This window comes from Brevibacterium sp. SIMBA_078 (assembly GCF_046534565.1).
Classification (GTDB): domain Bacteria; phylum Actinomycetota; class Actinomycetes; order Actinomycetales; family Brevibacteriaceae; genus Brevibacterium.
Window position 1 is genome coordinate 1 of sequence record NZ_JAWRYQ010000001.1, and the last position, 57,076, is coordinate 57,076.

Below are 57,076 nucleotides of genomic sequence, written 5' to 3' on the forward strand. Positions count from 1 at the left end.
ACGGGGGCGTCGGTTCGTGCCTAACCGCGAGGCGACTGTGTGATACTAGACGGTATTCACGGGTGTGACCGACTGACTACAAACCTGCTCGAGGTCGACAGGTGTGTCTGCGGACATTCATCAACTTGACCGACGGCTAATACACCGTCGAAGGTTTCAACCACTGGTCTCCTGGGTAGATCTAGCCAGCAGCGGCCCGAGTTCGTGATGAATCGCAAGAGAGATAGGCAGACTTCATTTCTCGGCACTGCACAGTACCGTAACTCGGACGGGTGCGCCCTCTTTGGTTGTAACACTCGAGGGTCACATCGTCAGCATCTACGAGGCGATCCTCGGGCCTCTTCTCCCTCTATCGTGGCACCGTTTCAATTGCTAAAATGAACTTGTAGAGATGAGATCCCATCGGGGCCGTGACTTGGAAGCACGGGGTACTGCTCCCGAATAGGAAGCCGGTCAAACAGCCCAACTACCGAGGCGGGGAACCGGGTCATCGTTGACCCCGAAGGTTCTTCGCCATGGCCGACCCATCAACCAACCACCAATCCCTCACCGACACGAACGAATTTCACGAGTGGCTGTCTGCCACTTTGGACGGCATTCCTGCCCCCGGACCGACAGTTGCCAAGCGACTCATCGATGTACTCGATCCGCACGAGTTCGCTCGAGAAGCTCGCCAGTCCGATGCTGCTTAGCTTTTCGCTCCCAACGGCTTCCCCTGAAGAACATCATCACGGAGGAAGTCGCTGGGCGCGACGACCACTCGGTTCGGATCGAACCGTCGACCGGTGTTCCTCGTCGGACGATTGATCGTGATGTCGAGCAGGATTCGAATCACCTCACGCCGGTCCATCAGGTCGGCCGCAGCCCAGCTCTCCCGAAGAGACTCCGTGCTGAGCATCTTCCGCAACTTGGTCGATGGTATCGGAGCAACCTCCGCTCGGCGGAGCTCGTCCAGTTCAGTCTCGATTCGCTTGTCCTCGCTTGCATACGCTCGCAACGTGATGAGCTTCTGTTGGCGATATGATTCGAGCTCGTCGCGCTCGGCCTCCAGCGCGGCAATCTCGCCTGCCAGGTTCCGACCGTTCTCCTCGCCCGACTCGCGCTCCTGATAGGCAGTGACCAAGCTTCCGCGAAATCCTGGAGAGTCGAACAAAGCCAGGATCGTCGCTTCGACCAGCTCTTCGACCGGCACTCCAGTCACGCTGACTTTCCGGCAACCCTCCTTCTCGCAGAGATAGGCCTTCTTCATTCGCCGTTGGTTCGTTGAAGCCTTCAGTCGGGAACCGCACTCGCCGCACTTCGCAATACCCGAAAGCATATGTCTCGGTGCCGGCCCCCTGGGCGTCGGCACTGTCAGTCGGGACTTGTCAGTCAGAAGCGCATGCAGCTTCAGCCACTCACCGTAGTCGACGATCGGATCCCACGCCGCCGGGCCGATGTCCTCCCCGCGATAGACTCGTCGCCCCGCGATCGTCGGGTTCAACAGCAGTTGGCGCAGTGTGGACGGCTCCCACACGGTGACGACGTCATCGGGGTTTTCTTCCAGCGTCTTGGTTCGGGCAGTTCGCGGACTAGGGATTCCACGTTCGTTCAGCCCCATACAGACTCGGCGGAGAGACTTACCACCCAGGATGTCTCGAACAACTTCAGCCAATACCCGGGCAGCCGGAAGCAGCTCGCCAGATTCGTCATAGGGCGTCTGTTCGATCAGCGACCCGGTGGCTGAGTCATAGATTCGGCGGTATCCATACGGCAACCGGCCATGGGGGCGGCGTTTCTCCGCATTATCTCGCACAGTCCTCAGGTTGCGGTCACGGATGTCGCCAGCTTCACGCTCGGCCATGAGCGCATCCAACCCGGTGGTGAATTGATCGTCAGAACGGCTGAGATCGTATCGGCGGCCCTTGTAAACCAGATGTACTCCGGAGTCGATGCAGGCCTGTCTCAAGAGCACATAATCAGAGAGGTCGCGAAGCGCTCGGCTCATCTCCCAGACCAGGAGGAAGTCGACTTTACGACTGCTGACCAACTCGAGCGCCTCGTCGAACTTCTCCCGGTCTCGTTTGCGAGATGCTGAGGCCGAACGATTGTCGTCACGAAGCGTATGAGTAATAGAGACACCATTTCGGTCTGCCCAATCGACGTTGGCTTTGAGCTGGGTATCCACCGAAGTGCCTCGATGCTTGGGATCCCTGCTCGCTCGGCCGTAAGAAAGCGCAGTCTCAGTCATACAGTCGATTCTAGCTGATTTGCACCTCCAGTTCTACGTGTTCGCCGGGGCGAACATCTCGTCGGCGTTCGTCGTGCCCACCGTCGCCGTCAGCCTCGACGTCGTCGTCCACCTGCGCAGGGACCCGTCCGGAGTGCGCCGAGTCGATGAGATCTGCGCGGTGCCAGGCGGAGTCGAAGGCGACGTCGTCGAACTCGACACGATCTTCCATTCGCCACGAGGACAGCTCGTTCGCGGTCAGGGGTTCGGCCACCTCAGCGAGCGATTTGCGGCCATCGGACGCGATCTTCACGCCATTCTGGAGGCGGCATGAGCTATTCGCAGTGCGCTCTGCTCATCGGTGCCTGCCTCGGGGCGGGACTCTTCCTCATCTGGATGTCGCTGTGGCAGCGACCGCAGAGCAAGCGGACTCAGTCGCGGTGGGTGCGCGAACTCGATGACATGCTCACCGGGGCCGGATTCCCCAGGCTGCGGCCGGCCCACCTGCTGCTCATCTCCGTCGCTGCGTTCTGTGTCGTTGCAGTCGTCGCGACAGTGCTCACCGGATCGTGGGCGATCGCGCTGTGCTTCGGCCTCTTCGCCTCCTGGCTGCCGCACCGGGCATTGCAGCATCGGGCTCGCAGCAGACAGGTGATGCGGCGGGAGCTGTGGCCCGAGACTCTCGACCATCTCAATTCCGGTGTCCGTGCGGGTCTGTCCCTGCCTGAAGCACTGAGCTCTCTGGCCCATCGCGGACCCGAACCTTTGCGGCCGCTGTTCGAAGTCTTCGCCGAGGAATATCGGACCAGCGGGTCATTCGCCTTGGCGTTGGAACGATTCAGACAGGTCAGCGCCGACCCGGTGGCCGACCGCATCGTCGTCGCACTCAGCGTCACCCGGCAGGTCGGCGGCAGCGACCTGGGCACCATGCTGCGGGCCTTGGCACAGTTCGTCCGTGATGATGCCCGCACCCGCAACGAGCTCTCCGCCCGGCAGCAATGGACGGTCAACGGCGCCCGATTGGCCGTCGCCGCACCGTGGGTGGTGCTCGCGTTCCTCTCCACACGACCCGAAACTGCGGTGGCATACAACTCCCGAACGGGGCTGGTCCTCCTGGCCGCGGGCTTCGTCGTCTCTCTGCTGGCGTATCAGGCGATGAAGCGCATCGGTCGGCTCCCGGCCGAACCCAGAGTCATCGAAGGGTCCTCCCTCAGCGCCGCCCACCGTCGCTTCGCGGGCAGCGCCGGAACGAGCGGCGGATTCACCACCGACGACACAGACGCTGCGGACGGACGGGCGGCATGAGCCTCCTCGGCGAGCCCCTGTCGATTCTGGCCCTCGGACTCTTCAACGGCTTCGCCCTGTGTGTCTTCGTCCTCTCCCTCCCGCCGCTGCGCAGACCGACTCTGTCGTCGCGGATCGCACCCTATCTGCGGGATCAGGAATCCCTGGTCGACATCTACGCTCCGCCGACCCCTCGCACCGAGGGGTTCTGGGGGCTGGTGAAGTCCTGGCTGATCGGTTCGACTCTGTGGGCGACGTCGCGCATCACCACGGATGCGACTCTGCGACTGCGCATCGGCCGGCTTGGCGGCAATGCCACGATCGAACGCTTCCGCATCAACCAGGTGCTGAGCATCCTCGTCGGGATGATCGTCGCCGGCGGTCTCGCCGGTGCCCTGTCGGCGCAGCGCGGCTTCTCCCCCATCGTCACCGTCGTCCTCGTCATCAGCGGCGGCATCGCCGGGCACGTCTTCAATGATTGGCGGCTCAGCCAAGCCATCGCCCGCCACGAATCCCGCGTCCTCGCCGAATTCCCCACCGTCGCCGAGCTCCTCGCTCTGTCCATCACCGCCGGTGAGGGGATCGTGGAGGCTCTCGAACGCGTGTGCCGCACCTGCTCCGGCGACCTCATCGACGAACTCCGCGCTGCCCTGGCCTCCACCCGCACCGGGACACCGTTGGTCGAAGCCCTCGATGCGATGGCCACGCGCATCGCCATCCCCGAGATCGTCCAGTTCGTCGACGGCCTCGCCGTGTCGATGACCCGCGGCACACCGTTGGCCGAAGTCCTCCGCTCTCAAGCCGCTGACGTGCGCGAACAGTCCCGACGACGGCTGTTGGAGCTGTCAGGTCGCAAAGAGATCGGGATGCTGATTCCGGTGGTCGTCTTCGTGCTTCCCGTCACCGTGATCTTCGCCGTCTTCCCGTCCCTGACCGTCCTCGACCTCAGCCCCTAACGACTGCACTCCGCACCGCCGACCACGCCCGCTCCCACAACCAGTCCCGCACCACCGACCACGCGGATCGACACCTCGACCTCGCCGATGAAGGAGACACGATGTTCCGCCAGTTCACCTACCGCCTCGTCCCGCTCATGCTCGGGCTCATCCCGGGTCCTCCTCCGCATGGAGGAACCACCATCACCGAGGCGGCCGAGACCGACATCGACCCGAACCTCACCGCCGATGTCGACCGACCAGACCGCGGAGACGTTCCCGGCTGGGTCCTCATCACCTTGATGACTGCGGGATTGGTGGTCGCATTGTGGGCGCTGGCCGGCGAGGCCTTCACCTCGATGTTCCAGGACGCGATGAACAAGGTCCGCGGGGCCGGGTGACCCAGCGGTGACCGGAGACGACGAGACACTACCGGGAAGTCGGAGGAGGGCTGCCTCGATGACGGAGGCAGGCGAGCGCAGCGATTCGGGATCCGCCGTCGCCGAGTTCGCCCTCATTGCCTCGCTGCTGGCCCTCATCCTGGCCGGCGCCCTGCAGATCGGTCTCGTCATTCACGTCCGCAACACTGTCATCGACTCCGCCATCGCAGGGGCGAGGCAGGCGAGCCTGGCCGATCAGACTCCGCGCGACGGGCAGAAGCTCACTCGCGACCTCATCCGAGTGTCGGTGGGCGAGCGCTATGCCCAGAGGGTGACCGTCTCGACGTCACAGCGCGGTGACGTCGAGATCGTCGAAGTGCGGGTGACGACCCCGTTGCCCGTCCTCGGGCTGTGGGGACCCGCCGAGGTCTGGGACCTGCGCGGACGGTCCATCGTCGAGGACATCGACCGTGACTGAACCCGAGGTCGTTCAGGAAGTCGCGGCCGACGACGCAGACGAGGGAACGGCGGTCATCGAGTTCATCTTCGCCTCCATCGTCCTGCTCATCCCGGTCATCTACCTCATGCTCACCCTCTCCCAGCTACAGGCGGCCAGCTATGCGACCACCTCGGCGGCGATGTCGGCCTCACGTATCGCCGCCCGCGACGCGAACCCCTCGGAGGCTCGCGCCCATGCCGTCGCCGACATGCATTTCGCGGACTTCGGGCTGTGGGATGCACCGACTTCCATCACCTACTCGTGCGCCGGACCCTGTGGACAGGCCGGCTCCCTCGTCACCGCACGAGTCGAGACGAAGGTGTCACTGCCCGGGTTCCCGCTCCTCTTCGGCTCCGACCGGTCACCGCACATCACGTTGCGCGCGAACCACACCGACGTCGTCGCCACAGGACGTCAGTGATATGGCGACCATGGGAGAGCACAGCTGTGAACGGCGACGGGAATCGCAGATCGGCCGCGATTCGGAGCACGAATCCGACGCCGGGTCCATCACACCGCTGGCCATCGGCTTCGTCGTCATCGCCTTGTTGTTGGCCTTCCTCATTGCAGCGCTGACCGATCTGCACATGGCCCGCCGAGAGCTGCAGGGGCTGGCCGATTCTGCGGCGCTGGCGGCCTCGGACTCGTTCGAACCGGCTCCCGGAGACGACCCCGGTCTCGTGTTCTCCCCACCGGCGGCGAAACGCGCTGCCGGTCGCTACCTCGACGCAGTGCCGACTCCGAAGGACATGAGCAAATTGCGGTTGAGCGCCGACGCCGATGGAACGCATTCGGTGCGCATCCGCATCGAAGCCCGCTACTCGCCGGCGCTGCTCTCACCATTCGTGCCTGGACTCATCGACCTTCACGCCACCGCTTACGCCCGGGGCGCCCTGCGCCTCGACTGATCTACTCGAGCTGTCTCCACTTCGACGCCGATTCCTGTGGGCGCAGGCTCCACTCACGCATCGTGAGGCTGTGGATGCCCAAACCGTTTCCACAGCGCGCTTTCTCACTCTTGCCCAAGCTATACGTTCGCAGTGAGTCTGTGGGCATGAGAACCCTGGGGCTCATCCACCGCATTGAGACGAACGGAGCCGTCACGAGCATGAGCATCGAAGCCGAATCAGCCCAACCAGCCGTCGACGTCTTCCGTTCTGCCCTCGGAGCGGAACTGACTTCCCAGGACTTGGACGTCGGCAACCAGCTCGACGACCACAGAATCGAGTCGATCAGCTGGGGTCATTGGCAGAGACTCAATCCCATCACCGTCGTCGGAGCGAATGCTCTGCGCACCACCGACGACTGTGCCGACTCCGCGCGGACGAGCGTATCCGTCCTGGCAGGACCGGATGCGGGATTCACCCTGACGCTCGACCCACGGCGGGCCCGTTTGTCCCGACTGCCCCACCCCGATTGCCTGACGATCGTCGACCCCAGCATCTCCCGCGCCCCGCAGCCGCTGCGACTCGAAGCCACGGGGACTGGGCCCGCCGCAGCTCTGGGTGCGACGGTGCTTGCACCGGGCCCAGCAGACGGTTCTTCAGCCGGCACTTCTTCCTCGGCGGCCCGTTCGGCTCCGCCGATCCGTTCCCCGCCGCTGCACCACAGCAATGACATCCACATCGCCCCGAAGACGATCGACGATCCTCGTCCGGCCCGACCCCCACAGTGGTGGACGTTCCTCATCCCCGTCGGCATCGGTGTGGTGCTGGCCGTGACCACAGGAATGTGGTGGTTCCTGCTCTTCAGTGTTTCGGCCCCGCTCTCCGGCTGGGTCGCCTACCTGGTGGAGAAGAAGCGCTTCACCCGCGACAGCGCACAATGCCGACTCGACCGCGACGAAGCCCTGGCCGAGGCGCGAGCCAGACTGAGCCGCCTGGAGACGGCGCACCGTCAGATGATCTTCTCGTCCCCTGGGCTGTGTCTGGGTTTCGGGACGGTCTTCAGCTACCTCACCATCGACGAACGGCTGCAACATGGAACAGACCACGTCGACGGTCGGATCGTCTGCGCTGAAATGCCGATCCGCATCGATCCACGTACGACGACGGTCACCGTCAGCGGAACGCCCGCAGTCCTGCGCACCATGGCCTTCGCTTGGCTGTCCGACCGGCGATTCCGGTGGCGACCGAGTCCCGAACTCGCACTGCTGCCGGAACTGGCAGGCACCGAGTTCTCCGCCGACCACGCATCTAACACGGTCGGGTCAGGGTCACGCCCAGACGCCGGCATCGACGATCCCATCTCGATCACCCTCGACGAGGCGGCCCACCCCGCCGTGCTCACGCTCACCGCCCCGCATGCCGGCTCCGCGGTCTCGCTGACGGTGGGCTCTCTCGCGCAGGCACGCACCACGTCCTCGACTGCGCCCGGCGGCCCGGTGCCGGGACGGGCACTCGTCGCCACTCTCATGCCGGCCGCGCGATTCGTCACTCTGCACTGTGGCCGCTCAGCCGAAACCGGTCCCCACACCTGGCCCGACCACGGGCTCGGCGAGCTCTGCGATGATGCGCCCGAGGCCATCAGAGCACGGTGGCGGTCTCCCGCTTCGGGGCCGGTGCCGATCGGCCGCGGAACCGACGGTGACGTCGGCATCGATCTGTTCTCCGACGGTCCTCATGCTCTCGTGGCCGGCACCACGGGAAGCGGGAAATCCCTGCTCCTGCAGACATGGCTGCTGTCGATGGCCTTGGCACAGCCGCCTCGGCGACTGCGTTTCGTCCTCATCGATTTCAAAGGCGGAGCCACGTTCTCACCGTTGCAGGATCTGCCGCACACCGACAGTGTGCTCGACGACTTCGACTCCGGTCTCGCCTTTCGGGCTCTCGTCTCCGTGCGTGCCGAGATCACCTATCGGGAACGACTGTTGGCCGACCACGGGTGCGCCGACGTCGCCGATCTCGCTGACCCTCCCCCACGGCTCGTCGTCGTCATCGACGAGTTCCATGCGCTGATGGCCACCCATCCTCGCGCCGCCGACCTGCTCGAACACCTCACAGCCCTCGGCCGGTCGCTCGGCGTCCACCTCATTCTCGCCACTCAGCGCCCGATGGGCGTCGTGACCGGGCAGATGAAGGCGAACATCAACATTCGCGTGTGCCTGCGAGTGCGCGATGAGACCGATTCCTTCGACGTCATCGGCTCCGAGGCGGGTGCGTTCCTGCCCGCGGACAAGCCCGGCGCCGCCTGTCTGGATTCCGGGATCTGCGTCACCCGGTTCCGCGTGGCGGCTCCGTTCGGAAATGACGCCCACACCGAGGCGGCCCTCCGCCTTCGCGTTCGTCCCTGGGGTCCGGGGCCGGTTCCGTCCCTGGCCAGCGGCGCCCACGGCGTTCACGTCGACAACATCATCGCCGCGGTTCACGACATCGCCAGGGCCGAGGACGCTTCGGCTCATCGACAGGTGGTGCTGCCTCCCCTGCCGGAACCAGAAGAGATATCGGCCTGGGCGGCAGGAGGCTCGGCCCGTTCTGCCGGAAAGCTCGCAACTTCCCCTGTGGGACCGGTGGCGGAAAACGGTGAAATTGGCCCGACAGTCACGGGGATCATCGATGTTCCCAGTCAGCAGCGGCAGCAGATGTGGACATTCGACCCGGACGTGGACGGTTCCACGATCCTCACAGGCGGCAGCCCGGACACCGTGGAAACCGTGCTCGCGACCATGGCACTAGCGGCCGCTCCGACCCGACGGATCATCGCGATCGGCAGAATCTCCGCGGTCCTCGACTGGGCGGAGATCAGCTGCGGATTGAGCTCGGGCTGGCAGATTCAGGCGATTCTCGACCATCTTTCTGCCCGTGGGGACCCGAGCAGATTCTCGCGCAATGGGGAAAGCACGGATTCGCCGACCGAGCCGAGGCAGAGCCGACAGCCACCGAGCCTGATCGTCTGCAGCAATTGGGCAGAGTTCGTCGACGCGCTCGATCACTATTGGGCCGAACGGGCCGAACGTCTCCTCGGACATGGTGCCGGATCAGATCTCGTGTTCCTGCTCGCCGGGTGCCGGAATATGACAAGCAGGAGCTCTCGATTCGCCACCCAGATCATCTTCCCGCCCGGGGCCGGCGAAGACGGAACGAGTGTCGGGCTCAGCCGGCAGCGATTCGCCGGTTCGTGGCCGGATCTCCGCGCCGTCATCCGCGGTCCCCGCGCGCAGGCCGCCGGCGGGGACGGTGCCGATGTGCAGTTCGCACCCGGTGACGCGGCACGATTCGGTTCGTCGATGTCCGAGGCGGGCACGAGCATCCTCGGCGGACCGCTCGGCATTCCGGAGTCCCGAAAAGGATTCGCTCCACGCTGGCGGGGGCTTGGCCAACCTGTGGGCATGGGCGAAGAACCCTGCGGCGGCATGCCTGGCTGCATCCCGGTCGGCGTGGATGCCTTCGGCAACCTCGTGGTGTGGGATCCCCGGCGAGACGGTTCGGTTCTCACCCTCCGCGGTTCTCCGCAGAGCGGCAAGACCGGATTCGCGACGTATGTGGACCGCCTCGGCGGGGTCTCTGTTCACGACGATGTGCACATGGCCGCAGATCCCGTCGACTGGGATCTGCTCGACGGACGATTCCATGTGCTCACCGTGCCGACACGGTTCACACCCGGGTATGGTTCCCCTCTGGCCAAAGCTCAGAGTCTCGGACCGCTGCTCGTGCTCGGTGCGCATACCAAGCAAGATCTCACCGGGCTCGGAGTGCTGCGACAGGCCCCGCTCGACGGGCTGCCAGGGACGGGCTGGTTCCTCACCGCGGACCAGGCTCGCCCAGTCCGACTCTTCAGCCCCAAGCAGGTCGAGCCTGATTCAGCTGACGTCAGCAGGCGGTCCTGAGAGAGTCTCGTAACGGTAGAGCTCGGCGGCGGTTCCCGCGTCGAGCAGTCGATCGGCGAGCGCAGAGATCACGGGCATTCCGCTCGTGACCTCGATGACGACATCGGCATCGACCGACAGCCTGGCCAAAAGGAGTTCGGCATCGGCGACGGCCGCGGCGAAGTCCTCACCCGCAGCGTCGGCGGCATCGTCGCGAGTCTCGAACATCGACCCGAGGATGAGCTCGGTCGGCGGTTCCTCGTCGACCTGATCGACGACAGCGTTCCCGTTGCCGGCGGCCGCACCGGCACCCGGTTCACCGGCCGAGGGCAGAACACCGGCGGTTTCATCGGCCTCTCGCGCATAGGACACGGCGAAGGCACTGAGTCCACCCGCCTCGGCGGTCCCGGCGGCACCATTCAGCAGCGCGGCACCATGAGCACCGGCCGCCTCGGAGAGGAAGACGTTGTTCACCTGTCCGATGGACAGCTGACCGACGGCATCGTCACGGTTGACGGCGGTGTACCAGGCGAGGAATGCCTTCGTCAGCTTCACCGAACCGGTCGCAACGATTTCGAGGTCTTCGGCCCGACCGCCGCCGGCCGGAGGCAGAGCACCGGCGGGCACCTTGATCACACGGGTCGTCGTCAGCGGAGTGAACCCGAGAGCCTGAGCGAAGCCCTCCCCCGGGCTGCCAGCCTGCACACGGGCGCGCAGGTCGAGACCTTCGAGCGCGGTTCCCCGGGTCTCGGCGCACACTGCGTCGAAGAGTTCACGCCCCTGACCATGTCCCTGCTCCTCCGCGGCCACCTCGACGTGGACCCACGCCCGGTAGGGGTGAAGCGGAGATTCGGCGATCGCGGCGGCTCCGACGGGAACGTCGGGAACCACCTCGGCGATGACGGAGCGGATCAACGGCGCATCCGAGGACGGACGGAACAGGGACCTGGCCATATGACCGGCCGGGGTGGTCGCGTCGGCGAACACCTCATTCAGGCGCAGATCGTCACCGTCGGTCAGCTCTCGAATCGGCATGTGCTCGCTCCTTGGGCGGTGGGGAACTTGATAATCTTGGCGTCATGACTGACTTAAGCGATCCTACCGCCGCCGCGCACGCCGCGGCCACGACCATCAACGCGAACGCGGGCATCGAAGCCCATGATATCGCGCTTGTCCTCGGCTCCGGTTGGGGCGGGGCGGCGGACCTCCTCGGCGAGACCGTCGCGGAGATCTCCGCGGCGGAGGTCCCCGGATTCCACGCTCCCGCCGTCGAAGGCCACGGCGCGACCCTGCGCACGGTGCGCATCGAAGCCAGCGGCAAGCATGCGCTCGTCCTCGGATCGCGCACCCACTACTACGAAGGCAAGGGTGTCCGGGCGGTCGCCCACGGTGTGCGCACCGCCGCTGCGGCCGGCTGCTCCTCGCTCGTGCTGACGAACGGCTGCGGCGGACTCAACCGCAACTGGGGCCCCGGCACCCCGGTGCTCATCTCCGATCACATCAACCTCACCGGCACCTCCCCGATCGAAGGCGCGAACTTCGTCGATCTCACCGATCTGTACTCCCCGCGCATGCGCGCCATCGCCAAGGAGATCGACCCGACACTCGACGAGGGCGTGTACGCGCAGTTCCGCGGACCTCACTACGAGACCCCCGCCGAGGTGCGCATGGCCGGGATCCTCGGAGCCGACCTCGTGGGAATGTCGACGACGTTGGAGGCCATCGCCGCACGTCAGTCCGGACTCGAACTCATGGGCATCTCGCTGGTGACGAACCTTGCCGCCGGCATCCAGGAGACCCCGCTCTCCCACGCCGAGGTCATCGAAGCCGGGGCCGCAGCCGCCCCGCGCATCTCCCGCCTGCTCGCCGACATCGTCGCGAAGCTCTGAGACGGCCAACCCCACTCCGCACTCCGCCACCCCGCCACCGCGAATTCTCAAAGGACCTCATATGACCCGCGTAGCCGACCGCTTCACGAATGGATTCGACGCCGAGGTGGTTCGTGCCTGGATCGCCGACGACCCCGACCCGCAGACCGCCACTTCCTTGGAGCACATCCTCGCCGAAGCCGAGAGCGGCGACGAGGCGGCGGTCGCCGATCTCGAGGACCGGTTCTCCGGTCCCCTCGTCTTCGGCACCGCCGGTCTGCGCGGCGAGATCGCCGCCGGTCCGAACCGAATGAACCGGGCCGTCGTCATCCGTGCCGCCGCCGGATTGGCCGCGTTCCTCGCAGACACCGTCGGTGAGGGATTCCGCGTCGTCATCGGGTGCGATGCCCGGTACAAGTCATCGGAATTCGCGGCCGATACCGCCGCTGTCGTCACCGCTGCCGGCGGTGTAGCGATTCAGCTGCCTGAGCAGCTGCCGACCCCGCTGCTGGCGTTCGCGCTGTCGCATCTCGATGCCGATGCCGGGGTCATGGTCACGGCCAGCCACAACCCTCCGGCCGACAACGGGTACAAGGTCTACTTGGGGCAACGTCCGCTACAGGCGATCGGATCCGAGGCCGACGCCGAGGCGGGTGCCGGCGCGCAGATCGTCAGCCCAGCCGACGCGCTCATCGCCGAGAAGATCGCTGCCGTCGATTCCGTGGCCTCCGTATCGCGTGCAGAGTCCGGGTGGGAGTATCTCGACGAATCGATCGTCGAGGACTATCTGTCGCGCGTCGACGACCTGGGTGTGCGTGCGGAGGCAGATCTCTCGATCGTGCTGACCTCGCTGCATGGTGTCGGTGCCGGAGTCGCCGAGGCTGCTCTGACCCGCACCGGGTTCGCTAGCCTCCACCCGGTGGCTTCCCAGCAGGCGCCGGACCCTGACTTCCCGACGGTGTCCTTCCCGAACCCGGAGGAAGCCGGCGCACTCGATGAGTCCTTTGCCCTGGCCCGTGAGGTCGGTGCCGAACTCATCATCGCCAACGATCCGGACGCTGACCGATTCTCCGCGGCCATCCCTGATGCCACTGCGGCGGTCGGATACAGGCAGCTGTCCGGCGACGAGGTGGGACTCCTCCTCGGTGAGGATGCCGCGACCCGTCTGGAGGCGGGAACACATCATGCGTCGGGCGCCGATGCTCAGGTGTTCGCGAACTCGATCGTGTCCTCCCGCGGTCTGGCGGCAGCTGCTGCCAGCCACGGCTACGCAGCGGTGAACACTCTCACCGGATTCAAGTGGATCTCCCGCGTGGCCGGCCTCGTCTTCGGCTATGAGGAAGCGCTCGGCTACTGCGTCGACCCGGCTGCGGTACGTGACAAGGACGGGATTTCGGCGGCCGTGACGTTCGCGTCTCTAGCGTCTCGGCTCAAGTCGGAGGGGTCAAGCATCGAGGCCGAGCTCGATCGGATCCGCAACCGCGACGGCTTCTTCGCCACCGCTCCGCTGTCTTTCCGCCTCGACGACGTTTCGCTCATTGGCACGGCGATGGCGAAGCTGCGCGAGAATCCGCCGGCCACGCTGGCCGGCTCCCCAGTCGCCGAGGTCCACGACCTGTCTGCCGGGTATGAGGGCCTGCCGCCGACCGATGGAATCCTGCTGCTCTCGGAGTCGAATTCACGGGTCATCGTACGCCCGTCCGGCACCGAGCCGAAGCTCAAGTGCTATCTCGAGGTTGTCGCCGAACCTTCGGAACTCCAGGCTGCGGCCGATGCCGATGCACGTGCGGCCGCCAGCGCAGGAGTGCGACTGTCGGCCACCTCGGCGAGTGCATCCCTCAAACCGGCCCTGACGGAGCGCTTGAACTCGATCAGCACCGAGCTCAAAGCCTTCTTCGCCCTCTAATTACTACCTCACGGCGGCCCTGCTACCTAGCGCGAGGTTGCTGGGCCGCCGTCACGTAGTAATTAGAGGGAGTTGAGGATTGCGGCGCTGCCGGAGAGGCCCAAGCGGCTGGCGCCGGCGGCGATCATCTCTTCGGCGGCCTCGGCGGTGCGGATTCCGCCGGACGCTTTCACTCCCAGGCGGTCGCCCACGGTCTCACGCATGAGCGACACAGCGTGAGCGCTCGCGCCACCGGCCGGGTGGAAACCGGTCGAGGTCTTGACGAACCCCGCTCCGGCGGCCTCGGAGCGACGGCAGGCCTCGACGATCTGCTCATCGGTCAGCGCAGCCGACTCGATGATGACCTTGACGAGGGCGTCCCCGCTGGCCTCGACGACACCGCGAATGTCGGCCTCGAGCCCGTCGAAGTCCCCGGCAACGGCCTGACCGATGTTGATGACCATGTCGACCTCGGCGGCACCGTCGGCGACGGCCTGCTTCGCCTCGGCTGCCTTGATCTCCGGCTTCACCTGACCGGAGGGGAATCCGACGACGGTGGCCACGACGAGCTCACCCGGGTCGGTGACCGGCAGCATCGACGGTGACACGCAGATCGCGAGCACTCCGAGTTCCTTCGCCTCGGCGACGAGGGCGTCCACATCGGCTGGGGTCGCTTCCGGCTTGAGCAGGGTGTGGTCAATGATTCCGGCGACTTCGGTGCGGCTGGTCATGTGTTCCTCCAAGATGGTTGGTGCGGCTTCTTCAGGATAGCGAGATGCAAGCTCAGGTGATCGTCTCGAAGACGATCGACTCCGGCACCGAGGCGGCGTCCCCGCCAATCTCGACCGCGGACTCCAGCGCCTCGATGGCGCGTTCGAAGCGTTCCGGGGTGGCCGTGTGCAGTGTCATGAGCGGCTGACCGGCGGTGACCGTGTCCCCAGGTTTGGCGTGCAGTTCGATGCCGGCGACGTCCTGGACCGGATCTTCCTTCCGTGCCCGTCCTGCGCCCAACCTCCACGAGGCGACTCCCACCGAGAGCGCATCGAGCCCGGTGAGAACCCCGGACTCGATCGCGGTGACGACCTCGGTGTGCTCGGCCACGGGCAGAGCGGCGTCGGGGTCACCGTGCTGGGCGCGGACCATCTGCTTCCATTTGTCCATGGCACGACCGTCGGTCAGTGCGGCGCGTACGTCGACATCGGTCTTGCCGGCCAGGCGCAGCATCTCCTCGGCCAAGGCGACGGTGAGGTCGACGACGTCGGCTGGTCCTGCGCCGGCCAGAACCTCAACGGATTCGCGGACCTCGAGGGCATTGCCGACGGTCAGGCCCAAGGGCGTGGACATATCGGTCAGCAGCGCCGAGGTCTTCACCCCGGCGGCCTTGCCGAGCTCGACCATCGTCTGGGCCAGGATGCGGGCCTTCGTCAGGTCCTTCATGAACGCACCGGAACCGACCTTGACGTCGAGGACGAGACCGGAGGTGCCCTCGGCGATCTTCTTCGACATGATCGACGAGGCGATGAGCGGAATGCAGTCGACCGTCGAAGTGATGTCGCGCAGAGCGTAGAGCTTCTTGTCCGCCGGAGCCAGACCGGTTCCCGCCGCGCAGATGACGGCTCCGACGTCCTCGAGCTGATCGACGATCGCCTGATTGCTCAGTCCCGCCTGCCAGCCGGGAATGGACTCGAGTTTGTCCAGGGTGCCGCCGGTGTGGCCGAGACCGCGACCGGAGAGCTGCGGGACGGCCACGTCGAAGACCGCGACGAGCGGGGCCAGGGGCAGGGTGATCTTGTCACCGACTCCCCCGGTCGAATGCTTGTCCGAGGTCGGCCGCGACAGCGTGGAGAAGTCCATCCGCTCACCGGAGGCGATCATCGCCTGCGTCCAGTCAGCGATCTCGGACGGTTCCATATCGTTGATGAAGATCGCCATGGCCAGAGCCGCCATCTGCTCCTCGGCGACGACGCCGCGAGTGTAGGCGTCGATCACCCAGTCGATCTGTTCCTTGCTCAGAGCCCGGCCGTCGCGTTTGGCGGCGATGACGTCCACGGTGTCGAATGCCTCTACTGTCACAGTCTCAATCCTTCGTTGTCATCGTGTCAGTGATGTCGCCGGTGCGGCGACGGATCGCCGTGGTGGGACATCGTCGGCACGTGGTGCGGTCGGTGCACAGCCACCTCGGTGCCGGTGTCAGTGCTTTGCGTTGTGGTCGGTCCGGGGCGCGCTCAGATGATCGGGCCCGAACGCTTCGGGCAGGACCACGGACAGCGGGGACCGTCCGCTGGGCATGTTGAGGATGAGCTCGTTGCCGCCGTGTTCGAACAGCAGCTGCCGGCACCGCCCGCAGGGAACGAGGGTGTTGCCCTCCCCGTCCACACAGTCGAAGGCGACGAGGCGGCCCCCACCGGTCATGAGCAGCTCGGACACCAATGAGCATTCCGCACACAGGGTCACACCGAATGAGGCGTTCTCGATATTGCATCCGCCGACGATGCGGCCGTCGTCGACGAGGCCGGCCGCCCCGACCGGGAAGTTCGAGTACGGCACATAGGCCTTCGTCATCGCCCGCTTCGCTTCGGCACGCAGCAGCTCCCAGGTGCCTTCGCTGAGATCCTCGGGGCAGACGGGGGTGGGTTCCTCGCTCCAGACCGGGTCGGTTGACTCGGGTGCGGAAGCGCGGGGTTCGGGGACAGTCATGGGGATACTTCTTCCTTCAGGTTGCGGCTGTGGGGTATTCGAGGGGAAATGCAGATCCATCGCCGAGGCGGGGATCACTTCACGTAGGGCACACCTTCCGCGGCCGGCGGGCGGACCCGACCGACGAATCCGGCGACGGCGAAGACGGTGACGATGTAGGGCAGCATGAGCAGCAGCTCGTTGGCCACCGGAGTGCCGATGGACTGCAGAGTGTTGCCGAGGCTCTTGGAGAATCCGAACAACAGGGCCGCGAACAGCGCACCCTTCGGATTCCACTTGCCCAGGATCATCGCGGCCAGGGCGATATAGCCCTGTCCGGCCGACATCTCCTTGCCGAACGCCAGTCCGGAGCCGACGGTGAAGAAGGCACCGCCGAGGCCGGCGATGGCACCGGCGAGCAGCGTATTGCGCACGCGGGTGAAGTTGACCTTGATGCCGACGGTGTCTGCGGCCTTCGGGTGCTCACCGACGGCGCGCATCCGCAGACCCCACTTCGAGCGGAACACGAAGATCTGCAGCGCGATGACGACGACGTACATGATGTAGACGAGGATGTTCTGGTCGAACAGCACCCGTCCGAGCACCGGAATGTCCGAGAGCAGCGGGATCGGCAGGTTGGGCAGCTTCTGGCGGGAGTTCCACAGTCCCGGGTCCTGGGTGAGAACCGTCGAGTAGAGGAAGCTCGTGACGCCGACGACGAGGACGTTGAGGACGACGCCGATGATGATCTGGTTGACCCAGTACTTCACCGCGAAGAACGTGAGCACCACGGCGACCAGGGCACCGGCGATAGGAGCGGCGAGCAGACCCGCGTACGGGTTCTTCACAACGGAGGCGACGACCGCTGCGAGGAACGCACCGGCCAGCAGCTGGCCTTCGATGGCGATGTTGATGATGCCCGAACGTTCGCCCACGAGTCCGCACATGGCGCCGAAGATCAGCGGCACGGACAGAGCCAGGGCACCAGCGAGCAGCGTGGTCAGCGGGATCACGCCACCGGATCCGCCGCCGGCCCAGGCGAGGAAGGACAGGACGAAGACGACACCGAAGAGCATCGGGAACCACGAGCCGAGGTCGATGCGCTTGATCGCCACGTAGATCGACACGGCGGCCATGACGACGAGGATGATGCCCAGCGTCAGCCCCGCCGCGGTCGAGGACACGGCGAAGTCGGGGATAGCGAAGAAGTCTCCGCCGGTGGCCACCCGGAAGGTCGTCTCCCCGTCACGGCCGATGAGGCCGAAGAAGATGAGCGAGACAAGAGCGAGGATCGTATAGACGATCGGGAACTTCCAGGCGATCGGCGCAAGCGCCTTGACCTGGGTCGAAGGTGTCTTAGCCATGGTCTGAGCAGTCATCTCAGTCCTCCTTCCGCTTGAGCACCGGTGTGGGCAACCGGAAGATCGACCTCACCAGGGGCGGGGCCGCGATGAGCAGCACGATGACGGACTGGACGACGAGGACGATGTCGATCGGCGTACCGGTCTGGGACTGCATGAGGTAGCCGCCGGCTTTGAACGCGCCGAAGAGCAGCCCCGCAAGGAATGTCCCCAACGGTTTCGACCGTCCCAGCAGGGCGACGGTGATGGCGTCGAAGCCGATCGATCCGCTGATTCCGCCGGTGAGTTTGTATTCGGTGCCGAGCACCTGAGCGGCACCGCCGAGTCCGGCCAGGGCACCGGCGACGATCATGACGAGGATCGTCACCTTCGACACGGAGATGCCTGCGGTCCGGGCCGCGTGCGGGTTCGCGCCGACGGCCTTGAACTCGAAGCCGATCGTCGAACGCTCGAGCAGCCACCACACGAAGATCGTGGCGAGGATGGCGATGACGAACCCGAAGTGGAGACGGAACGGCGGTGGCAGCAGCAGGAACATCTGCGCGGAGTCGTCGATGACGCGGGACTGCGGGTTCGCCGAGGTCGTGTGCGTGAACCAGTTCTGCTTGAGCAGGTAGCCCAGTGCGTAGCCGGCGATCGAGTTGAGCATGATCGTCACGATCACCTCGTTGGCACCGGTGCGTGCCTTGAGGACACCGGCGATTCCGGCCCAGATCGCACCGCCGATGATTCCGCCGATCGCGGCCACGAGCATGTGGACGACGGGAGGCAGCGGCAGCGCGTAGCCGAGGAATCCGGCGATGGTCGCGCCGAGGATGACCTGGCCCTGACCGCCGATGTTGAACAGACCGCAGCGGAAGGCCAAGGCGATGCCGAGACCGGTGAGGATGAGCGGGGTGCCCGAGACCATCGATTCGGTCAGTGGGCGGATGGCGCGTTCGGTGGTGCGTGCGTCCCAGTCGAAGACCGCTCCGCGGAACAGCGCCGAATAGGCGTTGCCGACGGTCTGGAAGAGCGTGGCGAAGAACTCGCCGGGAGCGGCGAAGAAGTTCTCGGCCGCCGCGACGACCTCCGCGTTCGACACGGCGATGAGGACACCGCCGAACAGAAGGGCGAGAACGATCGCCAGCAGCGAGACCAGCCAGGATCCCGACATGATCTGCTGGAGCAGAGTCTGTTCCTTGCCGTCCTCGGTCTCGGACTCCGGCGGCGGTGCCGCTGAAGGAGCGGCCGGTGAGATATCAGTCGTCATTTGGTCTCCTCCGCCGAGGTGGTGGCTGAGTCGTCGTCCGTTGCTTCGAGGGCTTCGTCGGCGGGAACGCCGGCCATCATCAGGCCCAGTGCCTCGCGGGAGGTCTCGGGTCCCACGATGCCGACGACGCGCCCGGCGTACATCACGGCGATGCGGTCGGCAAGGCCGTAGACCTCGTCGAGTTCGGTCGAGACGATGATGCAGGGGGTGCCGGAATCGCGTTCGGCGATGACGCGCTTGTGCACGAATTCGATCGATCCGACGTCGAGTCCGCGGGTGGGCTGGCTGGCGATGAACAGTCGCAGATCGCGGCCGAGCTCGCGGGAGAGCACCACCTTCTGCTGGTTTCCGCCGGAGAGGGTCGAGATCGGATCGGAGACGCTGCCGAGGCGGATGTCGAACTCCTCGACCTTCTTCTTCGCCTCTTCGTTGATGACCTTCGACCGCATGTTCAGGCCCTTGGCGTAGGGCTCACGATCGTAGACGTCGAGGATCATGTTCTCGCGAATCGCAAACTCCGCGATGATGCCGTCGGTCGACCGATCTTCGGGAACGAATCCGATCCCGGCACCGAGGCGGTCCTTGACCGAGTCCCCGACGAGCTTCTTCCCGTCGAGGGTGATCGTGCCCAACCGCGGTTCGGTGAGACCGATGATCGTCTCGGCCAGTTCGGTCTGCCCGTTGCCCTGGACGCCCGCGACGGCGAGGATCTCGCCGCGACGGACGTCGAAGGACACATCGTCGACGACGACGTTCTCGGCCTTGTCGACGACGGTGAGTCCGCGCACCTGGAAGGTGGCATCGCCGGGATCGGCGGCATCCTTCTCGGTCGTCAGCGACACGGCTCGGCCGACCATCTGGCTGGCCAGCTCGGTCTCGGTCGACTCCGGCGAGGCCTCGCCGACGATCTTTCCGCGGCGGATGACCGTGATCGAATCGGCGATCGCTCGGACCTCACGGAGTTTGTGGGTGATGAAGACGATCGACGTGCCCTGCTCCTTGAGCTGGCGCATGATCGAGATCAGTTCGTCGGTCTCCTGCGGAGTGAGCACAGCTGTGGGCTCGTCGAGGATGAGGATCTCGGCATCCCGGGACAGGGCCTTGATGATCTCCACTCGCTGCTGGGCGCCGACCGGCAGATCCTCGATGAGGGCATCGGGATCGATGTTGAAATTGAAGCGCGAAGAGATCTCCTTGACCTTCTTGCGCGCCTCGCTGATGTCGAGGAGGCCGAGGCTCTTCGTCGGTTCGTAGCCCAGCGCCACGGATTCGGCGACGGTGAACACGGGCACGAGCATGAAATGCTGGTGGACCATGCCGATGCCCGCGGCGACGGCGTCGCCCGGCCCGGAGAACTTCACCGGCTTGTCGTCGATGAGGATCTCTCCCCCATCGGCGTCGTAGAGTCCGTAGAGGACATTCATCATGGTGGACTTGCCGGCGCCGTTCTCACCCAACAGGGCGTGGATCTCGCCCGGTTCGATGGTGAGATCGATATGGTCGTTGGCCACGAACGATCCGAACACCTTGGTCATCCCGCGAAGCTCGAGTTTCACTGCTTCCGGTTCTCCTCACAAACTTGAAAACTGCAGGGCCGAAAGAACTCGGCCCTGCAGTTTAACCGACGAGCTTACTTCGGTGTGCTCTCAGACTCGACGACCAGGCTGCCATCGACGATCTGCTTCTTCAGATCCTCGACCTTCTTCTTCACGTCCTCGGGAACCTTGTCCTCGAAGTCGTGGTACGGAGCGAGGCCCACGCCTTCGTTCTCGAGCGTGCCGACGTAGGGCTCATTGGAGAAGTTGTCCTCGGTGCCTTCCTTGATGGTGTCTTCGACGGCCTGCGAGATCTGCTTGACCACCGAGGTGAGGATGATGTCTCCGTATTCGGTCGACTCGTAGCCGTCGGAGTCGACCCACACGAGGTTGACGTCGCCGGCTTCCTTCGCGGCGGCCGCGGCACCGAGGCCGACGGGTCCGGCCACGGGCATGATCACGTCGGCGCCCTGCGAGATGAGCTGCTTGGTCAGCTCCTGGCCCTGGCCCTGGTTCTCGAAGTCACCGGAGAACGATCCGTCCTGCTTCTCCTTGTTCCAGCCCAGCAGCTTGACGTCCTTCTTGTTTTCCTCGTTGAACTTGTCCACGCCATCGGCGAAGCCGTCCATGAAGATCGTCACCGACGGAATCTGGATGCCGCCGAAGGTGCCGACCTTGCCCGACTCCGAGGTCGCGGCCGCAACATAGCCGGCCAGGTACGCGGCCTCGGCGGTGTTGAAGACGACTGCCTTGGCGTTGTCGATCGTCACCGGCTTGCCGTCGGCGTCGGAGAATGTGGAGTCGATGAGCGCGAAGTTGAGGTCCGGGTTCGCTTCGGCGGCTTCCTGGATCGTGTCCTCGAGAAGGAATCCGACGCCGAAGGTGAGGTTGCAGCCCTGCTGCACCATGTTGTCGACGTTCGGCCCGAAGTCCGCGTCGCCCTGCGATTCGGCGAGCTTCTCTTCGATGCCGAGGTTCTTCTTCGCGTTCTCCATGCCCTCGCGACCGGACTGGTTGAAGGACTGATCGTCCCAACCGCCGGAGTCGGAGACCATGCAGGCGAGGTAGTCCGAACCGGATTCGCCTCCTTCGCCTGAACCGCAGGCCGAGAGGACGAGGGCGGATGCGGCGATCATCGACACCGCTGAAGCGAGCTTCTTCACGTTTTCTCTTTTCTGATACAGACAGTGCACACGGATGAGGGCCCTGTCTGCCCCTACCGAAAATGTGAAACCACTGGACGAACTGTCATATTTTAATGAGTTTCGGTCAGTCTAATGTACCGAAGTCGTTTCAGCGGCTCCGCTAGCACCGCAATCGCGGACACCGATATGAAAAAGAAATAATCCGTCATGCGGTGGGGCTATCGGTCCGAAATGCGAACAGAAAACGCCTTGTGTTTGAGACAGAAGGACGGGGCAAACGATGCGGCCGGCGGCCAGCCGGACTGACCCGTCCGGTCACTCGTGCGAACCGCGGTGAACTAGGCTAGAGACTGCTATGGCACATCTCCTCGGGGCAGAAGCCCTCCACCTCGAATACCCCACGCGCGTCGTCTTCGACTCGGTCACTCTCGGCGTCGAGTCCGGCGACATGATCGGCATCGTCGGCCGCAACGGCGACGGCAAGTCGAGCCTGCTCGGCATGCTCGCCGGCACCATCGAACCCGATTCCGGACGCGTGACATATCGCGGCGGGCTGCGACTGGGCATGCTCGGCCAGCGCGATGACCTCGATGACGCGGCGACCGTGGGCTTCTCCGTCGTCGGTGATGCCGCCGATCACGAATGGGCCGCCGATCCGCAGGCCCGTGACATCATCTCCGGTCTCATCGCCGATCTCGATTGGGATGCGCAGATCTCCTCGCTCTCCGGCGGTCAGCGCCGCCGAGTGGCCCTGGCGGCTCTGCTCATCGGCGATTGGGACATGCTCATCCTCGACGAGCCGACGAACCACCTCGACGTCGACGGCATCGCGTGGCTGGCGAAGCATATCCGTGGCCGGTGGCCGAGGAACGCCGGAGCCCTGCTGCTGGTCACCCACGACCGATGGTTCCTCGACGAGGTGTGCACGAAGACCTGGGAGGTCCACGACCGTATCGTCGAGCCTTTCGAAGGCGGTTATGCCGCCTATGTCCTCCAGCGCGTCGAACGCGATCGAATCGCCGCCGCCACCGAGGCGAAGCGACAGAATCTCATGCGCAAGGAACTCGCGTGGCTGCGACGCGGCGCTCCCGCCCGAACGTCGAAGCCGAAGTTCCGTATCGAAGCCGCCAACCAGCTCATCGCCGATGTGCCGGAAGTGCGCAATCCGATCGAGCTGAAGAAGATGGCCACGGCCCGCCTGGGAAAGGACGTCGTCGATCTGCTCGACGTATCCAAGCACTTCGGCGAGACCACGATCCTCGAGGATGTCACGTGGCGCATCGGTCCCGGTGAGCGCACCGGGATCCTCGGCCCCAACGGTGCCGGGAAGTCGACTCTGCTCGGTCTGGTCTCGGGAGAGATCGAACCCGATGCCGGTCGGGTCAAGCGCGGCAAGACCGTACAGATCGGCGTACTCGACCAGCAGTTCAAGGATCTGGCCCGCATCGCCGAATCCCGTGTGCGCGAAGTCCTCGCCGAATCGAAGACCTCGTTCACCATCGAAGGCAAGGACTTCACTCCGGCCCAGCTGCTCGAACGTCTCGGCTTCGCGAAGGAGCACCTGTCCGCCCGGGTCAAGGAGCTCTCCGGCGGGCAGAAGCGCCGGCTCCAGCTTCTGCTGCTGCTCATGGCCGAACCCAATGTCATCATCCTCGACGAGCCGACGAATGACGTCGACTCGGACATGCTTGCGGCGATGGAGGATCTGCTCGATTCCTGGCCGGGCACCCTCATCGTCGTCTCCCACGACCGGTACCTGTTGGAGCGCGTCACCGATCAGCAGTACGCGATCCTCGACAACGGACTGCGCCATGTTCCCGGCGGCGTCGAAGAGTACCTGCAGCTGCGGGCCGAACAGGAACGTCGCGGCACTGCCGGTTCGAACGGGGCGTCAGGCGGTCCGAACGGTGCCTCGACGGGAGCCGGCGGGAACGGTGACGGTGGGGCCGCCTCGGCGAGCGAAGGATCCGCATCGGTTCCGAAACTCTCCGGTGCGGAAGCCCGGGCGGCGAAGAAGGAACTGTCGTCGATCGAGCGGCGGATGGACAAGCTGAACGCTCAGATCGGGAAGAAGCACGAGGAGATGGCCGCCCACGACCAGACCGATTTCGAGGGACTGGCCACGCTCACGGCTGCGATCCGCGAGTCCCAGGACGAACTCGACGAACTCGAGATGCGCTGGCTCGAAGCGTCCGAGGCTCTCGAGGCCTGAGTGATCGACGAAGCAACGATGCGTCAGCGGCTAGAGGATGAGCGGGCGGAGACGCAGGCGCTCATCAGCCGCCTGACTCAGGGAATCGATGAGGTCTCGGCCGCTCGCGAGGGCGACAACAGCGACGACGAACACGATCCGGAAGGGGCGACGCTCGCCTTCGAACGGTCGCAGGCCGCGACGCTGCTCGAACAGTCCGAGGACCGTCTCGAGGAGATCGCCGAGGCGGTTGACCGCCTGAACGCTGGCACGTTCGGGACCTGCATCGGCTGCGGCAGACCCATCGCCGAGGCGCGGCTGGAGGCCCGCCCCTACGCGGCGAAATGCGTGGACTGCGCCGCCCGCGGCTAGTCGTTTCCATCCCTGTTCGCACGCACGAGTGCACCGTCGCACACGACCGGGCGACCGCCTCGGCGACAGTCTGAACTTTCCCCAAATCCTGCCGGGTGCGGTAGTGTATCGGCGTGTCATCACGGGACTATCGCATCGACCGCGCCAAGGGAATACTCATCTTCCTAGTGGTTCTGGGCCACCTCCTCGCCAGGACCTCCCCATGGGAGTCGCCGATCCTGGGCGCACCGATGTACTTCATCTACATGTTCCACATGCCTGCGTTCGTCTTCCTCGCCGGCATCACGGCGAAGTCGAACAAGCTGGCCGAACGGGTTCTGACCTACTTCGTCCTCCTCGCCACGGTGCTGCCGCTCATGTGGGGGTGGATGTGGCTCTTCGGGCTCAATCCCGACTACGACTTCCTCCGGCCGTTCTGGTACACGTGGTTCCTGCTGTCGATGGCGTGGTGGATGATCACGGTCCCCTTCATCGAGCGCTTCCCGCGCACGATGCTCGTCGCTTCTCTGGTCGTCGGTCTCTTCGGCGGATTGCTGCCGGTCCTCGACACCGAACTTTCCGCGGCTCGGACGATGGCGTTCTGGCCGTTCTTCGTCATCGGCAAGCTCTACGGCAAGCAGATCATCGACTGGGCGGGCAGCCTCGCGATCTGGCAGAGACTCTGTCTCAGTGCCGCTGCCCTCGCGGCCGTCGGATATTTCTTCCTCGACCAGGTCGACTACAACTGGCTCTACGGCAGCCTCAACTTCGCCCACTTCGACGTCAGCGTTCCCGAAGGTGTGGGACTGCGACTCATCGTCGACATCGGAGCGGTGCTGCTGACGCTGGCCCTTCTGTCCTGGTTGAGCAATACGAAGGACACGATCGCGACGATCGGCAAGAACAGCCTCGCCGTCTACATCCTCCACGGATTCGTCGTCCGCGCCCTGCAGCCGGTCCTCGACGACAGCCGCAACGTCCTCCACGACGCCGTCGTCCTCCTCATCTGTGTGGCCCTGGCCGTCGTCTGGACGGGCCTGCTGGCCTGGTCGCCCTTCGAACGCGCCCTGCGCTGGTGGTCCTCGACCGTCACAGGGCTGCTGCTCAAACCGTTCCCCTTCCTCCGGCCGAAGGACTCCGACCGGCGCAGCGAGCGTGGCCGCGGCGAGCGAGGTCGTCGTGGAGATGCCGTCAGTCCCGGCGACACCTATCACCCCGGCGACACCTACAGCGAGGGCGACGGACCGGACCGGCAGGGACTCGGCCTGCAGCCCATGCCCGGAGTCGGCTACCAGCACTCCCCCGGCTACGAACAGCACCCGGGTCAGCAGCAGTCCTTCGCCTCCCCCGCGCCGGTTGCGGGCGAGCCGTATCCGCTGCCGGGTTCGCACGAGGTTCCGCAGAACAACGCCACCTACGAAACCACCCAGGAAGTTCCCGCCGGCGCCGCCCAGCGAGCAGTGCGCTACCGTCGGCTGCCGGTCTATCTCAGCGGCGACGAGCACCGCTGACGATCGGACCGCCTTGGCGGTCACTGTCCTTACCGGGCCGCAGCGGAACCCTGCGATGCAGGCTGACGATCGGGCCGCCTCGGCGTGGGCCGTGTCCTTTCGTGGCAATCAGCGTCGATTTATGTCGATGTGACGGACCTCGCTGCGCCATTTGATGGTGAGATACCCAGGGTCGGGCCGCTCCCCCGGGCTCGACCACATCATCGAATCGGAGAGCATCCATGACCGCGACCAACGCCCTGACCCAACGCCTCGACGCCGGCCCCGTGATCTGCGCGGAAGGCTTTTTGTTCGAGCTCGAGAAGCGCGGATATCTGTCCGCCGGCGAGTTCGTCCCCGAGGTGGCCCTCGAATTCCCCGACGCCCTGCGCTCCCTCCACGTCGACTTCCAGCGGGCGGGATCCGACATCGTCGAGGCCTTCACCTACAACGGACACCGCGAGAAGATGCGCGTGATCGGCAAGGAAGATCTGCTCGAACCGCTCAACCGCGCCGCCCTCCAGATCGCCCGGTCCGTCGCCGACGCCAAGCCCGGGAACTTCATGGCCGGCAACATCTCGAACTCGAACATCTGGGACCCCGCCGACGAGTCCAAGCAGGCAGAGGTGCGGGCGATGTTCGCCGAAATGGTCGCCTGGGCGGTCGAGGAAGGTGCCGACCTCATCATCGGCGAGACCTTCTACTTCGCCGGTGAGGCCATCGCCGCCGCCGAGACCGCCAAGGCCAGCGGCCTGCCCGTCGTCCTCACGCTCGCCCCGATGGCCTTCCAGGAGATGGCCGACGGGGTCGGGATCGTCGAGACCGCGCAGCGGCTCGAACAGCTCGGCGTCGACGTCGTCGGCCTCAACTGCTTCCGCGGTCCCGCCACGATGCTGCCGTGGCTGGGGGAGATCCGCGCGGCCGTGTCCTGTCACGTCGGCGCCCTGCCGATCCCCTACCGCACCACTGAGGACGAGCCGACGTTCTTCAACCTCTCCGATCCCCGCGCCGAGGTGGCCTCCCCGCACGGACGCACGTTCCCCACTGCTCTCGATCCGCTGCAGACCAACCGCTACGAGATCGGCGCGTTCGCCAAGGGGGCCTACGACCTGGGCGTCAACTACATCGGCGTGTGCTGCGGCGCGACCCCGATGCACATCCGCGAGGTCGCCGAGGCTGTCGGGCTGACCACCGATGCCAGCCGGTTCTCCGAGAACATGGCCAACCACTTCATGTACGGCAGCAACGAACGGCTTGCCGACAACGTCGTCGCCCTCGGCGACACCGCCTGAGGCTCGGGAGCATCGCTCACCGCTGGGCGAACGAGGGCGTCTGAGCGTCCCCGCCATAAGGCACTCGAGTGTTCAGAGCGTCCCTCACCCTCGGCGCCACAACATACAGTCAGCGCCATAACCCCTCGTTGCAGCGGGAGGTTATGGCGCTGACTGTATGTGCTGCGACTACCGGTAGGCAGAGACGCTAGCGGTGAGTGATGCTTCCCGGCGTTCTGCCTGTAGGCAGTGCCGGTTACGGTGCGTGATGCTCGGCAACTGCGCGACTGCGTGTGGGCAGTTGTTCTGGCCGCGCGGGGTCGCCCGTGAGCGCTCAGGCTTCTGCGGTCACGCCGATCGAGTCGAGAGCGGCCTCGAGGCGCGCGATCGTGCCGTCGATGTCGCCGAGCTTGTCGAGACCGAACAGGCCGATGCGGAAACTCGAGAAGTCCTCGGGCTCATCGCACTGCAGCGGCACGCCGGCAGCGATCTGCACACCGACTTCCTTGAAGCTGGCACCGGTCGCGAGCTTCGGGTTGTCGGTGTGGACGACGACCACGCTCGGCGAGGCGAACTCAGGCGCAGCCACCGAGGGCAGTCCGCGTTCGGCGAAGACCGCGCGCACGCGCTCTCCGAGTTCGGCCTGCGCGGCGGCGAGCTTATCGAAGCCGCGCTCCTCGCTCTCGGCCATGAGTTTGGCATTGTGCGCCAAGGCATCGGTGGGCATCGTCGCGTGGTACGGCGCACGGCCGGCTTCGTATTCGTCGGCGATGAACAGCCACTTCTTCAGATCCATCGCGAAGCTCGTCGAGGTGGAAGCCTCGACGGCGGCACGGCCGGCCTTGCTGAGCATGACGTAGCCGGCGCACGGCGATCCGCTCCACCCCTTCTGCGGAGCGGAGATGAGCACATCGACACCGAGGTCGGTCATCGACGCCCACACCGCACCCGAGGCGATGCAGTCGAGAACGAAGATTCCGCCGACCGAGTGCACAGCCTCGGCAACCTGGCGAACGTAGTCATCGCGCAGCAACATGCCCGAGGCGGTCTCGACGTGGGGAGCGAACACGACGGAGGGCTTCTCGCGCTCGATGGCGGCGACCACCTCGGCGACGGGGGCCGGCGACCACGGCGACTGGTGCTCGGAGCTGTCCGGGGAGGCCTTGAGCACGGTCGTCTCCGAGGCGATGGCTCCGGCGTCGAGGATCTGCGACCAGCGGAAGGAGAACAGACCGTTGCGCACGATCAGCGCCTTCTTGCCGGTGGCCAGCTGACGTGCCACGGACTCCATGGCGTAGCTGCCGCCGCCGGGGACGATGGCAGCGGAATCGGCATCGTAGGCCGAGCGCAGGATCCGGTTGATCTCCTGCATCACGGACACGAACCGCTGCGACATGTGGTTGAGCGATCGGTCGGTGAAGACCACCGAGTATTCGAGCAGTCCGTCTGGGTCAACATCTTCGTGTGGCAAAGTCATGGCTCTAACATATCGACAGTCCGCCATCCGGGCCACCAGAGTCGATCAGTGAGACCGCAGCGACCGTCGCCGAGGCGGCAGAAGGTCGGTTTCGCCCCGAACCGAGGCGGCCCTGTCGTTGGAGTCCCCCGTCACCGAGGCGGCCCGGTCGTTCAGAGCTCGACTTCGCTGCGATCCCCCGACCACAGGGTATGGAAGATTCCGGGACGGTCGGTGCGCGCGTAGGTGTGCGAACCGAAGCGATCGCGTTGGGCCTGGATGAGGGCGGCACTGCCCGCCTCGGTGCGCAGTCCGTCGAAGTAGGCCAGCGTCGAGGACAGTCCCGGCACGGCGATTCCGTGACCGATGGCCTCGACCACGGTCGTCCGCAGGGATTCCTGGCAGCGGTCGGCGACCTCGCGGACGAAGTCGGCGGCCAGCAGGTTCTCGGGCGGAGTCGGTACGTCGAAGGCCTCGACGATGCGATCGAGCAGGCGGGCCCTGATGATGCACCCGGCCCGCCAGATTCCGGCGAGCGCCCCGAGGTCGATGTCCCATCCGTGTTCGGCTGCCCCGACCGCGATCTCGTGGAAGCCCTGGACGTAGGCCATCACCTTGCCCAGCAGCAGGGCCTTGCCGATCTCCTCGATGCGAGCCGCACGATCGTCTGCCGACGGCGACGGCGATTCGGCGCGGTGACGGGGACCGGCCAATCGGAGTCCCTGAGCGCGCAGATCAACCGCGGATGAAAGCGAACGGGCGAAGACCGCCTCGGCGATGGTGGGCACCGGAACCCCGAGATCGAGGCCGACCTGCGCCGTCCACGCACCCGTGCCCTTGGCCTTCGCGGCATCGGCGACGATGTCGACGAACGGCCGTCCCGTCGCCTCATCGACATGGGCGAGGACGTCGGCGGTGATCTCGACGAGGTAGGACTCGAGCTCTCCGGTGTTCCAGTCGGCGAAGACTTCGGAGATCTCTGCCGGTGTCATTCCCAGGCCGTCGCGCAGGAGGGTGAAGGCCTCGCTGATGAGCTGCATATCGGCGTATTCGATGCCGTTGTGGACCATCTTGACGAAATGGCCGGCCCCGTCGGTGCCGATGTGATCGACGCAGGCTTCGTCTCCGGCCTTCGCAGCAATGGGTTCGAGCAGGGGACGCAGGCGCTGCCATGCGGTCTCCGATCCGCCGACCATGAGGGAGGGTCCGAGCAGGGCGCCGACCTCTCCCCCGGAGATGCCGACCCCGGCGAATTCGATCCCGGTGCCCTCGAGTCGGGCCCCGCGGGCGATCGTGTCCCGGAAGTGGGAGTTGCCGCCGTCGACGATGATGTCTCCGGGCGCGAACGCCTCGGCGAGATCGCCGATCGCCGCATCCGTGGCGCCTCCGGCATTGACCATGAGGATCGCCACCCGCGGTTCGTTGAGCTTTCCGGCCAGGTCGGCCGGGTCGGCGGCGACGAGGAAGTCCGCCTCAGGAAAGTCCGCAGCGAGACTCCGGGCGCGCTCGACGTCGCGGTCGTAGATGGCCACTCGGCGGCCCGATTCACGGGCGAGGTTGCGGGCGAGATTCGACCCCATCACGCCGGTTCCGATCACCGCGACATCGGCCTTCATGAGCATTCCTCTTCCCTGTGATCAGCAGTGTTGACAGTCGCTTCCCACCAGCACTACGGTGCTATAAATCTGTTTTAATAACTGATTATAGATATTTCTTCATATTTTATCGAGAGGTTCGGTAATGGGTCACAGCCCTTTCCTTCCACCGCTCGTCATCATGGGTGTCTCGGGAACCGGCAAAACCGTCCTCGGCGCACAGGTGGCGCACGCCCTCGACCGTCGATTCGTCGACGCCGACGATCTGCACTCCACGGCGAACAAAGCGAAGATGAATTCCGGGGTGCCGCTCACGGATGAGGATCGCTCCCCCTGGCTCGAGCGCGTCGCCGTCGAAGCCGCCCGGTCCCCAGCCCCGGTCATCGCGTGCTCGGCGCTCAAGCGCACCTACCGTGACCTGCTGCGCAGGGCGGCACCCTCATTGGTCTTCATCCACCTCGACGGTCCTCGCGAGGTCATCGCCGACCATCTGGCCCGACGTGACCACGAGTTCATGTCCCCGGATCTGCTCGATTCGCAGCTGGCCACCCTCGAACCTCTCGCCGCCGAGGAAGCTCATGCCACCGTCGACGTCGACCAGTCGATTCCCGAGGTTCTGGATGCCATCCTCGACTCCGTGAAGCGGCTGAACGCATGATCGTCCCGTCCACCGTCCGCCCATCCACCTGACCTCAAGGAAGAGGAACAATGAACGAACTCGAATTGGCCTGGACTCTGTCGACTCCGGCCCTGCTGGGAATCGCGGCCGCGGCCATCGCCGTGCTGCTCCTGCTCATCATCAAGGCACGCGTCCACGCCTTCATCGCCCTCGTCATCGTCTCCGTGATCACGGCGCTGGCCGCCGGCATCATGCCCGGCGACCTCATCGACGTCCTCTACGACGGCTTCGGATCCACCCTGGCCACCGTGGCCCTGCTCGTCGGGCTCGGTGCGATGCTCGGACGGATGCTCGAACTCTCCGGCGGCGCCGAGGTGCTCACCGACGCTCTCATCCGTCTTTTCGGTGAGAAACGAGCACCCTTCGCCCTCGGTGTGACCTCTCTGCTCTTCGGCTTCCCAATCTTCTTCGATGCCGGGCTCGTCGTCATGCTGCCGATCATCTTCACGATCGCACGCCGCCTCGGCGGATCTCTGCTGCTCTACGCGATGCCTGCGGCCATGGCGTTCTCCGCTATGCACATCTTCGTGCCCCCGCACCCCGGCCCGGTCGCGGCATCCGGACTGCTCGGCGCGAACGTCGGACTCGTCCTCATCTGCGGAATCATCATCGCCATCCCAGCCTGGTATCTCACCGGATACCTGTTCGGACTCATCATCGGAAAGCGCATCGACGTCGCCGTCCCCACGGTGCTCTCGGCCGGAAAGGACGACTCGTACGCCGATTTCGCCTCACGTCCGAAACTCGGCCACGTCATCTTCCTCCTCGTCCTGCCGCTCGTGCTCATCTTCTTCAACACCGGACTGAACTTCGCTGGTGAGGCCGGGTGGGTCGATATCGAATCGGTGTTCATCAGCTCCCTGCGGCTGCTCGGCGAGACCCCGATCGCCCTGCTCATCACCGTCGTCATCGCCATGTGGCTGCTCGGGTGGAAGCAGAGGAAGGACCATTCGCTCATCGAGTCCGTCGTCGACTCAGCCCTCGGCCCGGTGTGCTCGATCATCCTCATCACCGGTGCCGGCGGAATGTTCGGCGGAGTGCTGCGCGCCAGCGGCATCGGCGATTCCCTCGCCGATTCACTGTCCGCCCTCGGCCTGCCCGTCATCGTCGCCGGCTTCGTCATCGCCGCGATCGTGCGCATCGCACAGGGTTCGGCCACCGTGGCGCTGACGACAGCGGCGGCGCTCGTCCAGCCCATCGTCGTCGGCAACCCGGACTTCTCGAGCCTGCAGGTCGTGGCGATCGTGCTGTCGCTGGCCGCCGGTTCGGTCTTCGCCAGCCACGTCAACGATTCCGGCTTCTGGCTGGTCTCCCGCTTCTTCGGTATGGATACGAAGACGACGCTGAAGACCTGGACCGTCGCCGAGACGCTGCTCGGAACCGTTGGATTCCTCCTCAGCCTCGCCCTCTACGGAGTCGTCAGCCTGTTCTGAAGCCGGTGTTCAGCCGCCCGGGTGCCTGAGTGCTCAGCCGCCCGGGCGCCTCGGCACCTTCGTCAATTGCTGGGGTGCCGGGGTTCGTCGGCCCAGACGCTGCCCATCTCCGCATCGGCCTTGGCCACGATCTTCGTCATCGCGTCCTTCGCCCGGGTCGGGTCCTGTCCGCCGATGGCATCGGCGACGTCGAAGTGCCATTGCAGGGCATCCGGGTGCGGGAACTTCGGCATCAGTCCCGCTCCGGTGCGACCGGCGAGGATCTCACCGATGACGGTGTCGAAGGCGGCGAAGAGCTCGTTGCCTCCGGCGCCGAGCACTGCGCGGTGGAATTCCACATCGGCTTCGAGGAACGCTTCGACATCGCCCTGCCTGCCCGATGCTCGCATGCGGGCGGCCAGGCCCATGATCTCCTCGGCCACTTCCGCCGGGGCGTGCTGGGCGGCCAGTCCGGCTGCTTCGGGTTCGATGGCCACTCGCAGTTCCGTCAGCGACCGCAGCTGCCTGGCCGGAGCCTCGGTCATCCTCCAGCGGATGACGAGCGGATCGAGCAGCATCCATTCGCTCATCGCGAGCACGACGAGACCGACTCGACGGATCGGCTGCAGCATGCCGAGGGATTCGAGGACTCGGACGACTTCGCGCACCACCGACAGCGACACGTCGTAGCGGGCCCGCAGATCCTCGGCCTTGATGATCGTCCCGGCGGCGAGCCGTCCGGCGACGATGTCCTGTCCGACCTGGTCGCGCAGCGTCTCATGGAGGTTGCCGCGGTTCTCTGCGCCCGATTTCGGACTGGCGGCCGCCTCGGCGGGGGTGTGATTCTCCTCGACCACGGTCAGCTGCCGTCCACGATATGTGCTCCGGGGGCGGGGCCGGTGGTGCGCAGCGCTTCGTTGACGCCTCGTGTGGCCTGCAGGAGCACGGCGAGGTCGAGGGCGTGGTGGGCGTCGCGGGCGAGGAAGCCGATCGTCGGCCCTGACCCGCTGAGCAGGGGCAGGACGGCTCCGGCCTCCCGGCCGGCCTCCATCACCTCGGCGATTTCGGGCATGAAGGACACGGCCGCCTCGGTGAGGTCGTTCGCCGCGGATTCCGCGAGCGCGTCCGGTTCGCCGGCGGCAAGCGCCGTGAGCACCTGATCGGGGACGGTCGCGGGTGCCGGTTCGGGGTTGAGTTCGTCGAAACGGGCGTAGACGTCCGGGGTGGGCAGGGGCGACGCCGAGGTGGCCATCACCCAGTGGAAGGTTCCGCGGGTGAGCACGGGGCTCAGCTTCTCCCCGCGACCGTGGCCGATGGCCGTGCCCCCGCGCAGGAGGAATGCGACGTCGGCTCCGACGGCGACCGCGCATTCGTGGAGGATCGTCTCATCGACTCCGCCGACGAGGTGGGCGGCTCCGACGAGGGCGGCTGCCGCGTCGGCCGATCCCCCGCCCATTCCGCCGGCCACGGGCACCTGCTTGTCGATGACGATGTCGAGGTCGCGCAGCACGTCGACGTCACGGTCGCCTTCGAGGGCGGCGATGAGGAGGTCGACGGCGCGTCTGGCGAAGTTCGAGTCATCATGTGGGACCGCGGCATCTGCGTAGCGGCCCTGGACGATGATCGTTCGTGTCCCGCCCGGAATGAGGGTGAGGGTCTCGCCGAGGTTGAGCGCTTGGAATACGGTCGCGAGCTCGTGATATCCGTCGTTCGCCGCACCCACACCGAGGTGGATGTTGATCTTGCCCGGCGCCTGTACTCTCACCGGGGCCGGGATCGTCGTGCGCGGGTGCAGCGGGGTGGTCATGGCGAGGGGTCCTCGCTCGGCGCGGCCGGTGCTGCGGCATCACCGTCGACGGCGGCGAGGCGTTCGAAGTCGGCGACGGTGAGTGCCTCACCGCGGGTCTTCGGGTCGATTCCGGCCGCCGTCAGCAGGTCTTCGGACTGCTGGGGGCTGCCGGCCCATCCGGACAGGGCTGCGCGCAGGGTCTTGCGGCGCTGGGCGAAGGCGGCGTCGATGAGGGTGAAGAGGCGGCTGCGCACGGCCGGGTCGCGGTCGGTGCGAGTGACGTCGATGCGGACGAGTCCGGAGTCGATGTTCGGGGCCGGCCAGAACACATTCTTGCCGATCTTGCCCGCCAGCTGCACGTCCCCGTACCACTGGGCCTTGACGCTGGGGACGCCGTAGGTGCGGGAGCCGGGAGCGGCGGCGAGGCGTTCGGCGACTTCGAGCTGGACCATGACGAGGACGGTGGTCAGGCTCGGGAAGGTCTCGAGGAAGTGCAGCAGCACGGGCACGGCCACGTTGTAGGGCAGGTTCGCCACGAGGGCGTCGGGTCGGTTCTCGCCGGCATCGGGCTTGTCGGTCGCGGGTTCGGTGGTGTGCTGCGGTTCTGGCAGCGTCGTGACGCGGAGTGCATCGGCGTTGACCAGCTGGAACGGGGCTTCACTGCCGGCGAACCTGTCGACGGTGCTCGGCAGCTTCTGCGCGAGCAGTTCGTCGATCTCGACCGCGGTGACCCTGTGACCTGCTTCGAGCAGGCCGAGGGTGAGCGAACCGAGTCCCGGACCGATTTCGACGACGTTCGAGTTCTCTTCGAGACCTGCGGCGGTGACGATCGAGCGCACGGTATTGGGGTCGATGACGAAGTTCTGGCCCTTCTGCTTCGTTGGGCGCAGATCGATGTCAGCGGCTAATTCGCGGATATCGCGGGCGGTCAATAACGTCACAGCCAACAACTTACCGCACCGCTCGGCTCGCACAATCACCGCAGCCGCGCGGCGGTTCGGCCGGGCCGTTGCGGTGAGGGCAGAGGGCGCGAACCCCGGCGAAGCGCGGACGGCGTGGGCACGGCTGCGGTGGGCCGCCTCGGCGAGGGGATCGCTCCACTGCGCAGACGATAGGGTGAAGCCTATGGATCCGCAGACACTGACCGAACTGCTCGACGTCGCCGTCCTCGAACGTCTCGACCGCATCGACGACCTCGCAGGCGATGAGCTCGCCCGATCCACGGCTCTGCGCAAGGAGGGCTACTCCGCCGAAGTGACCGCGGCCCTGCTCACTCAGGCTCGGCTGCGGCAGGAGGCGGCAGCGAAGCTCGGTCCCTTCGCCGAGGATATGCTCTTCACCCGTGACGGGCTGGCCCAGGCCACGCGGCTGCCGGTCGCCGCTCATCATGCGCGTCGCCTCATCGGCGACGTGGCCGAGGGCGAGTCGTTCCGCATCGCCGATCTCGGATGCGGGATCGGCGCGGACTCGGTCGCCTTCGCCGGAATGGGCGCGCAGGTCTCGGCTGTCGACGCCGACGAAGTCACCGCCGCCATCGCCGCCTTCAACCTCCGTCATCTGCCCGATGCCGCGGTCGAACACGCTCGCGCCGAGGATGTCGACCTGGATGGATTCGATGCCCTCTGGTTCGATCCGGCCCGGCGGACCATCGGCAAGGCCGACAAGCGCGGATCGACGTCCCGCATCACCGACCCCGAGGCGTTCTCCCCCTCTCTGTCGTGGGTGATCGAGCAGGCGGGTGCGGCGAAGGCGGCCGGGGTGAAGCTCGGCCCGGCACTCGACCACGACCTCGTCCCCGAGGACGCCGAAGCCCAGTGGGTCTCCCACAACGGCGAGGTCGTCGAGGTCTGCCTCTACTTCGGTGCCGCCAGGCAGCGCCCCGGCCGCGGCGCCCTCGTCATGGGCGAACGCACCCTCCTCGTCCACGAGGACAACTTGCCCGACGAGGACGAGGCGGACATCGGGGAGCTCGGGAAGTATCTGCTCGAGCCCGATGGTGCGATCGTGCGCGCCGGACTCGTTGCCGCTTTGTGCGCACCGCTGCAGGCGCGCCGGCTGCACCCGAAGATCGCGTATCTGACCACCGATGTCGAACCGAACGGCCCGGCCGCCGCAGGTGTCACCGCCTACGAGGTGATCGACGTTCTGCCCGCGAAGGTTCCGAGCCTGCGCAAGGAGCTCGTCTCCCGCGGAATCGGTTCGGTCGTGATCAAGAAACGCGGTGCCGACATCGTTCCCGACCAGGTCCGCCGCCAACTCAAACTGCCCACGGGCGACAAAGCCACGCTCGTGTTCACTCGCCTCGGCGAGAAGCACGTCGTGCTGCTCACCCAACCGGTGTGAGCCTGTCTACCTGCCCGTGAAGATATCTGCCCCAAAGGAGATCGAATTGACCCGCTCCGACGTTCTCATCAGCGCCGATGAACTGCTCACCCGAATGGCCGATTCCCCGGCGCCGAGGCTGCTCGACGTCCGCTGGACCCTGCCGAAACCCGATGGACGCGACGACTTCGCCGCCGGACACATCCCCGGTGCCCTCTACGTCGACCTCGACACCGAGCTCGCCGACCACGGCAGCACCGATCCGACGGCCGGCCGCCACCCGCTGCCGAGCCCCGACGCCTTCCAGGAGACGGTTCGCTCCTGGGGCATCAACGAAGGCACCGAGGTCGTGGTCTATGACGACAACTCCTCGCTCGGCGCGGCCCGGGCCTGGTGGCTGCTGCGCTGGGCCGGGTTGAGCGCACGAGTCCTCGACGGCGGACTCGCCGCATTCCGTGACGCCGGCGGGACGCTCGAAACCGGCGACTCCCCCGAGGTCACACCGAGTGCCGTGGAGATCAGCCCGGGTCGACTGCCTGTCATCGACGCCGAGGCGGCAGCCGGCTTCGATGGAGTCCTGCTCGACGCCCGCGCCGGTGAGCGCTTCCGCGGAGAGACCGAACCGCTCGATCCGCAAGCCGGTCACATTCCCGGGGCGAAGAGCGCTCCGGCCACGGACAACGTCCCCGCGGGGACGTTCCTACCCGAAGCGCTGCTGCGCGAACGCTTCGACGACCTGGGTGCCCTCGATGGTCCCGTCGGCGTGTACTGCGGTTCGGGAGTGACCGCCTGCCACAACGCTCTTGCGCTGGCGACCCTGGGCGTCGAGGCCAGCCTCTACCCCGCGAGCTGGTCCGGTTGGTCATCCGATCCGGACCGACCGGTCGAGACCGGCGCCTGAAGCTCAGCCACCATCGCCCGCGCACGTGGTCACCCCCGCACGTGGTCACCACTGCACGTCGTGACTGTTGCACGTGGTGACCGTTGCACGCGCGCGATTGCCCGCGCCGACGGCATTCTCCGGCATTCCTGGGTCGATCCACGGTGGTTTGAGCGTGGAAAACGCCGCGGATCGACCCAAGAATCACACTTCGCGAATGTCACGAAACGTTATTCAAGGCTGAGACTGCGCGCTGAATCACAGACGCAATTGGGCGGAACCGTGGCCCTCCACCAGCCATTCCTGTCAGACCCAGCCCTCTGACCAGCAATTTTGCTCTCGAATCTGCCTGCGAATCCTTTTGTAACAAAAACGTGACAGAAGATCACGAATTCGTTACAGTGGAGGACATCGTCACACTCAGACAGGCAACGAGAGGAAATCGTGGCATCTAAGCAGCACGGCCGCCGCGCCGCGAACGCCAAGGCCAAGACACCACTGACCGAGCTGAGCGAACTGCTCGCAGCGAACTCCGGCGCATTCGGTCGCCGTGCCGCAGTCGTCGCCGCCAGCGGCGGACTGCTCACCGCAGCGGTTCTCCCCGCCGCCGGGCAGGGAGCCGACGACGAGGCGAAGGTCGCAGCCGAGTCCGAGAAGCAGGCACCGGTCGAGTTCAAGAACCAGACGCCGACCATCGATGCCGGCGGTGCCTCGAAGAAGGGCGAGCAGGAGGCTGAGGTCACCGTCGACACGGACCTCGTCACCGCCGAGGCCGCCCCCAAGCCGAAGCCCAAACCGAAGCCGAAGCCTGAGCCGAAGGAAGAGCCGGAGGAGACCGTCGCAGAGCCGGCGCCTGCCGAGGAGCCGAAGGAAGAGCCGAGCGAGAACTCCGACGACGATTCCGCCGGCACCGGCGACGAGGGCTCCGATTCGGGCGACGACAAGAGCAAGGACGACGGCGCGGATTCGGGCTCCGGGGACGTCAAGGTCCCGGACGGGTCGAAGGCCGAGCAGGTCATCGCCATCGCGAAGCAGTACGTCGGAACGCCCTACGTGATGGGTGGGACTTCACCCAGCGGCTGGGACTGCTCCGGCTACACCTCATTCGTCTACGGCAAGGTGGGCGTGGATCTTCCGCGCACGTCGTCGGCACAGAAGGGCGCCGGGCAGATCGTCTCGGCGTCCGAGGCGAAGGCCGGAGATATCATCTGGTCGCCGGGCCACGTCGGCATCTACGCCGGCGACGGCATGATGTATGACGCTGGCAACACACGAGTGAATACCAGCTACCGCAGCGTCGATTGGATGACCCAGCAGGGCGCCCAGTACATCCGCGTGCTCTGAGCCCCACCCCGGAACCGAACACACAGAGATCCCCTCGTCGGCACAGTGCTGGCGAGGGGATCACTTATGTGCGCCGCTCGTTCACGACCATGAGCGCAGCCTGCTGATCACCCGCAGTCGGGAGCTTTGTCGCTGCCGTCGTATTCGGCAGGCAGCTGACCCGATGCCTCGAGGTCGCCTTTCAGCCACTTCGCGACGGCCCGCAGCGCGTATGGGTTCGAGTCGTACGCGGTCACGGCGGACTTCGCCGCGGTGCTGCGCATCGTCCACGGAGCAGCGGTGCCTACGGCCACCTCGGCGGAGGTCGACGGGCTCAGGCTCACCGACGTTCCACCGGATCCGACGGTGAGGTCCTCGGCCTCGGCTGCTTCCTTCAGTGCCGCCTTCTCCTTGTCGCTGCCGCCGACGATCGAGATCGAATCGGTCCCGGTGAAGGAGCATTCGCCCTTGAGTACGGTGAGGGACTGATCGGCGACTTCGGTGAGGACCTTCTTCGGATCCTTCGCATCCGAGTCCCCGGCCTGCACGCTCTTCTGGGCTTCGGCGGTGGCCAGCTGTGCGGCGACGACGCGTTCGGACTTCTCGACGAGGTCCTTCTTCTCAAGCGTCCCGTCCCCCATCGCCTTGACGATCGCCTTCTGCGCGGCTGCCGAATCCGGGGGCATGAGGGCGATATCGGCTCCAGCGGCGAGCGCCTTGACCGTCTCTCCGCCCTTGAGGTTCTGCGGCACGGCTTTCATGTTCAGCGCGTCCGTGGTGATGACACCGTCGTAGTCGAGGGTCTCGCGCAGCGCAGAGTACGCCTTCTTGTTCAGGGTCGCGGGCGTCGTCTTCGCATCGGGCAGCCCGATATGACCCATCATCACCATCGGCACCCCGGCCTTGACCGCGGACTTGAACGGCAGGAGATCCGTGTCCTCCATCTCCTCGATCGACTTCTCCGACACCGGCAGGCTCTCGTGCGAATCCACGCCGAGGCGGCCGTGCCCCGGGAAATGCTTCGCCGAGCTCGACACTCCACCGGACCGGTACCCCTCGACGGCGTCGGCGACGACCTCGGCGACATCCTCGTGGTCGGTGCCGCCCGAGCGGACGTTGATCGCTTTGTCCTTCGGCCCGACCGTGACGTCGGAGTCCGGAGCGAAATCGATGGTGAAGCCCAGATCGGTGAGGTTCTGCCCCTGCACGGTCGTGGCCTCGGTGATGAGGTCGGAATCGTCGGTCGCGGCCAGGCCCATGAGCGGCGGGAACGGCAGCGCTGCTGTGCCGAGGCGTGACACCGGGCCGCCTTCCTGGTCGACGCCGATCGACACTGGCTGGCCCTTCGTCCGCGCCCCGGAGATCTGCTCAGTCAGTTCCGTGACCTGGTCCTTCGTCGGGTTCTCCTGCAGGTTGTAGCCCATGACGATGACCCCGCCGAGGTGGTTCTGCTTGATCATGTCCACCGGGGTCTGCGTGTCGGTGCCTTCCCAGGTGCCCATGATGAGGGACCCGGCCAGTTCCTCGTCGGAGAAGTCTCCGACGATGTCCGCGGCCTCGTCCTTGAAGTCGGCCGGATCGGCGTCGGCGGGGTTGTCCAGGGAGGATTCGGTCTGGGCTTCGGACTGCGCTTGGGTCTGAGAACCCGAATCGGCAGAGGACTTCTGTCCGGCCGTGGAGGATTCGGGGGCTGACGCTCCGCCGGAACAGCCGACGAGCGCGAGAGTCGTGGTCAGGGCCAGGAGGCTCAGGCGAGAACGCAACATGTCTCCATGCTAGACGTTCCCGCCTGCTCGCCGCCTGTTCACAGTTCTTCGTGGGCGGCCAGGCGGCGGGCGGTCTCTTTCGCTCCCCGTTCGTGCAGCGATGTCAGTGCCTTGAGATACGGTTCGGTGAACCTCGGCTCCTCGGCCAGCGGCCCGAAGAACTGTTCCTGCCGGACGAAGGCCAGCGGGTCCCCTCCCTGTGTCGCGGCAACCGCCTGCAGTTCGTCGGCATAGCGGTCGACGATGGTGAACCGACCGCCGGTCTCGTCATGCCCTTCGGCATACCGGGCCCACGAGGCGCAGATCGCCGCGGCCACCTCGATCGGGTGGCCCGAGGCGAGGTTGTCCTTGACGACCGGCAGCAGCCATTTGGGGATCCGGTCGGACGACTCTGCGCCGAGGCGGGCGAGGGTGTCGCGGATCTCCGGGTTGCTGAAGCGTTCGATGAGCGAGTCCTTGTAGGCGTCCAGGTCGATTCCGGGCAGCGGTGCCAGGCTCGGTGTGCCCTCTTCGTCCATGTATCGGCGCAGGTAGACGGGGATGTCCGGGTTCGCCATCGCCTCATGGGCGAAGGTGTATCCGCCGAGGAGACCGAAGTACGCGAGCCCCTGATGCCCGGAGTTGAGCAGTCGCAGCTTCATATGCTCGTAGGGCTGCACATCGTCGACGACCTGGACCCCGGCCTCTTCATAGGGAGGACGGCCAGAGGTGAAATCGTCCTCGAGCACCCATTGGAAGAAGGGCTCGGCGACGACCGGCCAGGCATCGGTGACGCCTGTGTCGGCGAGCAGGTCGGCTCGGTCGCCGTCGGTGGTGGCCGGGGTGATGCGGTCGACCATCGAGTTCGGGAACGCCACTGATTCGGCGATCCACTCGGCAAGCTCGGCATCGACGAGGCGAGCGAAGGCAGAGAACATCTTCGCCGCCACATCGCCGTTCTCGGAGATGTTGTCGCACGACTGCACGGTGAACGGTGCGACTCCTGCCTCACGTCGTGCGCGGAGAGCGGAGACGACATAGCCGAAGACGGTGGCCGGCAGCTCCCCTGCCCTCACGGCTTCGACATCGGCTGCGATCGTCGGCTCGTCGGTGATGAACTCTCCGGTGATGGGGTTGACGTTGTATCCGCCCTCGGTGACGGTCAAGGAGACGATCCGGATCGCCTCATCGGTGAGCAGGTCGAGCAGTCCGGCGGGGTCGTCGGGTCCGAACCGGTAGTCGATGATCGACCCGATCACCCGACGCTCCTTGGTTCCATCGGCGTGTTTGAGGGTCAGCGTGTACAGGTGGTCCTGGTCGGCGAGAGCATCGCGCATGGCCACGTCGTGGGGCAGCACTCCGGCCCCGATGATCCCCCAGTCGCTGGCGAGCCCAGCCTCAAGCAGGTCGTCGAGGACCATCGCCATGTGCGCGCGGTGGAATCCGCCCACTCCGAAGTGGACGATGCCGGGGCTCACGGCCGACCGGTCATAGGAGGGGACGGCGATGCCGTGGTCGGCCACCTCGGCGAGGCTCTCCGTCGTCAGGGCCAAGGAGGTCCCGCCTCGGCGAGGATCGGACGGTGCGGTGTGTGGTGCGGTCATTTGACGGCTCCCATGGACAGGCCCTGGACGAGTTTGTCCTGGGCGGCGATTCCGGCCACGAGCACGGGCACAGAGATGATGAGCGACGCCGCGCACACCTGCGACAGGAACAGTCCCTGGGAGGTGACGAAGCTGGTGAGGAACACGGGGGCCGTCGACGCCGCCGTGGAGGTGAGCACGGTGGCGAAGAGGAGTTCGTTCCACGAGAAGATGAAGCAGATCAGGGCGGTCGCGGCCAGTCCGGGCGCGGTCAGCGGCAGCAGGATCTGCATGAACACACGCGGCAGGCGGGCGCCGTCGAGTTCGGCGGCTTCGAGGACCTCGACGGGCACCTCGGCGAGGAACGAGCGCATCATCCACACCGCGATCGGCATGTTCATCGCCGAGTAGATGATGATGAGCAGCAGCCAGGTGTCGAGGATGCCGAAGGATTTCGCGACGAGGTAGACGGGAAGAAGGCCTGCGACCATCGGCAGCATCTTCGTCGACAGCAGGAAGAACAGCACGTCCGACCAGCGTTCGATGCGGCGGATCGCCAGTGAATATGCGGCCATCGTGGAGAGGACGAGGACGATGAGGGTCGAGACGATCGCCGCGACCGCGGAGTTGATGAGGAACGGCCATGGGTTCGCGCCGTTGCCGCCGCCGAAGAAGTTGACGAAGGACTCCAGCGTCAGCGGAGCGAAATAGCTCGGCGGGTTCGTCGAGGCGTCGGTCTCCGCGTGCAGGCTGGTCAGCAGCATCCACAGCAGGGGTGAGACGAACAGGAGTCCGACGAACCAGGCCAACAGGCCGAGCAGGATCTTGCCCGCCCGCCCCTGGCCGGGCCGCCTCGGTGCGTTCGCCTTTCGCCGAGGCGGCTGTGCGGATCCGGGTCCGCCCGGTTCGGTCGGGGTGGGGGTCACCCCGGGTGCGGGGTGGGCGTCGACGGTGAGGTCGGGGGTGCTCATGAGTTCTCCTCCTTGAGCAGGGTCGATGCGGTGCGCAGGGCGAAGGTCGCGGTGATGAGGGAGGCGATGACGACGATGACGCCGACCGCGGAGGCGACTCCGTAGTCCTGAGCGACGAAGAACTCCTGGTAGATGACGTACGGCAGGGTGGCGGTGCCGAGTCCTCCGGAGGTCATGGTGAAGACCATGTCGAAGTTCTGGACGATGTAGATGGTGCCCAGCAGTGCGGCGAGTTCGATGTATCGGCGCAGGTGGGGCAGGGTGATGAAGCGGAAGGTCTGCCAGGGTCCGGCGCCGTCGACGAGGGCCGCCTCGTAGACGTCCATGGGTCGTGACTGCAGTCCGGCGAGCATGATGAGCATCATGAACGGCGTCCACTGCCAGACGAGGACGATCCCGATGCCCAGCAGCGGGTTCGAGGTCATGAGGTCCGGCTGCGGGGCGTTCTCCCCGAACACGGTGGTCAGCAGTCCGTTGATGAGGCCGTACGAGGGGTTGAAGATCGCGTGCTTGAACAGCAGCGCGGCGGCGACGGGGACGACGAGGAACGGGGTGATCATCAGGGTGCGGACGAGACCGCGGCCGATGAACTTCCGATCGAGCAGCAGGGCGATGCCCAGGCCCAGCAGAGCCGAGGCCAGCACGACGCCGACGGTGAGCCCGACCGTGACGAACACGGCCTTGAGCAGGTTCGCATCGGTGAAGACGGTGACATAGTTCTGCAGCGTCCCGAAGCTGATGTCATCGGGGTAGGCGGCGTTCCAGTTCATGAACGAGATGATGATCGTGATCGCGAACGGGATCTGAGTGACGAGGATGACGAAGATCAGCGCCGGCAGCATGGGCGCGCGTTTGAGCCATCGGTCCTTGGCACGGGGTTTCGGCGGCGTGATCGGCTGCGATGCACGCTCGGCGGCTGGAGCTGACACTTCGAACATCCTTCGTCAGGTGGGTGGTGCGGTCAGGCGATGGTGCGGACGGGCCGGGGCCGCCTCGGGGAGGGCGATCGTCACCCGCCCCGAGGCGATCGGTCACTTCTTGTATTTGTCTCCGACCTTCTCGGCTTCCTTCTGGCCCTTCTCCAGGGCCGCATCGGCCGAGGTGCGACCGGCGATGGCGGAGCTGACGTCTTCGGAGATGCCCGTGGCGAGGTCCGCGAATTCGGGGATCGTCACGAACTGGACTCCCAGCGTCGGCCGCGGCTGGACTCCGGGGCTGACCGGATCGGCCGAGTTGATGGCGTCCTCGGTCTGCTGGTAGAAGGGCTTCGCGGCCTTCTGGTACTCGGGATTCTCATAGGTCGAGGTCCGCTTGCCCGCCGGCACGTGCTGCCAGCCGAGCTCTTCGGCGACGGTCTCCTCGTAGTCCTTCGACGAGGCCCAGGCGACGAACTGCTTCGCCGCGTCCTGGTTCTTGCCTGCGGCCTGGATGCCCCATGCCCAGGTGTAGAGCCAGGAGCTCGACTCCGTCTCCTTCACAGGCGCCGCGACGTAGCCGATCTTGCCCTTGACGGGAGAGTCATCGGCCTCGAGGGTTCCGGTGGCGGCCGTCGAGTCGTACCACATGGCGACTTTGCCCTGCTGCAGATTGGTCAGGCACTCGGTGTAGCCGGCCTGCGGGGCACCGGATTCGCCGTGGTCCTTGATGAGGTCGACGTAGAAGTTCGTGGCTTCCTTGAATTCCTTGGAATCGACCTGCGCGTTCCAGTCTTCGTCGAACCAGGTTCCGCCGAAGGTGTTGACCACGGTCGTCAGCGGGGCGAACATCTCGCCCCAGCCGGGCAGTCCGCGCAGGCATATGCCCTTCGTGCCCTTCTCGGCACCGTCGACCTTCGCCGCGAGCTTCGCGACTTCGTCCCAGGTCGGCTTCTCCGGCATCTCCACGCCGGCCTTGTCGAAGATGTCCGTGCGGTACATGAGGAACGAGCCCTCACCGTAGAACGGCTCACCATAGACCTGGTCGTCGACCGTCATCGACTCGGCCATCGGCGCGAGGATGTCGTCCTGGTCGAAGCCCTCGGCATCGACGACGCCGTCGTCCATGGGCGTCAGCCACTTGTTCTTCGCGTAGGTCGGGATCTCGTAGTTCGACATCGAGGCGACGTCGTAGTTGCCGGCCTGAGCGGCGAACTCCTGGCCGATCTTCGCCCGCACTTCGTTCTCCGGCAGCACGGTGTAGTTGACCTCGATGCCAGTTTCCTTGGTGAAGTGGTCGGCCGTGAGCTTCTGCAGGTCCTGCATCTGCGGGTTGTTGACCATGAGGACGTTGACTTCGTCGCCGCCGCCCCCGGCCGAGCTGCCGCCGGCACCACCACAGCCGGACAATGCCAGTGCTCCCACCATGCCGATGGCCGCCCAGGTGGCTCTCCGGCCCGTGATCAGGTGTTTCATCGTTGCGCCTTCCCTCGTCCTTGCGGGATCGCAGCCCGCCGTCGGTTCGCTGCGAGAAAATCATATGAGCATCCGTGCTCATATGTGCAATACTGTGTCACGAACCAATCAGATGTGCAACACTTCACATATGAGCGAACACAAAGTCGTCGACGCCGAAGGGAGGCCGATGTCAACGGTGCCCACCGCCCGCCACCGCCGTTTCCTCGCACAGCTGGCCCGCGATCACTACCTCGAGGGGCGGTCCAAGGTCGAGATCGGCAAGGCGAACGGACTCAGCCGGTTCCAGGTCGCCCGCCTCCTCCAAGAGGCCGTCGACACCGGAGTCGTGACCATCACCATCGAAGCCGATGCCGGTGAAGCCGACGGCCTGGCCGAGCAGGCTGCCGCAGCGCTCGGCCTCGACTCGGTCATCATCGTCGACATCCCCGACGAGACCCAGGCCTCCCAGCAGATGGGCCGTGCCGCACTGTCGCTGGTCGGTCGCCACGCTCATGCGGGAATGCGCATCGGCCTGTCCTGGTCGCGCACGCTCGATTCCGCGGCCGCATTCACTCCGGCCCTGCCCCGGTGCACCATCGTCCAGCTCGCCGGTGCCCTCCGCTTGGAATCGCACCGTCCCAGCTCGGAGATCTTCACCCGACTGGGCCAGGATCCGGCCGTGAGCATGGTCCGCCTGCCCGCCCCGCTGCTCGTCACCGAGGCCGGAACCGCCGCCGACCTGCGTGCACTGCCCGAGATCTCCGGAACTCTGGCCGCCGCCGATGACCTCGACCTCGCCGTGGTCTCCGTGGCATCCTGGGCCGAGGGCCTGTCCTCCGTGTGGGAGAAATGCTCCCCCGCCCAGCGTCAGGCCGGCATCGACGACGGCGCCATCGCCGAGGTTTCCGGACGGCTGTTCGCCGCCGACGGAGCCGATGTCACCACGATCGACGACCGCGTCATCGCCGTCACCCTCGATCAGCTCCGCCGCGCCACGACGACCGTCGGAGTCGCCCGCGGAGCCGAACGCGCCCGCGCCGTCCGGGCCGCCTGTGCCGCCGGGATCCTCGATATCGCGATCATCGATCGTGCACTCGCCGATGAGATCCTCGCCGAGGCGGCCGGTACTTCCCCATCTGCAGCCGAGGGGTCCCGATGAGTGCGAATCGCAGGTTCGTCGCCGGCGTCGACTCGTCGACCCAGAGCTGCAAGGTCGTCATCGCCGACCCGGACTCCGGTGACATCATCCGCACCGGTTCGGCCCCGCACCCGCCAGGCACCGAGGTCGACCCCGAGGCGTGGTGGACGGCTCTGCATGAGGCGATCGCGGCCGCCGGCGGACTCGATGATGTCGCGGGATTGAGCATCAGCGGTCAGCAGCATGGCCTCGTCGCCCTCGACTCAGAGGGACGGGTCATCCGTGACGCCCTGCTGTGGAACGACCTGCGCAGCAAGGCCGCGGCCAGGGACCTCATCGCCGAGGTCGGGGCTGCCGACTATGTCGCACGCACCGGGATCCTGCCCGTCGCCTCCTTCACCGCCGCCAAACTGCGGTGGCTGCGCGATGCCGAACCGGACAACGCCGCCCGGGTCGCCGCCGTCGCACTGCCCCATGACTGGCTGACCTGGCGCTTCCTCGGATACGGACCCGCCGACGTCTCCGCTCGCGGTCCCGTGCTCGACGCGCTGATCACCGATGCCTCCGACGCCAGCGGCACCGCCTACTTCGACCCCTCCGCCTCCCGCTACGACCTCGACCTCTTCCAGACCGCTTTCGGTCGGCCCGCTCGTGAAGCTGCGGGATTGCCGTGCGCCGCGGATACGGACGTGGAGACGGATTCACCGGACGTAGACGGGGACGGGCGAGCCGCCTCGGCGATCATCCTTCCCCGGGTCCTCACCCCCACCGAGGCCGCCGGGCACAGCCCGGACGGAATCGTCGTGGGGCCCGGGGCCGGGGACAATGCGGCCGCGGCGCTGGGACTCGGGGTCACCTCGGGGGATCTCGTCATCTCAATCGGCACCTCGGGCACAGTCTTCGGCACCACCGACCTGACCATCGCCGATTCGACCGGCGCGGTCGCCGGATTCGCCTCGGCCGACGGCGGGCGCCTGCCGCTGGTCGCCACGCTCAACGCCGCCCGGGTCCTCGATTCGGCGGCAAAGCTGCTGCGGGTCAGCCACGACGAACTCGCGGCCCTCGCGCTGGCGTCCCGGCCGGGAGCGGAGGGGCTCACGCTCGTGCCGTACTTCGAGGGCGAGCGCACCCCGAATCTGCCCGATGCCACGGCCCGCCTCGAGGGGATGACCTTGGCGAACTCCGCGGCGGAGAACGTCGCCCGTGCCTTCGTCGAGGGAATGCTGTGCGGTCTGGCCGACGGGCTCGACGCGGTGCAGGCGCAGGGGCTGGAGGCCGGACGGCTGCTCCTCATCGGCGGGGCGGCACGCAATCCTGCCGTCCGGGAGGTCGCCCGCGATATCTTCACCGTGCCCATCGACGTACCCGAACAGGCCGAATATGTCGCCATCGGGGCCGCCCGTCAGGCGGCGTGGACACTGTGTGGATCTCTGCCCGACTGGACCGTCGAGCTCGTCGCCACTCTGCATCCGCGTCCGTCGCAAGTGCGGCAGCAGTACCGGTTCTTTGCGGCGCAGACGGCTGTACAGCAGACGGCAAACACCGTCTCGCCGGGCCACACGACGTCCGAAACAACTTCGTCAGAACCCTCTATGACCGAACGCTCATCGTCCGAGCTCTCTTCGTCCCAACGCTCATCGTCCGATCAATCACTGACCGATCACCGTGGATCTTCGGGTGCGCACGCATCCGTGAAAGGTTGAGAACAATGGCCACAGTCACCTTCGACAAAGCACTTCGTCAATACCCCGAGGCACTCAAGCCCTCCGTCGACGAGGTCAGCCTCGACATCGCCGACGGGGAGTTCCTCGTCCTCGTCGGCCCCTCGGGCTGCGGGAAGTCGACGACCCTGCGCATGCTCGCCGGGCTCGAACCCGTCGATTCCGGTCACATCCGCATCGGCGACCACGATGTCACGGACCTCTCCCCCAGGGAACGCGATATTGCGATGGTGTTCCAGAACTATGCGCTCTACCCGCATATGAGCGTGCGCGAGAACATGGCCTTTGCCCTGAAGATCGCGGGAGTCGCCAAGCAGGAACGCGATCAGCGCGTCGAGGAGGCCGCCCGCCTGCTCGACCTGGAGCCGTACCTCGACCGCAAACCGAAGGCGCTGTCCGGCGGGCAGCGACAGCGAGTGGCGATGGGGCGCGCCATCGTCCGGTCCCCGCAGGTCTTCCTCATGGACGAGCCGCTGTCGAACCTCGATGCGAAGCTGCGGGTGCAGACCCGCGCGCAGATCGCCTCCCTCACCCGCCGCCTCGGCGTCACCACCGTCTACGTCACCCACGATCAGGTCGAGGCGATGACGATGGGCGACCGGGTCGCGGTCCTCGCCGACGGCCGGCTGCAGCAGGTCGACACTCCCGCGAACCTCTACGATCGACCGGCGAACCTCTTCGTCGCAGGCTTCATGGGCTCGCCGGCGATGAACCTCGTCGACGTGCCGGTCGAGGGCACGTCGCTGCGCCTCGGCGATGTCGAGCTGTCCCTGACTGCGCAGCAGCGGGACCAGGTCACCGGTGAGACGGTCACCGTCGGCATCCGCCCGGAGGATCTGCAGGTCACCGAGACGCAAGGCCTCGAGGTCACCGTCGATCTCGTCGAGGAGCTCGGCGCCGATGCCTACGTCCACGGTCGAGCAGTCCTGGCCTCGGGCGAGAAGACGGTCGTGGCGCGTGTCGCAGGTCGGTCGACGATCCGCCGCGGGGACACCGTGCGCGTCGCTCCCGATGCTGCGCGTCTGCACCTCTTCGACACCGATTCGGGCAGCCGATTGGCCGAGGACGCACGCCGCGCCGCGTGACCGGCGGGGCCGCCTCGGCGCGGGAATGCGGGACATCACACAGCTCGAATGTCGCTGCCGAGACCGGGGAATCGGGCGTGCGCGATTATGATCGGATCATGGTCGATTTCGCACGTTCTCCCCGCTCCACCCTCGGTGTCGAGTGGGAACTGGCTCTGCTGGATTCTCGCAGCCTGGATCTGACCCCGGCTGCCGAGACTCTGTTGGCGGATGTGGCCGAGCATGCGCCCGAATTCGAAAAGCACATCGTCGGTGAGATGCTGACGAACACCATCGAGCTCGTCACCGGCGTGCACAACCAGGTGTCGACCGTCGCCGAGGATCTGGCCACCTCGATCGGGGCGCTGCGGAAGCTGACCGAGGCGCGCGGTGTCGAGCTGATGTCGGCGGGCACCCACCCGTTCGCGCAGTGGCAGTCGCAGGAGGTCCGGGCGAAGGACCGCTATCTCGAACTCGTCGATCGCACCCAGTGGTGGGGTCGGAACATGCTGATCTTCGGTGTCCACGTCCACGTCGGCATCGACTCACGCGACAAGGTGCTGCCGATCGTCAACGCACTGCTCGCCTATGTCCCGCACCTGCAGGCACTGTCCGCGTCGTCTCCGTTCTGGGGCGGCACGGACACCGGCTATGCCTCGAACCGGGCGATGATGTTCCAGCAGCTGCCGACTGCCGGTCTGCCGTTCCAGTTCGATCAGTGGGCGGACTACGAGAAGTACGTCGACGATATGCTCACCACCGGGATCATCGACAACATCAACGAGATCCGCTGGGACATCCGCCCTGCCCCGCACTGGGGCACCGTCGAGGTCCGCGTCTGCGACGGACTGCCGACCCTCGAGGAGATCCTCGCGGTCACCGCGTTCATCCAGTGTCTCGTCGATGACATGTCCGAGCGCCTCGACGCCGGTGAGATCCTGCCGACGATGCCCGATTGGTTCCACAACGAGAACAAGTGGCGCGCCGCCCGCTACGGCATGGACGCGATCATCATCGAGAACGCCGCGGCCGACGAGCGTCTCGTCACCGAATGCCTCGCCGACGAGATCGAGCGGCTCTCGCCCGTCGCCGAACGCCTCGGCTGTGTCGACGAGCTGCACTCGATCACCTCGATCATCGAACGCGGCGTGCCTTACCAGCGCCTGCAGAAGGTCTTCGGCACCACGGGTTCACTCACCGAGGTGACCCGCTCGCTCATCGGCGATCTCCGCAACTCCTACAGCTGAGGGGCCCGGGGCCGCCCCGCCGAGAAACGGGCTGAGCGTCGAAAAACGGTGGTGCGCACCCGTGTCTCGACACGTTGCCCGTTTCTCGACGAATCGGCGTGTGCCACAGCCTCTTTCTCGCGTAACACGCTGAGTGCCCCGACGCCCCACCATAGTCACAGGTGGGGGCGGAGCAGCTCCATCAGCGTCGGCAGCGCGGAGGCGACGCCCGGATGCAGCTCGTAATCGTCGAGCTCGTCAAGCGGAACCCACGACAGCTGGATGCTCTCGGGGTCGTTGATGACGGCGTCGAAGCGGCGCAGGGTCTTCGCGATCACCGTCGTGTACGACCAGGTGTCGAGGTCGAGGACATGCGTCTCGAGGATCTCGATGCCCGATCCGTCCTGGTCAGGCACCCCGGCCTCTTCCCACGACTCCCGGACCGCGGCCTCGACCGCCGACTCGCCCATGTCACGTGCGCCGCCGGGGAACCCCCAGGTCCCGCCCTCGACCGACCACAGCGCCCGGTGCTGCATGAGCACTCCGCGCTCGGGATCGACGAGCATGAGCCCTGCAGCCCCGTTGAGTCCCCAGTGCTTCTTCCCATCGGACCCGTACGTCCACCCGTCACCCGATCGCCGAGGCGGCCGACCGGCAGGCAGACTCGTTGACTTCGCCGCCTGTGCGTTCCGCTCGGCGGCGCTGTTCGGGTCGTTCTCAGACGAGGACATGATCGACATCCAAAGAGGAGACGGCGGCGAAGGACAGGTCGCTCGGTCCGATTCCGCGGGAGACGAGCTCCGCACCGAGCGCTGCGACCATGGCCCCGTTGTCCGTGCACAGTTTCAGCGGCGGCACCCGCAGAGTCACGCCCGCCTCGGCGCAGCGGTCAGCCAGCACTTCACGCAGGTGCGAGTTCGCGGCCACTCCCCCGCCGAGCACGACATGATTGATTCCGGTATCGGCCGCAGCGAGCAGAGTCTTGGTCACGAGCACGTCGACGACAGCATCTTCGAACCCGGCGGCGATATCGGCCACCCGCAGGTCCGCACCCAGAGTCTCAGCCTTCGTCACCTCGCGCAGGGCAGCGGTCTTGAGCCCGGAGAACGAGAAGTTATACCGGCGCTCGGGATCCCGAAGGTCCTGTTTCTTCGCGAGTCCGCGCGGGAACTTCACTGCCTTCCGGTCGCCGGGGATCCCGGTGCCGTCGAGCAGGCCGAGAGCCGCCTTCGAAATGTTCGGGCCGCCGGGATAGTTGAGCCCGAGCAGGCGAGCGGTCTTGTCGAAGGCCTCACCCGCGGCGTCATCGATCGTGGCGCCGAGGAGTTCGATGTCGTCGACGACGTCGCCGATGCGCAGAATCTCGGTGTGCCCACCAGAGACGAGCAGGGCGATGGTCGGAGTGGTCAATCCGTCGACATCCTCGGCGACGAGGTCGACGGCCACATGCGCGGCCAGATGGTTCACTCCGTACAGCGGTTTGCCCAGCGCCGCGGCCAGCCCTTTGGCCGCGCCGACCCCAACCATGAGTGCACCGGAGAGACCCGGTCCGGCGGTCACGGCGACGGCGTCGATATCGGACAGCTCCACCTCGGCGGTCTCACAGGCAGAGGCGATGGCCGGGCCGATGGCCTGCACATGGGCGCGGGAGGCGACTTCGGGGACGACTCCGCCGAAGCGGACGTGTTCGTCCATCGACGAGGACACGGTGTTCGTCAGCAGCGTGCGGCCGCGGACGATGCCGACTCCGGTTTCGTCGCACGAGGATTCGATGCCGAGGACGAGTGGTTCGCTCATGATCCGTCCTCCGGTGCGTCGGCGGACTCCGCGGATTCGAGTTCGAGGTCGGAGTAGACGGCCACGAGTTCGGGCTCGGTCACCTCGGCGATTTCCATGCCGAGGGTGCGGGCGAAGAGGCGCAGGTGCGTGTCCCACATCGGCCCCACTTCGGCGGCCTGGCCGCGGGCGGTCTCGGCATCGGGCGCGGTATGGGTGAACACCAGCAGGGTCTCGTGACCGGTCTCCCCCTCGATCGGCAGCACGCGGAGGCCGAGCACTCCGAAGTCGTCGAGTTCGAGCAGCACGTGGTCGAAGTCCTCGCAGCTGAGGACGGATCCGTTCAGGTCGATGTCCTCGAGCGCGAACGTGATCGTGCGCGTCTCTCCATCCTCGCCGAGGCGGAACGGTGCGAACCATGTCCGCACACCATCGGACTCGGTCAGTGACTTCCACACGGTTTCGACGTCACGGTCGAGGAGCAGCTCGATGACGAGATCGGTGCCGTTCTCCCAGGTGACCAGGCGCGGTCTGGTCCCATTCATGCTTCCACCCAGGCTCCGTCGAGGGCAGCCTTCTCATCAGGACTCAGCTGCATCTCGGTTCCGGCGAGCAGTTCGGTGAGCTGTTCGGGCACCCGCGCCGAGGCGATCGTCGAGGGGATGAAATCGTGAGTGAGCTGCCAGGCGATGGCCGTGGCCGTCATCGTGGCTCCGTGGTCGGTGGCGACATCGTGGAGGACTTCGAGGGCTCCTAGGGCTTTCTGGTCTTCGACGAAGTCGGCCACTCGTTCACCGCGGACGCTGCCGGTGGCGTCGCCGCCGGTGTGCTTGCCGGTGAGGAACCCGGATGCCAGTGAGTGGAAGGGCAGTTCGGCGATGCCTTCGGATCGCAGGTATGCCTGCTTCTGCGGATCGACCGCGGCGCGGGAGACGAGATTGAACCGGTCTTGGACGACCCGGTAGCAGGCCAAGGAGAACTTCGTCGAGATCTTCCGGGCCTTCTGCAGTCGTTCGAGGCTGAAGTTCGATGCGCCGAGGTAGCTGACTTTGCCGGAGCGGACGAGCGCGTCGAAGGTCTCGGCGACGGCAACCTGGTCGACGTCGTCATCGTCTCTGTGGGCGTAGTAGACGTCGATGTGGTCGGTGCCGAGCCGGCGCAGGGAGTCGTCGACGGCGATGCGGATGTTCGCCGGGTCAAGGCCCTTGCGCTTGGGATGCATGCCGACCTTGGTGGCGATGACCATGTCGTCGCGGTTGCCGCGAGTCTTCATCCATTCGCCAATGATCGTCTCGGATTCTCCGCCCGAGTTTCCCTCGACCCAGGCCGAGTACGCGTCCGCGGTGTCGATGAAGTTTCCGCCCGCCTCGGCGTAGGCGTCGAGGACAGCAAAGCTCTGATCCCGATCCGCACCCCAGCCGAAGGGGTTGCCTCCCAGCTGAAGTGGGTGAACGAAGAGATCGGTATCTGCCAATTGCACACGTGTCATACCCCCAGACTACCCGTTTGACCTCCATCACTTCGGGGCCGGACCTCCTCCCGGAAGTCAGGTTAGGCTAAGCTACAAACATGCAATGATGCCGATCACCCCACCTCGGCGGCACTTCAGCATTCGATTGGCCGCACTCCCCCAAGGAAACATGATGTCTGAACAGTTCTCCACCCGCCTCAAGTCCAGCACCGCCACCATCCACGACGAGGTCGAACACACCACATTCATGGTCGACCTCATGGAAGGACGGCTCGATTCCCGGGCCTACGCTCTTCTGCTCAAGCAGTACGACGTCATCTACGGCGTGCTCGAGTCCAAGTCGCGGGAATTCGCCGACGATCCGGTGTTCGCACCGTTCTTCGACGCGGCTCTGTTCCGTGCCGAACGCATCGCCGCCGACCTGGCTGCGCTCGACGGAACCGAGCTGCCGGTGATGCCCAGCGCCACCGCCTATGCCGCACACTTGGCGGGGCTCGAACGCGCCGAGCAGGTCATCGCGCACCACTACACGCGCTACCTCGGGGACCTCTCCGGAGGCCAGGCGATCGGCGCACTCATGAACCGGCACTACAGTCTGCCGGCGACCTCACTGACGATGTGGGATTTCGCAGAGCTCGGGAAGACGAAGCCGTACAAGGACGCCTACCGCAGACTCCTCGATCAGGTTGCGACGACCGGCGGCGATGAGCAGATCGTCATAGACGAGACGATGGAGGCGTTCCGACTCAACGGAGCGCTGCTCGTCGACCTCACCGAGGCGACTGAAAACCGCGCGGTCCCGGTGGCCTAGTCGCCGATCCGCAGACGCATGAGAATTCCCGCGGCACCTGGATAGTAGTCCGGACGCCGTCCCCATTCTTCGAACCCGAAGGTTGCGTACATCGCCAGCGCCGCAGCATTGCGTTCGTCGACCTCGAGGTGGACGACGTCGGAGCCGCGTTCCCTCGCCCAATCGATTCCCGCCTGCAGCAGGGCGCGACCGATGCCTGTGCCACGCGCCGCCTCGGTGGTGGCGATCGTCATCACGTCGGCTTCCGCACCGGCCCCTGACATGACGATCCACCCGGTCAGCTCCCCCGCCGAGGTGGTGGCGTCCTTATCCGTGGACGGGGACTCCCCGTCAGCTTCCCCCGCCGAGGCGGTCCTGGCGGCGAGCATGATCGTGCCATTCTGGGCCTTGACCGACCAGTAGTAGCCGAGCGTCCACGCCGTCGGGCCGAAGATCGCCGCATCATGGTCGGCCACCTCGGCGAGGTCCCACCAGGGAAGCTCGGCGATGGTCGTGGACGTCATTTCAATGAGCTCTCGCGTACCGGGGTCGCTTTCGCATCGGGTTCGCGCAGGTACTCGGGGATCGGGTCACTCAGCTCTCGACCGGCGGCGAGTTCCCGTGCCGCGGCGAGGGCGAGGTATTCGGCACGAGGATCGGTGATGGACTCGGTGCTCGAGGCTCCCAGGATGTCCGCATAGAGGAGGAATCCGCGGCCGAGCTTCTCATCGATCGTGTCGAACCGGAAGCCGTTGTCGGCGAGAACTGAAGCGACCTCGGCCGGTTTGGCTACGAACGGTCCGGCGTTCAGCGTCGCGTCGGCGGAATCGTAGACGCTGAAGTAGACCTCTTTGCGGCGGGCGTCCGAGGCGATGAGGACGGGACCACCGGATGCGTCCGCCGCGGTCGACGCGACCTCCGACGCAGGTGCTGGGGAGCCTTCGGCACTGCGGGCGAACTCTTCGGCGATCGCAGCTTGGGACAGCAGTCCCTTGACGGGAATCCCGCGGGCCTGACCGACGGCGATCCCTGCGGCGATGCCCACCCGCAGTCCGGTGAAGGGACCGGGTCCGATGCCGACGACGACGAGTTCGGGTTGAGCATCGGCGGCGAGCACGCCGGCGAGCGCGGGGCCGATGAACTCAACATGTCGACGCTGGTCATCGGCCTGTTCGGCGGCGATGACCGCACCGGTGTCCGAATCCACGAGGGCGACAGAGGCCGACTGCGAGGTGTCGATGGCCAAAATGATCATGATTCGTCTCCCTCATTCGCTGGGTCCTCGGCAGGCAGGTCTGCAGTGGCCCGGTCGTCGACTCGCACGCCTGCCAGCGCCGAGACAGCGGCCTCAACCGCCGGCATACGTTCGATCCAGGCATCCCCGCGACCAACGAGGTCGACGGTGCGCCGTTCGTCCTCCACTTCGTCCTCGTCGTCCATACCGACCGAGCCGCTGCCCTCAGCGGCCTCTTCCCACACCGGGGTGATGGTGATGTCGAGGTGGTCGCTGCTGAGCTGCTCGGCCAGGCCGGCTCCCCATTCGACGACCGTGATCGACTCGTCCAGTTCGGAGTCGAGGTCGAGATCTTCGAGCTCCTCCCCGTCGGCCAACCGATACGCATCCACGTGGACGAGGGCGGGTCCGCCCGAGCGCGACGGGTGTTCGCGGGCGATGACGAACGTCGGCGACGTGATCCGCCCGGCCACGTCGAGGGCTTTGCCCAGCGACTGTGTGAACGTCGTCTTCCCCGCTCCGAGGTTACCCGTGAGGATGAGCAGGTCACCGGCGCGCAGATGCTCGGCCAGGGCTGCAGCGAACGTGCGCATCTGTTCCAAGGATTCGAGATGGACCCTCATCGGCCGTCTCCCTTCTGGGCGACCCGGTCGACGCGGGCGCTGAGCTGGGTGACGATCTCGTAGTTGATCGTGTTCGCCCAGGTCCCCCACTCGGCCGCGCTCGGCCCACCTGGGCCGAAGATGACGACCTCGTCGCCGATGGCCACCTCATCGTTGCCCGCCCCGATGTCGATGATCATCTGATCCATGGCGATGCGTCCGACGACGGAGTAACGACGGCCCCGGATGGCCACCTCGGCGCGGTTCGAGGCCGCCCGCGGCAGTCCGTCCCCGTACCCACCGGGCACGAGCGCGAATCGGGTGTCGGTCTCGGCGGTGAACGTCAGCCCGTAGGAGGCGCCGTGACCTGCGGGAATGTCCTTGAGATTGATGACTCTGGAGGTCAGCCGCATGACCGGACGGAGCCCGAGGGCCGCCGGATCCCCGTCTTCGAGCGGGGACAGACCGTAGAGGGCGAGCCCCACCCGCGCCGAGGTGCCCGGGCACGGCCCCAGGGTGAGCGCTCCCGGTGAGTTCGCGATGTGCACATCCAGGTCATCCGATTCGCCGAGGCGGCCGTCCGCGGCGTCGAGCACCGCCCGAAGCTGCCCGTGGGCGGAGGAGAAGACCGCGCTCTGCGCAGCGGTCTCGGGGCGTTCGGGTTCGTCGGCGACCGCGAAGTGGCTCATGATCCCGACGATGCGGATATCGGCGCCTGCATCAGGGCCTTCGGAATCGCCAGTGCGGCTGTCTTCGGCAAGGCGACGCAGCCAGTCGAAGGCACGGACAAG

Annotated in this window: 52 protein-coding genes (1 of these 52 cut by a window edge); 25 read left to right on the forward strand and 27 right to left on the reverse strand. The window is 66.1% G+C overall.

Going from position 1 to position 57,076, the window contains the following annotated elements:
- The first annotated feature begins 515 nt into the window (after positions 1-515).
- Complete coding sequence (locus SB749_RS00005; protein WP_410708398.1) at positions 516-692, forward strand: hypothetical protein; 177 nt, start codon at positions 516-518, stop codon at positions 690-692.
- Here the strand turns inward: SB749_RS00005 and SB749_RS00010 are convergent.
- On the reverse strand, positions 689-2,230 hold the full coding sequence (locus tag SB749_RS00010; RefSeq protein ID WP_410708399.1) for a recombinase family protein: 1,542 nt from the start codon (positions 2,228-2,230) through the stop codon (positions 689-691). The two genes, SB749_RS00005 and SB749_RS00010, sit on opposite strands and share 4 nt — an antisense overlap.
- A gap of 19 nt (positions 2,231-2,249) precedes the next feature.
- Here SB749_RS00010 and SB749_RS00015 point away from each other — a divergent pair, with 19 nt between their 5' ends.
- The 8 genes from SB749_RS00015 to SB749_RS00050 all read left to right on the forward strand — a co-directional run bounded on the left by SB749_RS00015 (position 2,250) and on the right by SB749_RS00050 (position 10,132).
- Positions 2,250-2,543: a hypothetical protein gene (locus SB749_RS00015; RefSeq protein WP_410708400.1), complete on the forward strand. Its 294-nt coding sequence runs from the start codon at positions 2,250-2,252 to the stop codon at positions 2,541-2,543.
- Positions 2,540-3,514 carry a type II secretion system F family protein gene (locus SB749_RS00020; protein ID WP_410708401.1) on the forward strand — a complete coding sequence of 325 codons (975 nt, stop codon included), beginning with the start codon at positions 2,540-2,542 and terminating at the stop codon, positions 3,512-3,514. The genes SB749_RS00015 and SB749_RS00020 overlap by 4 nt, the downstream gene beginning before the upstream one ends.
- Entirely contained in the window at positions 3,511-4,449 is a 939-nt protein-coding gene (locus tag SB749_RS00025; protein WP_410708402.1) for a type II secretion system F family protein, read from the forward strand. The genes SB749_RS00020 and SB749_RS00025 overlap by 4 nt, the downstream gene beginning before the upstream one ends.
- A 101-nt stretch (positions 4,450-4,550) precedes the next feature.
- Positions 4,551-4,829, forward strand: coding sequence for a hypothetical protein (locus SB749_RS00030; protein ID WP_410708403.1), 279 nt, complete (start codon positions 4,551-4,553; stop codon positions 4,827-4,829).
- 58 nt (positions 4,830-4,887) lie between these two features.
- Positions 4,888-5,286 carry a TadE/TadG family type IV pilus assembly protein gene (locus tag SB749_RS00035; protein WP_410708404.1) on the forward strand — a complete coding sequence of 133 codons (399 nt, stop codon included), beginning with the start codon at positions 4,888-4,890 and terminating at the stop codon, positions 5,284-5,286.
- Positions 5,279-5,728, forward strand: coding sequence for a hypothetical protein (locus tag SB749_RS00040; protein WP_410708405.1), 450 nt, complete (start codon positions 5,279-5,281; stop codon positions 5,726-5,728). Before SB749_RS00035 ends, SB749_RS00040 begins: the two co-directional genes overlap by 8 nt.
- A gap of 1 nt (position 5,729) precedes the next feature.
- Positions 5,730-6,215, forward strand: a complete 486-nt coding sequence (locus SB749_RS00045) for a pilus assembly protein TadG-related protein (RefSeq protein ID WP_410708406.1) — start codon at positions 5,730-5,732, stop codon at positions 6,213-6,215.
- A gap of 146 nt (positions 6,216-6,361) precedes the next feature.
- Positions 6,362-10,132 (forward strand): FtsK/SpoIIIE domain-containing protein, encoded by a 3,771-nt coding sequence (locus SB749_RS00050; protein ID WP_410708407.1) that lies wholly within the window; start codon positions 6,362-6,364, stop codon positions 10,130-10,132.
- Here the strand turns inward: SB749_RS00050 and SB749_RS00055 are convergent.
- Positions 10,106-11,146 (reverse strand): GNAT family N-acetyltransferase, encoded by a 1,041-nt coding sequence (locus tag SB749_RS00055; protein ID WP_410708408.1) that lies wholly within the window; start codon positions 11,144-11,146, stop codon positions 10,106-10,108. The two genes, SB749_RS00050 and SB749_RS00055, sit on opposite strands and share 27 nt — an antisense overlap.
- Positions 11,147-11,190: 44 nt before the next feature.
- On the opposite strand from SB749_RS00055, the gene SB749_RS00060 reads away from it, so the two are divergent.
- Positions 11,191-12,000, forward strand: a complete 810-nt coding sequence (locus tag SB749_RS00060; protein WP_410708409.1) for a purine-nucleoside phosphorylase — start codon at positions 11,191-11,193, stop codon at positions 11,998-12,000.
- A 61-nt stretch (positions 12,001-12,061) separates the two neighbouring features.
- Positions 12,062-13,885 carry a phospho-sugar mutase gene (locus SB749_RS00065; protein WP_410708410.1) on the forward strand — a complete coding sequence of 608 codons (1,824 nt, stop codon included), beginning with the start codon at positions 12,062-12,064 and terminating at the stop codon, positions 13,883-13,885.
- Positions 13,886-13,947: 62 nt separating this feature from the next.
- Here the strand turns inward: SB749_RS00065 and deoC are convergent, their stop codons facing one another.
- The 7 genes from deoC to SB749_RS00100 form a co-directional block, all read right to left on the reverse strand.
- Positions 13,948-14,595, reverse strand: coding sequence for a deoxyribose-phosphate aldolase (gene deoC, locus SB749_RS00070; protein WP_410708411.1), 648 nt, complete (start codon positions 14,593-14,595; stop codon positions 13,948-13,950).
- Between the two features lie 52 nt (positions 14,596-14,647).
- Positions 14,648-15,937 carry a thymidine phosphorylase gene (locus SB749_RS00075; RefSeq protein ID WP_410708412.1) on the reverse strand — a complete coding sequence of 430 codons (1,290 nt, stop codon included), beginning with the start codon at positions 15,935-15,937 and terminating at the stop codon, positions 14,648-14,650.
- A 117-nt stretch (positions 15,938-16,054) separates the two neighbouring features.
- On the reverse strand, positions 16,055-16,561 hold the full coding sequence (locus SB749_RS00080; protein ID WP_410708413.1) for a cytidine deaminase: 507 nt from the start codon (positions 16,559-16,561) through the stop codon (positions 16,055-16,057).
- A 74-nt stretch (positions 16,562-16,635) separates the two neighbouring features.
- Positions 16,636-17,919: an ABC transporter permease gene (locus SB749_RS00085; protein ID WP_410708414.1), complete on the reverse strand. Its 1,284-nt coding sequence runs from the start codon at positions 17,917-17,919 to the stop codon at positions 16,636-16,638.
- Position 17,920: 1 nt separating this feature from the next.
- Positions 17,921-19,153, reverse strand: a complete 1,233-nt coding sequence (locus SB749_RS00090; protein ID WP_139908661.1) for an ABC transporter permease — start codon at positions 19,151-19,153, stop codon at positions 17,921-17,923.
- Positions 19,150-20,709 (reverse strand): ABC transporter ATP-binding protein, encoded by a 1,560-nt coding sequence (locus SB749_RS00095; RefSeq protein WP_410708415.1) that lies wholly within the window; start codon positions 20,707-20,709, stop codon positions 19,150-19,152. Before SB749_RS00095 ends, SB749_RS00090 begins: the two co-directional genes overlap by 4 nt.
- Before the next feature lie 74 nt (positions 20,710-20,783).
- On the reverse strand, positions 20,784-21,851 hold the full coding sequence (locus SB749_RS00100) for a BMP family protein (RefSeq protein WP_236853137.1): 1,068 nt from the start codon (positions 21,849-21,851) through the stop codon (positions 20,784-20,786).
- A gap of 337 nt (positions 21,852-22,188) precedes the next feature.
- On the opposite strand from SB749_RS00100, the gene SB749_RS00105 reads away from it, so the two are divergent.
- From SB749_RS00105 to SB749_RS00120, 4 genes are all read left to right on the forward strand, one after another.
- On the forward strand, positions 22,189-24,045 hold the full coding sequence (locus tag SB749_RS00105) for an ABC-F family ATP-binding cassette domain-containing protein (RefSeq protein WP_410708416.1): 1,857 nt from the start codon (positions 22,189-22,191) through the stop codon (positions 24,043-24,045).
- Positions 24,046-24,396, forward strand: coding sequence for a TraR/DksA family transcriptional regulator (locus SB749_RS00110; RefSeq protein ID WP_410708417.1), 351 nt, complete (start codon positions 24,046-24,048; stop codon positions 24,394-24,396).
- Between the two features lie 113 nt (positions 24,397-24,509).
- Entirely contained in the window at positions 24,510-25,886 is a 1,377-nt protein-coding gene (locus SB749_RS00115; protein WP_410708418.1) for an acyltransferase family protein, read from the forward strand.
- Between the two features lie 221 nt (positions 25,887-26,107).
- Positions 26,108-27,157, forward strand: coding sequence for a homocysteine S-methyltransferase family protein (locus SB749_RS00120; RefSeq protein ID WP_410708419.1), 1,050 nt, complete (start codon positions 26,108-26,110; stop codon positions 27,155-27,157).
- 313 nt (positions 27,158-27,470) lie between these two features.
- Here SB749_RS00120 and SB749_RS00125 read toward each other — a convergent pair whose 3' ends face one another.
- Positions 27,471-28,613 carry an alanine--glyoxylate aminotransferase family protein gene (locus SB749_RS00125; protein ID WP_410708420.1) on the reverse strand — a complete coding sequence of 381 codons (1,143 nt, stop codon included), beginning with the start codon at positions 28,611-28,613 and terminating at the stop codon, positions 27,471-27,473.
- A gap of 152 nt (positions 28,614-28,765) precedes the next feature.
- Positions 28,766-30,208: an NADP-dependent phosphogluconate dehydrogenase gene (gene gndA, locus SB749_RS00130; RefSeq protein ID WP_410708421.1), complete on the reverse strand. Its 1,443-nt coding sequence runs from the start codon at positions 30,206-30,208 to the stop codon at positions 28,766-28,768.
- A gap of 124 nt (positions 30,209-30,332) precedes the next feature.
- Between gndA and SB749_RS00135 the strand changes: the two genes are divergently transcribed.
- Together SB749_RS00135 and SB749_RS00140 are read left to right on the forward strand one after the other, a co-directional pair.
- Entirely contained in the window at positions 30,333-30,845 is a 513-nt protein-coding gene (locus SB749_RS00135) for a gluconokinase (RefSeq protein WP_410708422.1), read from the forward strand.
- A 50-nt stretch (positions 30,846-30,895) separates the two neighbouring features.
- Positions 30,896-32,299 (forward strand): GntP family permease, encoded by a 1,404-nt coding sequence (locus SB749_RS00140; RefSeq protein ID WP_410708423.1) that lies wholly within the window; start codon positions 30,896-30,898, stop codon positions 32,297-32,299.
- A gap of 62 nt (positions 32,300-32,361) precedes the next feature.
- Here the strand turns inward: SB749_RS00140 and SB749_RS00145 are convergent, their stop codons facing one another.
- From SB749_RS00145 to rsmA, 3 genes are read right to left on the reverse strand one after another with little or no spacing between them, the layout of a single operon-like run.
- On the reverse strand, positions 32,362-33,135 hold the full coding sequence (locus SB749_RS00145; RefSeq protein ID WP_410708424.1) for a FadR/GntR family transcriptional regulator: 774 nt from the start codon (positions 33,133-33,135) through the stop codon (positions 32,362-32,364).
- Between the two features lie 2 nt (positions 33,136-33,137).
- Positions 33,138-34,085: a 4-(cytidine 5'-diphospho)-2-C-methyl-D-erythritol kinase gene (locus SB749_RS00150; RefSeq protein WP_410708425.1), complete on the reverse strand. Its 948-nt coding sequence runs from the start codon at positions 34,083-34,085 to the stop codon at positions 33,138-33,140.
- Positions 34,082-35,008, reverse strand: a complete 927-nt coding sequence (gene rsmA, locus SB749_RS00155; protein ID WP_410708427.1) for a 16S rRNA (adenine(1518)-N(6)/adenine(1519)-N(6))-dimethyltransferase RsmA — start codon at positions 35,006-35,008, stop codon at positions 34,082-34,084. Before rsmA ends, SB749_RS00150 begins: the two co-directional genes overlap by 4 nt.
- Before the next feature lie 184 nt (positions 35,009-35,192).
- Between rsmA and SB749_RS00160 the strand changes: the two genes are divergently transcribed.
- From SB749_RS00160 to SB749_RS00170, 3 genes are all read left to right on the forward strand, one after another.
- Positions 35,193-36,410: a THUMP-like domain-containing protein gene (locus SB749_RS00160; RefSeq protein WP_410708429.1), complete on the forward strand. Its 1,218-nt coding sequence runs from the start codon at positions 35,193-35,195 to the stop codon at positions 36,408-36,410.
- A 46-nt stretch (positions 36,411-36,456) separates the two neighbouring features.
- Positions 36,457-37,290 (forward strand): sulfurtransferase, encoded by an 834-nt coding sequence (locus tag SB749_RS00165; protein ID WP_410708430.1) that lies wholly within the window; start codon positions 36,457-36,459, stop codon positions 37,288-37,290.
- A gap of 423 nt (positions 37,291-37,713) precedes the next feature.
- A complete protein-coding gene (locus SB749_RS00170; RefSeq protein WP_410708431.1) occupies positions 37,714-38,613 on the forward strand; it encodes a C40 family peptidase in 900 nt (299 codons plus the stop codon).
- Positions 38,614-38,720: 107 nt separating this feature from the next.
- On the opposite strand, the gene SB749_RS00175 is transcribed toward SB749_RS00170, so the two are convergent.
- The 5 genes from SB749_RS00175 to SB749_RS00195 form a co-directional block, all read right to left on the reverse strand.
- Positions 38,721-40,358, reverse strand: coding sequence for a glycoside hydrolase family 3 N-terminal domain-containing protein (locus tag SB749_RS00175; RefSeq protein WP_410708432.1), 1,638 nt, complete (start codon positions 40,356-40,358; stop codon positions 38,721-38,723).
- A 38-nt stretch (positions 40,359-40,396) separates the two neighbouring features.
- Positions 40,397-41,941 carry a mannitol dehydrogenase family protein gene (locus SB749_RS00180; RefSeq protein WP_410708433.1) on the reverse strand — a complete coding sequence of 515 codons (1,545 nt, stop codon included), beginning with the start codon at positions 41,939-41,941 and terminating at the stop codon, positions 40,397-40,399.
- Entirely contained in the window at positions 41,938-42,891 is a 954-nt protein-coding gene (locus tag SB749_RS00185) for a carbohydrate ABC transporter permease (protein ID WP_410708434.1), read from the reverse strand. The genes SB749_RS00180 and SB749_RS00185 overlap by 4 nt, the downstream gene beginning before the upstream one ends.
- Complete coding sequence (locus tag SB749_RS00190) at positions 42,888-43,829, reverse strand: carbohydrate ABC transporter permease (RefSeq protein ID WP_410708435.1); 942 nt, start codon at positions 43,827-43,829, stop codon at positions 42,888-42,890. The genes SB749_RS00185 and SB749_RS00190 overlap by 4 nt, the downstream gene beginning before the upstream one ends.
- Positions 43,830-43,922: 93 nt before the next feature.
- Positions 43,923-45,281: an ABC transporter substrate-binding protein gene (locus SB749_RS00195; RefSeq protein ID WP_410708436.1), complete on the reverse strand. Its 1,359-nt coding sequence runs from the start codon at positions 45,279-45,281 to the stop codon at positions 43,923-43,925.
- 130 nt (positions 45,282-45,411) lie between these two features.
- Between SB749_RS00195 and SB749_RS00200 the strand changes: the two genes are divergently transcribed.
- The 4 genes from SB749_RS00200 (at position 45,412) to SB749_RS00215 (ending at position 50,433) form a co-directional block, all read left to right on the forward strand.
- Entirely contained in the window at positions 45,412-46,422 is a 1,011-nt protein-coding gene (locus tag SB749_RS00200) for a sugar-binding domain-containing protein (RefSeq protein ID WP_410708437.1), read from the forward strand.
- On the forward strand, positions 46,419-48,104 hold the full coding sequence (locus tag SB749_RS00205) for a xylulokinase (RefSeq protein WP_410708438.1): 1,686 nt from the start codon (positions 46,419-46,421) through the stop codon (positions 48,102-48,104). Before SB749_RS00200 ends, SB749_RS00205 begins: the two co-directional genes overlap by 4 nt.
- Positions 48,105-48,109: 5 nt before the next feature.
- Positions 48,110-49,207, forward strand: coding sequence for an ABC transporter ATP-binding protein (locus tag SB749_RS00210; RefSeq protein ID WP_264799354.1), 1,098 nt, complete (start codon positions 48,110-48,112; stop codon positions 49,205-49,207).
- 98 nt (positions 49,208-49,305) lie between these two features.
- Entirely contained in the window at positions 49,306-50,433 is a 1,128-nt protein-coding gene (locus tag SB749_RS00215; RefSeq protein WP_410708439.1) for a glutamate--cysteine ligase, read from the forward strand.
- Between the two features lie 155 nt (positions 50,434-50,588).
- Here SB749_RS00215 and SB749_RS00220 read toward each other — a convergent pair whose 3' ends face one another.
- The 4 genes from SB749_RS00220 to SB749_RS00235 are packed head-to-tail and all read right to left on the reverse strand — an operon-like array spanning position 50,589 to position 53,677.
- The gene (locus SB749_RS00220; RefSeq protein WP_410708440.1) at positions 50,589-51,152 is read right to left on the reverse strand and encodes an NUDIX domain-containing protein; all 564 of its coding nucleotides are present in this window, start codon (positions 51,150-51,152) and stop codon (positions 50,589-50,591) included.
- Complete coding sequence (gene tsaD / locus SB749_RS00225; protein ID WP_410708441.1) at positions 51,130-52,209, reverse strand: tRNA (adenosine(37)-N6)-threonylcarbamoyltransferase complex transferase subunit TsaD; 1,080 nt, start codon at positions 52,207-52,209, stop codon at positions 51,130-51,132. Before tsaD ends, SB749_RS00220 begins: the two co-directional genes overlap by 23 nt.
- Complete coding sequence (locus SB749_RS00230) at positions 52,206-52,733, reverse strand: hypothetical protein (protein WP_410708442.1); 528 nt, start codon at positions 52,731-52,733, stop codon at positions 52,206-52,208. The genes tsaD and SB749_RS00230 overlap by 4 nt, the downstream gene beginning before the upstream one ends.
- Positions 52,730-53,677 carry an aldo/keto reductase gene (locus SB749_RS00235; protein ID WP_410708443.1) on the reverse strand — a complete coding sequence of 316 codons (948 nt, stop codon included), beginning with the start codon at positions 53,675-53,677 and terminating at the stop codon, positions 52,730-52,732. Before SB749_RS00235 ends, SB749_RS00230 begins: the two co-directional genes overlap by 4 nt.
- Before the next feature lie 154 nt (positions 53,678-53,831).
- Here SB749_RS00235 and SB749_RS00240 point away from each other — a divergent pair, with 154 nt between their 5' ends.
- Positions 53,832-54,470 carry a heme oxygenase (biliverdin-producing) gene (locus SB749_RS00240; RefSeq protein WP_410708444.1) on the forward strand — a complete coding sequence of 213 codons (639 nt, stop codon included), beginning with the start codon at positions 53,832-53,834 and terminating at the stop codon, positions 54,468-54,470.
- On the opposite strand, the gene SB749_RS00245 is transcribed toward SB749_RS00240, so the two are convergent.
- The 4 genes in view from SB749_RS00245 to alr are tightly spaced (each overlapping or abutting the next) and all read right to left on the reverse strand, a layout consistent with a single transcriptional unit that may run on beyond the window.
- A complete protein-coding gene (locus SB749_RS00245; protein WP_410708445.1) occupies positions 54,467-54,973 on the reverse strand; it encodes a GNAT family N-acetyltransferase in 507 nt (168 codons plus the stop codon). The genes SB749_RS00240 and SB749_RS00245 overlap by 4 nt on opposite strands.
- Positions 54,970-55,704: a tRNA (adenosine(37)-N6)-threonylcarbamoyltransferase complex dimerization subunit type 1 TsaB gene (tsaB, locus tag SB749_RS00250; RefSeq protein ID WP_410708446.1), complete on the reverse strand. Its 735-nt coding sequence runs from the start codon at positions 55,702-55,704 to the stop codon at positions 54,970-54,972. The genes SB749_RS00245 and tsaB overlap by 4 nt, the downstream gene beginning before the upstream one ends.
- Positions 55,701-56,306, reverse strand: a complete 606-nt coding sequence (gene tsaE, locus SB749_RS00255) for a tRNA (adenosine(37)-N6)-threonylcarbamoyltransferase complex ATPase subunit type 1 TsaE (protein WP_410708447.1) — start codon at positions 56,304-56,306, stop codon at positions 55,701-55,703. The genes tsaB and tsaE overlap by 4 nt, the downstream gene beginning before the upstream one ends.
- Positions 56,303-57,076 carry the 3' portion of an alanine racemase gene (alr, locus tag SB749_RS00260; RefSeq protein WP_410708448.1) on the reverse strand. The gene runs 441 nt beyond the window's last position, so 774 of the gene's 1,215 nt are visible here — the last part of the coding sequence; its start codon lies off the right edge, out of view; the stop codon is at positions 56,303-56,305. The genes tsaE and alr overlap by 4 nt, the downstream gene beginning before the upstream one ends.

Bases quoted from the DNA above. Each gene is read 5' to 3' on its own strand.
- SB749_RS00005 (WP_410708398.1), top strand. From the start codon at position 516: ATGGCCGACCCATCAACCAACCACCAATCCCTCACCGACACGAACGAA.
- SB749_RS00010 (WP_410708399.1), bottom strand. From the start codon at position 2,230: ATGACTGAGACTGCGCTTTCTTACGGCCGAGCGAGCAGGGATCCCAAG.
- SB749_RS00020 (WP_410708401.1), top strand. From the start codon at position 2,540: ATGAGCTATTCGCAGTGCGCTCTGCTCATCGGTGCCTGCCTCGGGGCG.
- SB749_RS00025 (WP_410708402.1), top strand. From the start codon at position 3,511: ATGAGCCTCCTCGGCGAGCCCCTGTCGATTCTGGCCCTCGGACTCTTC.
- SB749_RS00030 (WP_410708403.1), top strand. From the start codon at position 4,551: ATGTTCCGCCAGTTCACCTACCGCCTCGTCCCGCTCATGCTCGGGCTC.
- SB749_RS00035 (WP_410708404.1), top strand. From the start codon at position 4,888: ATGACGGAGGCAGGCGAGCGCAGCGATTCGGGATCCGCCGTCGCCGAG.
- SB749_RS00045 (WP_410708406.1), top strand. From the start codon at position 5,730: ATGGCGACCATGGGAGAGCACAGCTGTGAACGGCGACGGGAATCGCAG.
- SB749_RS00050 (WP_410708407.1), top strand. From the start codon at position 6,362: ATGAGAACCCTGGGGCTCATCCACCGCATTGAGACGAACGGAGCCGTC.
- SB749_RS00055 (WP_410708408.1), bottom strand. From the start codon at position 11,146: ATGCCGATTCGAGAGCTGACCGACGGTGACGATCTGCGCCTGAATGAG.
- SB749_RS00060 (WP_410708409.1), top strand. From the start codon at position 11,191: ATGACTGACTTAAGCGATCCTACCGCCGCCGCGCACGCCGCGGCCACG.
- SB749_RS00065 (WP_410708410.1), top strand. From the start codon at position 12,062: ATGACCCGCGTAGCCGACCGCTTCACGAATGGATTCGACGCCGAGGTG.
- deoC (WP_410708411.1), bottom strand. From the start codon at position 14,595: ATGACCAGCCGCACCGAAGTCGCCGGAATCATTGACCACACCCTGCTC.
- SB749_RS00080 (WP_410708413.1), bottom strand. From the start codon at position 16,561: ATGACTGTCCCCGAACCCCGCGCTTCCGCACCCGAGTCAACCGACCCG.
- SB749_RS00085 (WP_410708414.1), bottom strand. From the start codon at position 17,919: ATGACTGCTCAGACCATGGCTAAGACACCTTCGACCCAGGTCAAGGCG.
- SB749_RS00090 (WP_139908661.1), bottom strand. From the start codon at position 19,153: ATGACGACTGATATCTCACCGGCCGCTCCTTCAGCGGCACCGCCGCCG.
- SB749_RS00105 (WP_410708416.1), top strand. From the start codon at position 22,189: ATGGCACATCTCCTCGGGGCAGAAGCCCTCCACCTCGAATACCCCACG.
- SB749_RS00120 (WP_410708419.1), top strand. From the start codon at position 26,108: ATGACCGCGACCAACGCCCTGACCCAACGCCTCGACGCCGGCCCCGTG.
- SB749_RS00125 (WP_410708420.1), bottom strand. From the start codon at position 28,613: ATGACTTTGCCACACGAAGATGTTGACCCAGACGGACTGCTCGAATAC.
- gndA (WP_410708421.1), bottom strand. From the start codon at position 30,208: ATGAAGGCCGATGTCGCGGTGATCGGAACCGGCGTGATGGGGTCGAAT.
- SB749_RS00135 (WP_410708422.1), top strand. From the start codon at position 30,333: ATGGGTCACAGCCCTTTCCTTCCACCGCTCGTCATCATGGGTGTCTCG.
- SB749_RS00140 (WP_410708423.1), top strand. From the start codon at position 30,896: ATGAACGAACTCGAATTGGCCTGGACTCTGTCGACTCCGGCCCTGCTG.
- SB749_RS00150 (WP_410708425.1), bottom strand. From the start codon at position 34,085: ATGACCACCCCGCTGCACCCGCGCACGACGATCCCGGCCCCGGTGAGA.
- SB749_RS00160 (WP_410708429.1), top strand. From the start codon at position 35,193: ATGGATCCGCAGACACTGACCGAACTGCTCGACGTCGCCGTCCTCGAA.
- SB749_RS00175 (WP_410708432.1), bottom strand. From the start codon at position 40,358: ATGTTGCGTTCTCGCCTGAGCCTCCTGGCCCTGACCACGACTCTCGCG.
- SB749_RS00180 (WP_410708433.1), bottom strand. From the start codon at position 41,941: ATGACCGCACCACACACCGCACCGTCCGATCCTCGCCGAGGCGGGACC.
- SB749_RS00185 (WP_410708434.1), bottom strand. From the start codon at position 42,891: ATGAGCACCCCCGACCTCACCGTCGACGCCCACCCCGCACCCGGGGTG.
- SB749_RS00190 (WP_410708435.1), bottom strand. From the start codon at position 43,829: ATGTTCGAAGTGTCAGCTCCAGCCGCCGAGCGTGCATCGCAGCCGATC.
- SB749_RS00195 (WP_410708436.1), bottom strand. From the start codon at position 45,281: ATGAAACACCTGATCACGGGCCGGAGAGCCACCTGGGCGGCCATCGGC.
- SB749_RS00200 (WP_410708437.1), top strand. From the start codon at position 45,412: ATGAGCGAACACAAAGTCGTCGACGCCGAAGGGAGGCCGATGTCAACG.
- SB749_RS00205 (WP_410708438.1), top strand. From the start codon at position 46,419: ATGAGTGCGAATCGCAGGTTCGTCGCCGGCGTCGACTCGTCGACCCAG.
- SB749_RS00210 (WP_264799354.1), top strand. From the start codon at position 48,110: ATGGCCACAGTCACCTTCGACAAAGCACTTCGTCAATACCCCGAGGCA.
- SB749_RS00215 (WP_410708439.1), top strand. From the start codon at position 49,306: ATGGTCGATTTCGCACGTTCTCCCCGCTCCACCCTCGGTGTCGAGTGG.
- SB749_RS00220 (WP_410708440.1), bottom strand. From the start codon at position 51,152: ATGTCGATCATGTCCTCGTCTGAGAACGACCCGAACAGCGCCGCCGAG.
- tsaD (WP_410708441.1), bottom strand. From the start codon at position 52,209: ATGAGCGAACCACTCGTCCTCGGCATCGAATCCTCGTGCGACGAAACC.
- SB749_RS00230 (WP_410708442.1), bottom strand. From the start codon at position 52,733: ATGAATGGGACCAGACCGCGCCTGGTCACCTGGGAGAACGGCACCGAT.
- SB749_RS00235 (WP_410708443.1), bottom strand. From the start codon at position 53,677: ATGACACGTGTGCAATTGGCAGATACCGATCTCTTCGTTCACCCACTT.
- SB749_RS00240 (WP_410708444.1), top strand. From the start codon at position 53,832: ATGTCTGAACAGTTCTCCACCCGCCTCAAGTCCAGCACCGCCACCATC.
- SB749_RS00245 (WP_410708445.1), bottom strand. From the start codon at position 54,973: ATGACGTCCACGACCATCGCCGAGCTTCCCTGGTGGGACCTCGCCGAG.
- tsaB (WP_410708446.1), bottom strand. From the start codon at position 55,704: ATGATCATTTTGGCCATCGACACCTCGCAGTCGGCCTCTGTCGCCCTC.
- tsaE (WP_410708447.1), bottom strand. From the start codon at position 56,306: ATGAGGGTCCATCTCGAATCCTTGGAACAGATGCGCACGTTCGCTGCA.